The sequence below is a fragment of the Janthinobacterium sp. BHSEK genome, assembly GCF_056174685.1.
Window position 1 is genome coordinate 54,553 of sequence record NZ_JBWBYV010000059.1, and the last position, 56,554, is coordinate 111,106.

Sequence of the window (56,554 nt, forward strand, 5' to 3'; positions counted from 1 at the left end):
TGGCGCCCAGGCCGCCCAGCAGCAAGGCGATCAGCAGCACGGCCAGGCCGCCCGCCTGCCCCGCGATCAGGTAGGCGACGCCGGCCAGCGCCGTGCCGCCCACCAGCAGGCGCTCGCGTCCCCAGCGCCTGGCCAGGCGGCTGGCCAGCAGCTGGAAACCGGCCATCATGCCCGAGTAGGAACCGCGCAGCAGGCCCACCATGGCGTAGCTGATGGCAAACTGGGCCTGCCAGATGGGCAGCAGTACATAGATCACGTCCGTCAAGCCGTCATGCACGGCATGCGCGCCGCAGGCAGCGAACAGCGAGCGGCGACGGATCGATTTATCGGAAGGATGTGCTTCGGGGGACAACGCGGCAACGGACGGTTCGGTCATGACTGTGCATGCGGGAAATCAGGAGGCGTCCAGCTTACACCAATTAGCAACCTCGCATCGGGCGGCAGCATGGGTGAACGCTGGAAGACGCGCGCGGCCTGGCGCCATCGCGTTGACGGCGCCAGGCCCCTGCACTACTTGGCCATCGCATCCTTGGCCATGCCATCCTTTTTCATTTCATCCTTTTTCATTTCATCCTTTTTCATGCCGTCTTTCGCCATGGCATCTTTTGCCATGCCGTCCTTGGCCATGTGATCCTTCTTCATGTGTTTCTTGGCCATCGGCTTGTGCATGCCGTCCTTGCCCATCGCATCCTTGTGCATGGCGTCGGCCGAGGCGTCCTTGGCCATGGCGTCTTTCTTCATGGCATCCTGGGCAAACGCGGCGCCCGACATGAGGATGGCGGAAGCGAGGATGGCAGTAATGGTGGTTTTCATGATAAGTCCTTGTCTCAGTGTTGGATGGGCGAGATTGCCCGGTGGTAAAACTATTGCTGTGCTACAGGGTGCTGCTTGCTGCTGAACATAAGGAAGGCCGGGAGGTGGTCAGGGCCAGGCGCATTGCCGCAGGCAGTACGACTAGTACGACAAGGCAAAGCAATGCAACGCCGCCCTGGCCGGCTCCCCGGCCTTCCTAGGAACCGCCGAACCAGTTGTATCCCTGGTTTTCCCAATACCCTCCCGGATAGGTATTCGTGACGAAAATGGCCTGGATGTGCTTCGGGTTCTTGTAGCCCAGCTTGGTCGGCATGCGCAGCTTCATCGGATAGCCGTATTTCGGCGGCAATTCCTGGCCGTCATACGTGAGGGCCATGATGGTTTGCGGATGCAGGGCCGTGGCCATGTCGATGCTGGTGAAATAATCGTCGGCGCACTGGAAGCCGATATATCTGGCTGTCGTGTCGGCGCCCACCCGCTTGAGGAAGTGGGAAAACGGCACGCCGCCCCACTTGCCGATCGCGCTCCAGCCTTCCACGCAGATATGGCGCGTGACCTGCGTTTCCTGCGGCAGGGCGCGCAGCTGCGGCAGGGTCCACGGCTTCTTGTCGGCGATCAAGCCGCTCAGTTCCAGGCGCCAGGCGTCGCCGTCGACCTGTTCCACCTCATCCTCGCCGTAATAGGCGTTGAAGGGAAACGGCCGCGTGATCATGGAGTCCGGATACGTGGGCGCCAGTTTATTCGGGTCGAACAGCCAGCCCTGCACCCGGTCGTTCATGCGCGACACGGCCATCAAGGCCGTCTCGATGCTGGACGGGTCGCTGGCGTTGCAGCCCGTCAGCAAGGACAGGCCGCCCAGGGTCAGGCTGCGCTGCAAAAACAGGCGGCGCGACTGCTGTTGGATCTGGCGCAAGGCGTCGGTCAGCATGGCCTGACCCTGTGCTTGCACGAGGATGGATTTTTTCATGCTCATCTCCTTAGCGGCCGCGCAGCATGGCGACCAGGGTGCGCGGCACCAGCGCCACCATCAGCAGGTGCACGCCGACAAAACCCGTCAGCAGCGCCATCGCAATGAAGTGGACCCTGCGCGCGCTCTCGTAGCCGCCCAGCAACTCGCGCAGCAGGGGAAACTGCACGGATTTCCACAGCACCAGGCCGGACAGCACCAGCACGATGCAATCAAACATGACGAACAGGTAGGCGGCACGCTGAACCATGTTGTAGCGGCGCGGGTCCGCATGGGCCAGCTTACCCTTCAGCGCGGCGACGAAATCGGCCAGCAGCAGACGCGGCGAGAGGGGAAAGAACTGGCGCCGCAGCCGTCCCGAGACGATATTGATGACCAGATACAACAGGCCATTTGCCACCAGCAGCCACATGGCGGCGAAATGCCATTGCAGGGCGCCGCCCAGCCAGCCGCCCAGGGTCAGCGCGCGCGGCAGTTCGAAGGGGAAGAATGGCGCCGCGTTGTAGATGCGCCAGCCGCTGGTGGCCAGCACGACCACGGCCACGGCATTGAGCCAGTGCGTCACGCGCAGCCAAACGGGGTGGATCACGCTCGCTTGTCCGTTCATCACATCACCCCTTTCGCGCAGGATGCCGTGCTGACGGCTTGCAGGATGGCGCTGCTGTCGGTCCGCTGCACGAAGGCGACGATTTGCAGGTTTTCCGGGCGCCAGCTGGCGGGCAGGCTGACTTCGCGGCGCAGCCGGGCGCGGCCTTGCGCCAACGCAACCGGCCCCAGCCACAGGCGCACGGCCGCATCATGGCGCAAGGTGGCGCCCCGGTTTTCGCCGCGCAACACGGTCGAGACGATGCCGCTTTCGCTGATGGCCACATACAGCTGGCCGTCCGTCCGCGCGTCCGGCGCGCTGGCATCGGCTTCCAGCAGCAGCTTCCCACCCGGCGCCGGCACAGCGGACAGGCGGATAGCGACGGGCGCGGCGGTCGCGTTGATGCGGCGGATGGCGGCCGGCAACTGCGTATCCCAGCCGCGCAATTCCGTGCCGCCCACGAAGAACTGCGGCGTATAGGCCACGTGGCGCGGCTGGTGGCGCAGCAGCTCGGCCTGGCGCGCATCGAATTGCGCCTGCGCCAGCGGGTCCGTCCAGCCGATCTGGTCCCAGTAGGTGACGTGCAAGGCCAGCGGCACGACCAGGCTGTCCACCCCCGCTTCCTGGCGCAAGGCGTTCAGGCGCCGGTCGGCGGGCGGGCAGCTGGAACAGCCTTCGCTGCTGTACAGTTCCACCAGCGCCGCCGTCCGCGCACCGCTTTTGACTTCGCAGCGCTGGCCGGACGCCAGTTGCGCGTACGCGGGTGCCGTCGCGGCCCACAGGCAAAGCGGAACGAGGCTGGCGGCAAGGCGGTGCTTGATATGCATGATGACTACCCGTTATAGTGAATGAAGAAACGTGCTTGCCTGTCAATTCGCCGCAACCTGCGGATTGGTTACAGCCCCCCTCAAATAATTTAAGATTTATTTTTTTCAACGCCTGTCACCAAAGGCTTGCATGCAACGAATACCAATAAGCGAGCAGTTGCACGGCACGGAATTGCGGCTGCACGGCTTGATGCTGCGCGGCCTCGATGGCGATGCGGCGGCGTATCGCAGTTTTTTGCAGGCAAGCAGCGCTCATTTGCGCGCGTTTTTCCGGCGCCGCCTGCAGCGTTGGCCGGACGAGGTGGAAGACCTGGTGCAGGAATGTTTATTAGCCATCCACAACCAGCGCTTGACGTATGACACGGGCGTGCCGCTGACATCGTGGATCCATGCGATCGCGCGCTACAAGATGATCGACTGGCTGCGCCGGCATGGGCGGCGCGAGGCGCAGCATTTGCCGTATGACGAAGAAGATAGCGCGCAGGAACTGTTTTCCAGCGCCGATGCCGAGGCGGCCGAGGCCAGCCGCGACCTGGGCAAGCTGCTGGCCACCTTGCCGGCGCAGCAGCGCGACGCCATCGTGCATACCAAGCTCGACGGCTGGTCCGTGCGCGACACGGCGGCCGCCATGGCCATTTCGGAAGCCAGCGTCAAGGTGGCCGTGCATCGCGGCTTGAAGGCCCTGGCGGCCCATTTAAGGATAGAAGGAAACGCACCATGAAAACCGAAGACTTGATCGCCATGCTGGCCAGCGGCCCCGACGTGGCCGCCGCGGCGCCGCCCGGCACGCACTGGCGCGCGGCAGGCACCTTGGGCGCCGGCCTGCTGGCCAGCGTGGCCTTGATGGCCATGCTGCTGGGCGTGCGGCCCAACCTGGAACAGCTGGCCCTGCTGCCCGACTTCTGGATCAAGGTGGGCTTCGTCGTGTGCCTGTGCCTGGCGGCCTGGCACGTCAGCCGCCGCCTGTGCGTGCCGGGCGCCGCCACCAGCGCCCTGCCCCTGCTGCTCGCCATGCCCATGCTGCTGATGTGGACGCTGGGCGCCGTCATCGTGCAGGAAGCCCCGCCCGAACAGCGGGCCGAACTGTTCTGGGGTAGCACCTGGCGCAGCTGCCCCCTGCTGATCGCCCTGCTGTCGCTGCCCATCCTGGCCGCCGTGCTGCGCCTGATGCGCCAGCTGGCGCCCACGCGCCTGCGCCTGGCCGGCGCCGCCGCCGGTTTTGCCGCCGGTGCCGTGGCGGCCCTCGTGTATTGCCTGCACTGCCCCGAGCTGGCGGCCAGCTTCGTCGGTTTCTGGTACGTGCTGGGCATGCTGGTACCGACCGCCATCGGCGCGGCCCTCGGTCCCAAAGTGCTGGCCTGGTAAGGGGCAGCCAAGGTCAGTTGCAGACTTTGACAAAGAGTTGAATCCGTTTTTTGTAGCCGTTCGTATAAGTCAGGCAGCCTGCAGTTTCTTGGACTTGTCTGTCAACGCTAACAAAAATCGGGAGAATCGAAATGTCATTGTCACACTCGAAAACCGCACTGGGCGCCGCCATCCTGGGCAACCTTCTCGCCGTTTCCTTCACTTTGGCCATCGCGCCAGCCGCCTACGCTTCCAGCCACCGCGAAGCGCCGTTCATCACGCAAAGCCCCAAGGTCGACGGCACCGACTTCTATATGTTCCGCAGCTATGAGGCGGGACGCGGCGCCTACACCACCCTGGTGGCCGACTACCTTCCCTTGCAGGACGCCTATGGCGGCCCGAATTATTTCGCCATGGATCCGAACGCCTTGTACGAAATCCATATCGACAACAATGGCGACGGCAAGGAAGACCTCACCTTCCAGTTCCGCTTCACCAACACCATCAAGGATGACCAGTTCACCGTCGGCGGCAAGAAAGTCTCGATTCCGCTCGTCATCAACGGCGGCGCCATCGATTCCGTCAACCCGCCGGGCCTGAACGTGCGCGAAACCTACAGCGTGACGGTGGTGCGGGGCGACCGCCGCAGCGGCACGCGCAGCAGCGTCACCAATGCCAGCGGCGGCGGCAGCGTGTTCGACAAGCCCGTCGACAATATCGGCAACAAGTCCATCCCCAACTATGCCGCGTATGCCGCGCAGCACGTCTACACGGTCAACATCCCCGGCTGCGCCACGCCGGCGCGCATGTTCGTCGGCCAGCGCAAGGACCCGTTCGTGGTGAACCTGGGCGAAACGTTTGACTTGATTAACATCAAGGCGCCCGCCACGGAATTTGCCGCGAATGCGGAGTCCGCCGCCAGGGACGACCTGGCGCGCAAGAACGTCACGGCCCTCGAAATGGAAGTGCCGACCGCCTGCCTGACGGCCGGTAGCGACCCTGTCATCGGCGGCTGGACCACGGCCAGCCTGCGCCAGGGACGTTTGCTGAACCCGGCACCGGGCGCCATTCCGGCGTCGAAGGAAGGCGGCGCCTGGGTGCAGGTGTCGCGGCTGGGCATGCCGCTGGTAAATGAAGTGGTGATCGGCCTGAAGGACAAGGACCGCTTCAACGCCAGCAAGCCGTCGGGCGATGCGCAATTTGCCGACTACGTGAAAAATCCCACCGTGCCGGCCCTGGTGGAAGTACTGTTCGGCTCGGCAGGCGCCAAGGCGCCCACCAACTTCCCCCGCAACGACCTGGTGGCCACCTTCCTGACGGGCATCAAGGGCGTCAACCAGCCCGTCACCGTGACGGCATCGGAAATGCTGCGCCTGAATACGTCGATCGCGCCCACCAACGTCGGTGCGCAAAACCGCCTGGGCGTGATCGGCGGCGATAACGCCGGCTTCCCGAACGGGCGACGTCCCGGCGACGACGTGGTCGACGTGGTGCTGCGCGTGGCCATGGGCAAGCTGTGCACCTTGAACATCGGCTGCGCCCCGGCCGACGCGCCGGCCGGCGGCCTGCACTTCACGGACGGCGCCTTCCTCGATGAAACCTACTTCACGGCAGGCTTTCCCTACCTGAAAAACCCCATCGCCGGTTCGCCGCAGATGTAACAAGGAGAACGCGATGAAAAAGCTCCATGCACTCAGCGCCCTGGCGCTCACGGCCCTGCTGGCAGGCTGCGGTGGCGGCGGCAGCAGCCACGGCGCAGATAACGGCAACGGCGGCACCACGCCGCCCCCCGTGACCATGCTCGACGCCTTCTATACGGCCGTCAGCAACGTTATCGCGAGCACCGGCGATGACAAGGAAGACATCGCCATCGACGCCATCATGGCGACGTCGCCGGAAGACACGGAACCGGTGCCGCTGTAAGGCCCTTGCGGGCGCCGGGGAGTCCGCTCTCCGGCGCCCGCATCAATGACTGTTGATGGCATCCACCATGAAAACACCAATTTCCCTGATGTGCGCCTGCCTGCCCCTGCTGGCGCTGGCCGCGCCCTACACGCCGAAGGATGGCGGCGCCGTCATCGAACAGCTGCCGCGCCGCGCCGACACCACGCAGAGCGAGCTGCGCGGCCTGCGACAGCAATTGAATGCTACGCCGCAAGACCTGACCTTGGCGGCAAGCCTGGCGCAGCGCTACATCGCCCTGGCGCGCAGCGAAACGGACCCGCGCTACCTCGGTTACGCGCAAGCGGCCTTGGCGCCCTGGTGGCGGCAGGCGGCGCCGCCCCTGCCCGTGCGCCTGCTGCGCGCCACCATATTGCAAAGCACCCACAAGTTCGGTCTCGCCCTGCAAGACCTCGACGCCGTCATCGCGCAGCAGCCGCACAACGGCCAGGCCTGGCTGACGCGCGCCACCGTCCTCACCGTGCAGGGCGATTACGCGCAGGCGACGGCCAGCTGCGCGCGCCTGTCGGCGCTTTCCACGCAGCTGGTCACCGTCACCTGCCTTGCCAATATCGCCAGCGTCACGGGCCGCGCCGCCGCCAGCGAGCGCCTGCTGGACCTGACCTTGCAAAGGAGCGCCGGCGCGGCGCCCGAGCTGGAAAACTGGGCCGCCACCCTGCTGGCGGAAATGGCCACGCGGCGCGGCGAAATCACGCTGGCCGAAGCCCGCTACAAGACCGCGCTGGCGCGGCAGCCGCGCGACAGCTATCTGCTGGGTGCCTACGCGGATTTCCTGCTCGACCGGCGGCGCCCGCAGGACGTCGTCAAGTTACTCAAGGACCAGCAGCGCATCGACGCCCTGCTGCTGCGTTACGCGCTGGCCCTGCAATCGCTGCCCGGCCAGCAAGCGGCATTCCTGGCGGCGAAGGCGGAGCTGGCGGCCCGCTTCACCGCCGCCATGCAGCGGGGCGACACCGTGCACCAGCGCGAGCAAGCCCGTTTCGCCCTGTTCTTGCAGCAAGACGTGCCTGCAGCCCTGCGACTGGCGCAGCAGAACTGGGCCATCCAGAAGGAAGTGCCCGACATGCGCATCCTGCTCGAAGCGGCCCTGGCCGCGCGCAACTACGGCGCCGCGCAACCGGTGCTGGCCTGGATCGCCGCCAACGGCGTGGAAGACGTGGCCCTGCAGCGGCTTGCCAGGCAGCTGGGGCCGCAGGATGGACAAAAAATCAGTTTTATCAAGAAAGCAGGTGTGCTGTGAAACGATGCCTGTTCATCCTGTTCCTGTGCGCCTGGCTGGCCCCCGCGCAAGCCCACAAGCCCAGCGACAGCTATCTGAGCCTGGCCGTGCACGGCCAGCAGGTCGAAGGGCAATGGGATATCGCCCTGCGCGACCTCGATTTCGCCATCGGCCTCGACGGCAATGGCGACGGCGCCCTGACCTGGGATGAAATCCGCGCCCGCCACGCGGCCATTGCCGCCTACGCGCTGCAGCGCCTGCAGCTGGCCAGCGACCAGGGCGCCTGCCCCCTGCAAGCCATCGAGCAGCTGGTCGACAACCACACGGACGGCGCCTACAACGTGCTGCGCTTTCGCGCCGACTGCCCCAGCGCTGCGCCGGCCAGTGTGACCATTGGCTATACGCTGTTCGCCGACCTCGATCCGCAGCACAAGGGGCTGCTCAAGATCGACAGCGGCGGCGCCACGCAAACGGCCATCTTCGATCCGGACAGCCCGCGCCAGACCATCTCGCTGGCCGCGCCCGACCGCCTGGCGCAGTTCGGCGCGTACGTCAAGCACGGCATCTGGCATATCTGGATCGGCTACGACCATATTTTGTTTTTGCTGTCGCTGCTGCTGCCGGCCGTGCTGCTGCCGGGCTTGCGCGAACAGCAGCAGGGGCTGAAGGCGGCCTTCTATGACGTGCTGAAAGTGGTCACGGCCTTCACGCTGGCCCATTCCATCACATTGAGCCTGGCCAGCCTGTCGCTCGTCTCGCTGCCTTCGCGCTGGGTGGAGTCGGCCATCGCCGCTTCCGTCATTTTGGCCGCGCTGAACAACCTGCTGCCCCTGTTCCGCGGCAAGCGCCCCGTGGCCGCCTTTGCCTTTGGCCTGATCCACGGTTTCGGTTTTGCCAGCGTGCTGCGCGACCTGGGCTTGCCGCAAGGCTCGCTGCTGGCCAGCTTGCTGGGCTTCAACGTGGGCGTGGAACTGGGCCAGCTGGCCATCGTCGCCGCGTTTCTGCCCCTCGCCTGGCTGCTGCGCAAGACCTGGCTGTACCGGCAGGTGCTGACCGTGGGATCGCTGGTGATTGCCCTGGTGGCGTGCGTGTGGCTGGTGGAGCGGGTGGCCGATATCAAGCTGATCAGCGCGTGATCGCATCCGATTCATTAGCACGGCTTATAAGATCATGCCGATTACAATGGCTTATCAACGGGTGGATGGTGCCTTAGAGTAGCTCCTGTCAATAACCGAAGGAGCTTTGCCATGGACCGCGTCACCCTGAACAACGGCATCAGCATGCCCGTCGCCGGCTACGGCGTCTTCCAGATACCCGACCCGGCCGAATGCGAACGCAGCGTGATCGACGCCATCGACGCCGGCTACCGCCTGATCGATACGGCCGCGTCCTATCTGAACGAGGCGGCCGTCGGCCAGGGCATCCGCCACAGCGGCGTGGCGCGCGAGCAGCTGTTCGTCACCAGCAAGCTGTGGGTGCAGGACACGGGCTACGAGCGCACGCGCGACGCCATCGAGCAGTCGCTGCGGCGCCTGCAACTCGACTATCTGGACCTGTTCCTCATCCACCAGCCGTTCGGCGACGTGCACGGCTCCTGGCGCGCCATGCAGGATGCGTATCGCAGCGGCAAGCTGCGCGCCATCGGCGTGAGCAATTTCCAGCCCGACCGCCTGATGGACATCATCGCCTTCAACGACATCGCGCCCGCCGTCAACCAGATCGAAGTGAACCCTTTCCACCAGCAGGCCGACAGCGTGGCCTTCATGCTCGAGCACGGTGTGCAGCCGCAAGCGTGGGCGCCGTTCGCCGAAGGCCGCAACAAGCTGTTCAACAACGAGTTGCTGCTGGGCATCGCCGGCAAACACGGCAAGTCCGTGGGCCAAATCGTCCTGCGCTGGCTGACGCAGCGGGGCGTGGCCGTGCTGGCCAAAACCGTGCGCCGCGAGCGCATGGCGGAAAACCTGGCGATTGACGACTTTGACCTGGACGAAGCCGACATGGCCGCCATCGCCACCCTGGAAACGGGCAACAGCAGCTTCTTTTCGCACCGCGATCCCGCCATCGTCCAATGGATGGCCGAACGCAAGCTTGATATTTAAGGGAAAACACACATGCCAACAAAAGATACAAGCACGGGCCGCCGCGGTTTCCTGCTGGCGGCGGGCAGCCTGGCCGCCACGCCATTGATCGCCCAGGCGCAAGGCCAGGCTCTGCGGGCAACGGTGGAGGGCCGCCGCAAGCTGGGCACGCTGGAAGTGTCCAGCCTGGGCCTGGGCGTGCAAAACATGAGCCGCAGCTACCAGACGACGATACCCAGCCGTCCTGAAATGCATAGAATTATCCGCACGGCCTACGAACGGGGCGTCACCTTGTTTGACGCGGCCGAAGCCTACGGCCCGCACGAGGTGGAACGCATCCTCGGTGAAGGCGTGGCGCCATTCCGCAACGATGTCGTCATCGCCACCAAGTTCGGCTGGAACATCGACCAGCAGACGGGCGAACGCCGCCCCGGCACCAACAGCCGCCCCGATCACGTCAAGCTGGTCGTCGACGGCATGCTCAAGCGCCTGCGCACGGACCGCATCGACTTGCTTTACCAGCACCGGGTCGACCCGCAAGTGCCCATCGAAGACGTGGCCGGCGCCGTGCAGGATCTGATGCGCGAAGGCAAAGTGCTGCACTGGGGCTTGTCCGAGATGGGCTTGAACACCCTGCGGCGCGCCCATGCGGCCCTGCCCGTTTCCGCCGTGCAAAGCGAATATTCGATGCTGTGGCGCGGGCCGGAAGACGGCGTGCTGGCCCTGTGCGAAGAGCTGGGCATCGGCTTCGTGCCGTGGAGCCCGCTGGGCGTGGGCTTCCTGGCGGGCGCCATCGACGCGAAAACCCGTTTTGCCGAGGGCGACATCCGCCAGGTCGAATCGCGCTTTGCACCGGAAAACCTGCCGCACAACCTGGCGCTGGTGACATTGGCAAAAAACTGGGCGGCGCGCAAGCAGGCGACACCGGCCCGTATCGCCCTGGCCTGGCTGCTGGCCCAGCGGCCATGGATCGTGCCCATTCCCGGCACCACGCAGATGGCGCACCTGGAAGACAACCTGGGCGCGGCTGGCGTGCGTTTTACCCCGGCGGAACTGAGCGAACTGAATCAATCGATCGCCGCCATCGCCATCCGGGGCGCGCGCCTGCCCGATGCCGTGCTCGCCTATTCGGGCGTGGAAGCCGCAGCTCGGCCTGTCCTCAGGGGAAGCTGATAAATTCTACCGGCACGGCCTGCGTCAGCCACACGCCATTGTCGGACACATAAAACACGTGGCCCTGCGCCTGCATGGCGGCCACATCGACCGTCAGCACGACGGGCTTGCCATGGCGCGCGCCCACGGCCACGGCCGTTTCGCGGCTGGACGACAGGTGCACGTGCTTGCGCGCTCCAGGCAGCAAGCCGGCGGCATGGATCGCCTCGACAAAGCGGCTGGCCGTGCCGTGGTACAGCATGGCGGGCGGCGTGGCGGGCGGCAAGGCGATATCGACGGCGACCAAGGAATGCCCCTGGTTGGCGCGGATGCGCAAGCCATCGTCGCTGATGGCGTAGCGCGTCTTGCTGTCGCGCGCCACCACGTCATCCAATTGTTCGCGGGAAAGGTGGCGCCCATGCCGGGCTGCCAGCGCCAGCAGCAGGCCGATGTCGGCCCAGCCCTGGGCATCGAGTGCGAGGCCGATTTTTTCAGGCGCATGGCGCAGTATGAGGGAAAGGAATTTACTGGTTTGTACTAGGTGATCGGTCATGCCCCAGTTTACCGTTATCAGAACGCATACGACAAGGTCAGGCGCGCGGAGCGCGGTTCGACCGGGTGAAAATGCCGGTCATTCACCCCGTCCGCCGCCTCGCCAGACAGGCGCGACGCATAGTAATAGTCGATATCGCTGGCACGCTTGTTGAACAGGTTGAAGACGTCGAGCGACAGCCGCGTCCTGCGGTTGAGCTGGTAAGCGAGGCGCGCATACGCGAGGGTCGTCGAGGCCGAGCGCACGCTATTGTCTTCGATCAAGGGACGGGGGCCGAAGTAGCGCAGCTGCAAGGCGCCCGACCACGGGCCCCGGTCCGTCACCGTCACGCCGAACGACGCCACCCTGTCGATCGAACCAGGAATATAATTGCCGGCTGCATCGTTTTGCGTGTAGCGCGAGCGCGAGGCGGCCAGGTCCAGGTCGAACAGCAGCCACGGCGCGGCAACATAATGGTTGTTCCACTCGATGCCGTGGCGGCGGCTGGCACGGCTGGGCTGCGTTTCGCCCGCGTCGCCCACGAACAGCAGTTCCGACGCGAGATCGAGCCGCCACAGGGCCAGCGAGCTTTGCAGGCCCGGCAGCCATTCCGTGCGCGCGCCCAGTTCCATGCCCTTGCTCGGCACGAGGGACGTCACGGGCGCGGAAGGCGAGCCATCGGGCAAGCGCGTCTGCGTCGTGCCCCGCGCATCGTTGCTATGGAAACCCTTGCCGTAGTTCACAAAAAACTCCGTCTTGCTCCACGGCCCCAGGATCAAGGACAGTTTCGGCGACACCACGTGGTCGCTCGCCGCACCGCTGTTGCCGGCTATGCTGCTGGCCACATTGAAACGGTAGGCGTCGTAGCGTACGCCCGCCACGGAACGCAGCCACGGCAGCCACTGGGTCGTGTTTTCGCCGTACAGGCCGACGCTGGCCTCGCGCACCGTGTCTTCGCGCACCGTGGCTTGCCGCACTCTGTCCACCGTGCTGTACAGTCCCACGGGCGACAGGCGGTCATAACGGGCCTGCACGCCCAGCTTGTTGCGCAGGGGAAGTCCGAACAGCTCCGTGGCCCAGCTTTCGCTGGCGTTGACACCGGCCACCGTGCGCCGCTCGCTTTGCTGGAACTGGTCGCCGGTGGCCGGGCTGGCCAGGAAGTAGGTGAAATCGCTGTTGAGCTCCAGCTGTGAGCGGATCAGGTACGCGTCAAACTCGAACAGGCGATTTTCCGTGCGCTGGCGCATCGCATACGACAGGCTGGCGCGCGACGTATCTCCCCCGTCGCTGGGCGCGAGCGAGCCGAAACGGCCGATCTGGCCGGACTCCACGGCGCGCAGCGGCACCTGGTCCGTGGCGTTCCAGCTATTCTTGTAGGCCATGGCCGTCACGCTGAAGCCGTCGTCCTGCGTGCCCTGGCTGTAGCGCAGCACGCCGCTATATTTGCGCACGCGCTCCGGCACATCCCAGGGGCCGTTGTTGCGGTTCACTTCCAGGCCGTACAGCAAGGTGCCTTGTCCTGCGTCAAGGGAATCGGCCACGACGCCCCGCACATAGCCGTGCTGGCCCACGGACACGCTGGCCTGGCCTTGCGGCAATTTGTCGGCCAGGCGGATGCGCGCCGCGCCGGCCGAAGCGAAGTCGCCTTCGCCGGCAAAATACGGCCCCTTCTTGTAATCGATGCGCTGCACCAGCTCGGGAATGAGGAAATTGAGGTCCGAATAACCTTGCCCATGCGCATGCGTACGCATGTTGACGGGCATGCCGTCGACGTAGGTGGCGAAATCCGTGCCATGGTCGAGGTTAAAGCCGCGCAAGAAATACTGGTTGGCCTTGCCGTCGCCGCTATGCTGGGTGACGATCAGGCCCGGCACGAATTCCAGCAATTCGCCCGTGCGCAAGGCGGGCCGGTTGACGATCAGCTCATTGGTGATGACGCCCTGGCTGGCCGCGTCCGAGGTGCCGACGGCATTGTCATAATGGCCCGTCACGCGCACGGTGCGCGACGCATCGGTGGACGATGCGGCCTCCGGCCCAGCCGCCTTGCCGGCGCCGGTCAGCAGCAACAAGGCACAAGCTGCCAGCTGTTTGCGTTTTATCAACCGCATCGCGTCTCCCCTTTTTATGATGTCAGTACAGGCTCCTACGGGATATATACGCGGCAGGCTGGCTGCCTGGATTCAGCATTTTTCAAGGAGCGACCGTGGACCTGAGCGACAGCAGCGGCAAGGCGGGCAAAAGCGTCACGGCGGTCGTGCGCAAGCGCGACGTGCTGCCCTATATCCTGCTGTTCATCTTGCTGGCGGGCTTGCTGGCCGTGCTGGCGGGCGCCCTGCTGCCGCCCTACTACCACGCCGTGCCGGCCCTGCTGTGGAGCCTGGGCTTTTGCGTCAGCGGCATGCTGCTGGGCTTTCTGTTCGGCATACCGCGCAGTCTGCCCTCGGGCACCGTCAACGCCGCCCCGCCCGACGAGCTGGCCAATGGCAAAAGCCGTCCCACGGACGAGCCGCCTCCGGCAAGCGCCGACGCGGCAACCGGCAACCCCAGCAATACCCTGTTCCTGGGCACGCCCACGCCCATGGAAATCAATTCAAACCTGGTGGAAGTGTCGGACTGGCTGACGAAAATCATCGTCGGCGTGGGCTTGATCGAGCTCAAAAGCCTGCCCGGCAGCGCGCGCAGCATGGCCGCCTTCATCGCGCCCAGCCTGGCCACGGACACGCCCACGGCCATGGCCATCGTCGGCGGCATCATGCTGTTCTTTTCCGTGCATGGTTTTTTGATCGGCTACCTGCTCACGCGCATTTACCTGTCCATCATGATCAAGCGGGCCGACAGCCTCGTCAAGAACGAATCCGTGCGCCTCGAAAGCGGCAAGGAAATCGAAGTGACGGAACTGAGCCGCTTGCAGCAAAAGTCGCTCGACGACATGCAGGAAGCCGTCACGCAGTTGCTGCTGGCGCATCCGCCCGATGGCGCCGCCGCCGTCACGGCCCTGGCCGCCGCGCCGACGGCGCAACGGCCGGTCAGCCTCGTGCTGTGGCTGGACGACCATCCGCGCAACAATACCTTGCTGATGGAGCAGCTGGAACGGGAAAACATCAAGGTGGACCAGGCCGTGTCGACGCGGCAGGCGCTGGCCATGCTGCAACAGAAGCACTACGCGCTATTCATCACGGACATGGCCAGGGTGGAAAACGGCCGCCGGGTCAAGGATGCGGGCGTGCGCACGGTGCGCGAAGTGCGGCAGGCGCAGCCCGCATTACCGATCATCGTCTATTGCAACAAGGATACGTTGGCAAGCTATGGCACGGAAGCGCAGGCGGCGGGTGCCCGTTTCATCACCACCTCGGGCACCAGCCTGCTGGCCAGCGTCAACAAGCTCATACATGAACAACGCGGAAATGAGGCTCAGCCGCCGTCGCAGACATAGCTGCCCACGTGGTGCAGCGAGCTGCGCTGCGGATGCGCCAGTTGATTCGGTGCAAACACGCACACGACCGTATCGGCCAGCAAGTCCTGCTCATCCGCGTCCGCGCACGCCTGCGCCAGCCAGCTGTCCGCGTACGACATGCCATCGAGCAGCTCTGCCAGCGGCGCGGGCGACGCCAGCAGCGCGCTCTCGATGCAGGCCGGCTCATACCGCGTCAGGCCCGTTTCCAGGCAGAATGGCGACGGCACGGCATCGCCATCGTCCGTGTATGCGGGCGCCAGGAACGCCTGCAGCGCTTCCCAGCTGGCAAAGCGGCCGCTGCAGGCAAATACGTGGACGGTGGACACGCTTACAGCTTCTCCATCTTTTGCCGCACGGCCGGCGCCGTCGAGGCCGTCGGCGCCAGTTCCAGATAGGTTTTATAGGCCGCTTTCGCCTTCGCGGCATCGCCGGCCTTGGCATACGCGTCGCCCAGGTTCAAATAGGCAATGGCGCGCGACGGGTCCATCTTGACCGTGTTTTCAAACCAGCGGGCCGCTTCGCGGTATTTTTCCTGCTTGTAGAAGACAAAGCCCAGGTTGTTGGCCGCCAGCGCGAAGTCGGGACGCAATTTCAGCGCTTCCGTAAATTGCGCTTCCGCCTGCGCGTACTGTTTCTCCTTGTACAGCTGCAAGCCGCGGTCGTTGGCCCGCTGCGCCAGCTGGCGCGTCGAGGTCGGTACGGCGCCCGGCGTGACGATCTTCTGTTCGCCGCCCTGCAAATCCTTCACCGTCACGCTGGCCGCTTGCGGCTTGGCGTCGAGCTTGCTGTTCAGGGCGATGGCTTCCGTCGACAGCTGCGTCGTGTTCGGGCTGAGGAATTCCGTCTCGCCCGGCAATTCGAAGACGAAATCGCCCCCTTCCGATCCGGGCAGGCTGCCAAACGCAGGCGTCTGGTTCGACACGCTGGACACGGCGGGCGCCACGTAGGCCGCCAGTTCCGTGGCCGTGATCAGGCCGTCGCCGTTCAGGTCCCCCTTGCCCGCCAGGCCCTGCAGCAGGGTCCACGTGAACACGGAGTGGCCGTTCGGCCCGCCGTCGGCGACCAGCTGATCGCCGCCGCCGGCCGTCAGCATTTGCCGGCCGATGCGTTTGGCGTTATCGCGCAAGAAGGAACTGGAACCGGCGCCGCGCGTCAGGCCCAGGCCGCTGTAGCAGGCATCCATCACGAAGAAGGCATGCTTGGCCGTCAAGGACTCCGCGATATTCTGGATTTCCGTCATCGGGATCGCATCCGTGGCGAACTGCGCCGGGTCGGAATCAAACGGCACGATGTAGCCGAGGTCGCGCCCGGAGCTCAGCTTGCGCGTGGCGCCGTGGCCGGCGAAGAAGACGAAGATGCGGTCGTTCTTTTGCACGCCGCCATGGGCCAGCTTGTCATGGAAGGCGGCCAGGATGTTATTGCGCGTCGCCTCGCCATTCTTCAGGGTCACGACGCGCTCGGGCGCAAACGCGAATTTTTCGATCAGGGTCTCGCGGATGCCTTGCGCGTCGCGCACCGCATATTGCAGTTTCGGCCATTTCGCGTAGTCATCGATGCCGATCACGACGGCCCATGAATTGGCGTAGCCCGTGGTGACGGGTACTTTTTCCGGCGCCGGCGCCGAGCTTTTCGCCACCTGGAAGCTGGTGCCATCCCAGCCCGCGAATTGATAGCCTTCGGCGATCAGCTTGTCCAGCACGGCCGGCAAGGCTTTCACCGTGCGTTCATGGATGTCGTGGAACAGCACGATGCCGCGCCCCGCCTTGTCGACGGACGCCAGCACCCGGTTCGTGATCGAGCTGGGCACGGGATCGGCCCAATCCAGCGAATCGATATTCCACATCACGGATTTCAGATGCGCATCGGCCAGCGCGGCCATGCCTTCGCTGTTGCGCGCGCCATACGGAAAGCGGAACAGCGCGGCCCGCTCAGGGCTGATGGCTTTCAATAAAGTGTCGGTGCCGAGGATTTCGCCTTTCAGCTTATCGCCCGTCTGCTTCGACAACTGTGCGTGGCTGAAACTGTGGTTGCCCACGGCATAGCCTTCCTTCATCAGCTTGCGGCTCACTTCCGCGCCCGCGCCCAGCTTGGCATGGCCTTCCGCGTCCAGCGACCCCAGGTTGCGGCCCACGTTGAAGAACACGGCCGGCACGCCATACTGCTTCAGAATGGCGCTGATTTCTTCCGTGTAGCGGCGGTGCGGGCCGTCGTCGAAGGTCAGCACGATGGTTTTCTTCGGCAAGCCCAGGCCGAAGATTTCCGCTTCATCCTTCTTGGGCATGGGCTTGGCTTCCGGCACGGAACCGGCCGGCGGCACCGTGTACGGCACGACGATGCCGTTTTCCTTGAGAATCTGTTCGCGGCTGTACAGTTTTTTCAGCTGCGCCACGTAATCGTCCCACCGTTCGCGCTTGAGTTCGATGGCGCGCTGGCCCAGGTTGCCGAAGATTTGCCGGATTTCCTTCTCGTAATTGCGCTCGATCTCGCCCAGCGCGTCCAGATCCTCGGAAATGCGCTTGTGCAGCTTGATCGCCGGCAAGGACGAATCCTTGGCCACGTCGGCCAGCATGCTTTGCAACAATTCGCGGAAAGCCAGGCGGTCGGCGTCGTACAGGCCTGGGTCGGATTCGATATATGTCAATAAACTGTCGAGCGCCTCGAAGCGGCCCGGATTGGTGGACGCCGTCAATTGATCCAGCGCAAGATCGAGCTTGGCGATGCGTTCCTGGTTTTCATGGAACAGGGCCTGCCCCACTTTACGGGCTTCGTCGCGCGCCCCTTCGGGCAAGCTTTGCTCGTCGGCCAGCAACACGATGATCTTGCGGAAATTGCCCAGCAAATCGCGGAACTGGCTGGCCACGGCGGCCGTGTCGACGCCGGAATGCGGCGCGGCAGCCGGGGCGCCCGGCGTGGCGGTGGCGGCCGGTCGGGTATAGCTATAAATGCCGGCCCCAGCGGCGAGAGCCACGACAACGGTGGCGGCGATCTTGATCGGCTTGGAAGTCACAGGCTTGTCATTCCCTTCACATACTATGCATTACATTCAGATGGCGCGGATGCGCAAGATGCATAATTGTAGAGCACGCTTGGCAAAATGCTCATCCCGCACGCTGAATTTGAGCAATAATACGGCCGCAAACTCACAATGAAGTGAAAACAGGAACGACGATGCACAAGAAACTCTGCGCCGCAGCACTGATGCTGGGCATGGCCCTGATGCTGCTGCAACTGCGCGCGCATGCGGGCGATGGCGTGGCCAATGTGGCTGGGCGCGTGTGCCTGCCGCACTGAGCCACGCGCCCCACTTCCAGCATCACACCTTGGCCGGTTCCCAGTAATTGGCCAGGCCCAGCTTTTTCAAGCCGGCCGCCACGAAGCGCGGTTCCAGCAACTCTTCCGCCGTCAACGGCTGACGGATCAGCTTTTGTTCCTGCGCAAACGCCAGTACCCGGCGGTAATGGCGGTACACGGCGTCGTCGTACAGGGGCGACCAGCGCTCCTTCCACTGCAGGCCCGGATCGTCATAGCTGCGCCGCACCACGCTGTCCGGTGTGCCATTGCGCGTGCCATCCTTGATGATCGCCTCGCGGTTGCCATCGAGCGCCGCCCAATGCTGGGCCCGCAGCCAGGCCGTGGCCACCAGTTCGGCGATATCGGGATGGGCTTGCGTAAAGTCGCGCCGCGCCCACAGTTCCGCGCGCATTTTTCTCTCCGGCAAGCCCTTGCTGGACCAGATGATGCGGCCGATGCCCTTGTCTTCCAGCGGATAGCCATTGATCATGAACAAGGCGTCGACGGCGCCCGTGGCCAGCGCGGCCGTGCCCGGTTTGAGGTCCATGTTAATCAAACGAAAATCCGTGGGCGACATGCGCTGGTCGGCGATCAGCTGGCGCAAGCCCAGTTCCCACGGCCGGCCCCGGTGCACGCTGATGCGCTTGCCTTTCAGGTCGGCCAGGGACGTGGCGCGCGAGGCGGTGGGTACCAGCAAGAACTGGTCCGTGCCCCGCCCCGCCGGCACGATCACCTGCGTGCGCACGCCGCCCGCGTTGAGTATGACGGACGGCAGGTCGCCATACGCGGCCATGTCGATGCGCCCGCTGGCGAACGCCTCGTTCATGGTCGCGCCCGTGTCGCCCGTGACGGGCAGCCATTCCAGCCGCACGCCGCGCAGCTTGAGTTCGCGGGCCAGCCAGCCTTCCTGCTGCACGCGGTAAGCGATACCGCCCAGTTCCGCCTTGCCGTTTTCCGCAAAGCCCGTCGAGGCGATGCGCAGGGCCGCCGGCGGCGCCCCCGCCGCTTTCGCCGCCGAGGCCGCCTTTCCCGCCAGGGGCAGCAAGGCCAGCCCGCCCATCACCGTGCGTCGCCGCATCGCATTCTCCTCATCATCGAACATGGCCACCGTTGACGTGCTTCCCGCTCAGGCCGCGCGGCGCGTCTGCGCCAACGCCGCGTCGAAAGGACGGGGATCGATCCAGGCGCGCACGTCGACCTTGCTGGGCAGGAAGTTCCAGCGGAACAAAAAGTCGCTGAAATCCTGCAAGCCGGCGACCGACGTTTCCGCCAGATCCGTGTCCAGGCGCAGATGGGCATCCTTGCCATAGGCCACTTGCACCCAGTGCTCGCTGGCATTCGATTCGCGCGCCAGGAAGCGCCGCGTCTCGTCCGCGTGACCGCGTGCCCACGCTTCGGCCCGCAGCACCTGCTGCACCAGGGTCACGGCGGAAGCAAAATGGTGGTCGAGCAGGTGCGCATCGACGCTCAGGGTGCGCGGCGTGCCGTTGTTGGCGCGGATCAACGGTTCCGGGTGGCTGCCCGTGTCGATCACCGTGTGCAAGCCGAACTGCTGGGCCAGCTGGGCGGCCGAAGCACCTTTCAGGAAAATGGCATCCACCTCGCGCCGCAGCAAGCCCAGCAGCTCAGGGCTTTGCCCGCCGCGCCGCGCGCCGCTGAACAGATTCGTTGCCGCGCCCCGCTCCGGCGCCGTCTCGCTCTGGCCCGCCTGGATCACATAATCGACCAGTTCCACGTCGGACACGGCCAGCCCTTCCAGGCTGAGCGCATTTTCCAGCCCCCGCAAGGCTTGCGCGCGCGCAAAGTCGATCTGCGCCCTGGCCCACAGGGGCAAGCCGAAGCGCCGGCCCTTCAAGTCGCGCACCGTCTGAATGCCGCTGTCGGGCAGGGTCAATATCAGCTGCGTCTCGTCCGACCACGACAGGCCGATCACGCGCGTGTCGCGTCCCGCCGCGCGCGCCCACAGGGCGGGAATATTGCCGCCGTGGCGCACGGAGTTCTGCAGGGTATGGTCGAAATGCGATTCGCGCACGGCTTCCTGCTCCGACTCGCGCAAGGAGCGCAAGCTGGTACCGTCGGCGCGCAAGGCTTCTTCCAGCCAGCCTTGCTGCAGGGAAATGCCCAGGCCCGTCGGGACGGGGCAGCGCGTGTACCACAGGGTGTCGAGTGCTTGGTTTGCTGCCTGACTTTCATTGCTCATGCTGTCTCTCCAGGTTGATGGATATCAAAAAAACTACAGCGCCATCCTGCGCGCCCATTCATTGCCATCCCACAAGATGCTGGGATCCACTTCCTGCGCCACGGGCGCGTGCGCATCGTCGAGGTCGCTGAAATCCGCATGCAAGCCGTCGCGGATGGCGACAAAGCCGGCCGAACCGCGCTGGCGCGGGTGGGCCAGCAGCACGTCCTGCACCCGGCGCACCTTGCCCGGCCGCGCATCGAGCACGACGATGCGGTCAGCCAGGTAGACGGCTTCATCGATGTCATGCGTGACCATCACCATGGTGATGCCCTCGTCCTGCCACAGGCGGCGCAATTCCTGCTGCAAACGCAAGCGGGTCAGCGCGTCGAGCGCACCGAGCGGCTCGTCCAGCAGCAGCACGTCGGGCCGCCCGACCAGGGCGCGGGCAATCGCCGCCCGTTGCGACATGCCGCCCGATAATTGATGCGGATAGGCATCCGCATAGCCGTCGAGGCCCACGCGCGCGATTTCCGCCGCCACGCGGGCGTCGCGCTCGGCCTGCGGCACACGGGTATTGCTGAAGGCCACGGCCACGTTCTGCTGCACCGTCAGCCACGGAAACAAACGGTGGTCCTGGAACACGAGGCCCCGGCGCAAGTCCGTGCCACGGATCGGCACGCCATCGTGCAGAAGCAAGCCCGTGTACTCCGTATCGAGACCCGCCAGCAGGCGCAGCAGGGTGGATTTTCCGCAACCGGACGCGCCCACGATGGCGACGAATTCGCCGGGGGCGATCGTCAGGGAAATATCGTCGAGCACCAGCAGCGGCGCGCCTTTCAGCGCAAACGACTTGCTCACGTGCTGCACTTGCAAGCCGCCGTTCAGGTGCTGCCGCTGCGGCAGCAAGGTCGAGGGGGAAACAAAATCATTCATGGTGCGCTCTCTACGGTGGGGGCGAGGGAAGGAATGGCGGCCGGAGGCGCCCGGCGCAGCCAGCGGATGCCGTGGAAACAGAGCCAGGCGGCCAGCCAGGGAAACAGCCAGATCAGGAATACATTGCGCAAGCCCGTCACGTCGGCCAGGTGGCCGGCCGCCAGCGCGCCAGCCGTGCCGCCCACCATGCCGAACAGGGTCAGATGGGCGGAAACGCGGGCCTTGTCGACGGGTGCGCGGGCGATGTTGTCCGTATTGACGAGGTTATTCACGCCCAGGCCCAGGCCCAGCAGCACGGAGGCGGCCAGGTAGGCGATGCTGGACGGCCACAGCCCCAGGATCAGCAAGGCCGCCATGATGGCCAGGTGGGCGCCGCCATACAGTTGCTCGCGGTAACGGCTGGCCAGCACGAAACGCCCCAGGAACAGCAGCACCAGCACGCAGCTGAGTCCCTGCACGGCCATCAGCCAGACGGAGTGGTGCGCAGGCCAGTGCAGCACGCGGATGGCCAGCAGGATGGAAAACACGCCCACGCTGGATGCCGTGAAGCTGGCAAGGATTTCAAACAGGTAAGTCACGCGCACGATGGGCAGGCGCAGCAGTTCGCGCAGGCTGGCCGCACCGGGCAGCGCACCCTGTCCCGCCTGCTTGCGGGGCGCCGTATTGTCAGGCAACACTTGCCAGCCCAGCACGGCCAGGATGGCGAACATCAGGGCGGAAATCAGGAAGCCCGCCTTCAAGCCCAGCTGCGCGATCAGGTAATTGCCGCACAGGGGCCCCAGGAACTGCATGCCGAGGATTAATGTGCCCTTGTACCAGCCCGCCTTGCCCTGCCCCAGTTCCGGCAGGCGCACGAGAAACACCGTGCTCATGGCCACGATGCGCAGCGAGATGCACAGTCCCACGAGAAACATCAGCAGGGCCACCCATTGCCAGCCGGGCAGCCACGGCAGCACGCAAAAGGCCAGCGCCAGGCTCAGGCTCACGCCCGCGTACAGGTGCTTCGGATTGCCGCGCGACAAGATATAGCCGGCAGGAATGGTGCCCAACGCCATGGCCAGGGTTTCCGCGCTGCTGATCGCGGCCAGCTGGAAATTGCTCACGTGCAAATGCAAGCCCAGCAAGGTGGCCAGCACCTTGTTCATGCCGATGGTCACGCCCGACAGCAAGGTCAGGCCGATAAAGCGCAGCAGGAAGGCGCGCAACTCCCCTTCGCGGGCACTGACGGCCGCGTCTGGCTGGAATGGCAGGGATTTACTCACTGCTGCGCCCCTTCACCAGCAGACGCGCGAGCCGCGCAAACGCCACGTTCATCGTTTGCGCCAGCAAGGCGATCACCAGCACGGCCAGCAGGACAACGTCCATGCGGCCCGACACTTCGCCATTGAGCAGCAAGGAACCCATGCCGGGACCGGCCGCAAACAGCAGTTCGCCGCCCAGGCACGCCAGCCAGGCGAACGCCAGCGCATGCGTGACACCGGTGACGATGGCCGGCATGGCGCCTGGCAACAGAATCTGACGCAAGGTCTGCCAGCGCGTCAGGGTCAGCACCTGTCCCACCTCGCGCAAGCGCCCCTCCACCTGGCGCATGCCCGCATACGTGTTGAGCACGGTAGGATAAAAGGCGGCGATGGCGATCACCAGCAGCTTGGCGCCGTCGCCATTGCCCACCCACAAGCCCAGCAGTGGAATCAGGCCCAACAGGGGGACCTGACGGATGCTGTGGAACAGCGGGCCGATGAGGCGGTCCGCCAGCGGCGACTGCGCCATCAGCGCGCCCGTGACGATGCCGGCGCTGCCGCCCAGCAACAGTCCGGCCAGCGTGCGTCCCAGGCTGGCGCGCAGATGCACCCACAGCTCGCCCGTCAAGACCAGGTCGCGCAGGCTGTGCGCCAGATCGCCCAGTGAGACGAAGATGTAGGCGGCGGCCGCCCCCTGGCCCGATGCCCATTGCCAGGCGCCCAGCAAGGCCAGCGGCAGCAGCGCGCCCTTGATCACCAACACTACACGCTGCCTCATGCGGACTCCCCATTACGCTTCCAGCGCATCAATCTTGCCTCCAGCGCATGGCAGGCCCGGTCCAGGCCAAAGCCGATCACGCCCGTCAGCACCACGCCCACCATCACCACGTCGAGGCGGAACATTTGCCGGCCCATTTCCATCATCTGGCCCAGGCCGCTGTCGGCAGCCAGCAATTCCGCACCCACCAGCACCATCCACGAGCGCGACAGGGCGATGCGCATGCCCGTCAGCGCGGCCGGCACGATGGCGGGCAGGACGATCAGGCGGATGCGCTGCCAGCGCGAAAAGCAATACACTTGCGCTACCTCAAAATAGCGCTGCGACAGGTTGCGGATGGCGTCATGCACGGCCAGCGCCACGATGAAGAAGCTGGCCTTGGCCACGATAAACACCTTGAAACTCTCGCCTATGCCGAACAGCAAGATAAACAAAGGGATCAGGGCGACGGTCGGCAACTGGCGCAAGACATTGAACGTGGGATCGACATAGCTGCGCAAGCCAGGCGACAAACCCAGCACGACGCCGAAGGCCAGGCCCGCGCTGGCGCCCAGGCCGAAACCGGCCAGCAGGCGGAACAGGCTGATGCCCAGGTGCTGGCCCAATTCTCCGCTTTCGGCCAGGTCCGCCGCCGTCAGCAATACTTGCCAGGGCGACATCAAGATGTGCGCAGGCATCCATTCGAAGGTGGTGGCGGCCGTCCACAGCAGCAGCAAGGCGAGCGGCGAGGCCCACACGGACCAGCGCGAGCGCACAAAGCGCTGCAGCCACGGGCCATGCGCGGCACGCGCCGGCGCGGGAGCACGCGGCAAGGCGATGGCGTTGACGAGAGTATTCATGCGCGCTCCGTCATGGCGACCAGTAGGTTTGCAGCTTCAGCTGCGTCAGCGCATGGTTGACGAACTGGGGCGCGAACAGGCTGTCGACTTGCAGCGGACGCCCGATCAGCCCCGCGCTCTTCGCATACGCCGCCCCGCCCACGTAATGCTGGCGCAGGCTGGCCGTAAACAGGGGGGACCAGCGCGCCTGCCACGGCGTATGGTCGCCCGCCAGCTCGCGCCGCACCACGCTTTCCACCTGGCCAGCGGACGCCTCCGTGCGCACGTACTCGTCTTCGCCACCGGCGCCGGCGGCCCGGTGGTGCTCGCGCACATACGCCGTCACCACCAGCTGGGCCAGTTGCGGCCAGCGTTGCAGGAAGCCGCTGTCGGCCCACAGTTCGGCGCGCATCTTCCAGTCCTGCGGCGGCGCCTTGCTGGACCAGATGATCTTGCCCACCTTTTTATCTTCCAGCAGGAAAGCATCGCTGAGGGTGAAGAAGGCATCCGCGCCGCCCGTCGCCACGGCCGCCGCGCCCGCCTGCGGGTTCAGGTTGAGGATCTTGACGTCGCGCAAGGTCATGCCATTCGCTTCGAGCAGGCGCGCGAACGGGTATTCCCATGGCCGCCCCCGGTGCAGGGCGATCTTCTTGCCCTTCAGCTCCTTGATCGACTTCGCCGTGGAGCCGTTCGGCACCACCAGGTAGGTGTTGCTGAAGCTGCCGCCAGGCAAAATCAGCCGCGTCTGCAAGCCCGAGGCATTGGCGATGATCGATGGCAGGTCGCCATACTGGGCCAGGTCGATCGAGTGGTTGGCAAACGCCTCGTTGACTTGCGTCGCCACGGAATTGGTGGTGACGGGCACCCATTCCAGCTTCACGCCCAGCTTGCCCAGTTCGGCCGCCAGCCAGCCTTGCGCGGCCACCTGGGCGGCAGAACCGGCAAACACGGTCTTGCCGGACGGTGCCGTGCGCGCCACGACGGCGATGCGCACGGCGGCCGGCAGCGGATCGGCGGCCGCCGCGATGGCTGGCGCCAGCAGGCTGGCCGCCACGGCGGCAGCGAATACTTTGCGCCAGCGCAAACGTAAGAATTTCAATGACATCTGGGGCCTGTTCTTAATTAAATATTTTTTACACAACGACACCTGACAAAACCGTCGCGAGCGGCAGCGATTTGTGGCCGAGAAGCGCAGCTGTGCACATGCACAGCGAGCATCACAGGCCGCAAGGCGCGACGCGCAGCAGGTTTGGTCAGGTGTTGACCAGGTCGGTGGCAGGCAGGAGCGACAGCGCGCGCGCCGTGTCGATCAGCTTGCTCATCTTCCATTGCTGCAGCAGTACGCCCGGGCCGAAGTCGCGCGAACCGCCGATCGCTTCGGCCGCGATCTGGATTTTTGCGCCCTCTTCCAGCAGCAGGATGAATTCGGCCAGCTTCAGCAAGCCCTGCTTGCCCCACACGGTGGCGCCGCCATTCGCTTCCAGGATGGCCGTGGCATGCGTATTGCGGGCGATTTCGCCGAGGATGAAATCGACTTCCGGCTGGCGGCGGTCGATATAGATGGGGATTTCGCGGATCAGCTGGAAGCGCTGCACGGGCACGTAGCGGATCGGCAGGGTGCGGTGCGTCTGCGCCCACGCGCCCAAGGACGGCGAGTGCACGTGCGAGATCGACGTGACCTCGGGCCGCTCGCGGAACAGCTTCAAATAGCGTGCGCCGCCGTTGTTCGCGTCGCCGAGCAGCACCGTGCCGTCCAGCGCCAGCACGGCCGCCTTCAGAGGCTGGCCGCGGCGGAACGGGCCCGGGTCGTTGACCACCACGACCTTGTCGCCGCCGGGCGTGCGCTCGACAAAGCCCACCGTGCCGTTGGCCGTCAGGCTGCCCGTCTCGCGCAAGCCGTCGAAGGCGGTCTGCGCATCGCGACGCACCTGCTCCACGAAGGCCAGTTCGGCCGCCGTCAACTCCTGGGTTTGTACTTGCTCTGGTGCTTGTGCTTGTGCCACGTCCGTCATGTCATGCTCCATTCGGTAAAGATGTTGAGACCGGGTTTCGTCTACCGTCTACTTTCGCAAGACGCGTGCCAGCGCTGGGGCCGCACAAATGGCGGAGCGCTGCTGCCTGCACAACAGCGGCTGCTGGCGCGGCAGCAGCGTTGTGCACAGCGGCTGTCGGCAAGCCAGCAAGCGGCGCGGGCACGGTTCCTGCACGCTTCCAGGCTCCACCCACCACGAAAGAATCCCATGACTACCGCAACCGCCCCCGCCGTCGATACCGTCTGGTTCACCCGCTGCCCCGTGCCCACGGCCACGGGCCTGGCCTACAAGCTTGGCTGGCTGGACGAGGAATTCGCCCGCGACGGCATCGCCTTGAAGACGCTGCAGGAAGTGGGCGGCGAGCTGGCGCGCCACCACTACGACCATGGTCTGTCCACGCTCGTGCGCGAAGGCGGCAACCTGCTGGCCCTGCCCGCGCGCGCGCAAGGGGCGCCCACGCGCCTGATCGGCCTGACCTGGATCGACGAATGGCAAGCCATCCTCGTGCGCCCGGGTTCCGGCATCGCCACGGCCGCGCAGCTGCAGGGCAAGCGCCTGGCGCTGCCCGTGTTCCGCGCCGAGGACTTGCGCGAGAACCGGCGCGGGCGCAGCATCGCGCGCGGCATGAGCCTGGCCGGCTACAAGGGCGTGCTGGCGTCGGCCGGCCTCACGCTCGATGATGTGCATCTGGTGGAAGTGGGGGGCGACGCCCAGGCATCGGCCAATCTGGGCGCGGGCCTGTGGCAAGGCATCGCGCCGCTCTTGCGCGGCGAAGTCGACGCCGTCTACGTGAAAGGCGCGGCGGCGGCCGAGGCGGCGCGCGCGGCGGGGCTGGAAGTGGGCATCGACATCGACGCCCTGCCCGACCGGCGCTTCCGCGTCAACAACGGCACGCCGCGCCCGATCACCGTGCATGCATCCATGCTGGAACAGCATTTCGAGCTGGTCGTGCGCTTTTTGACGCAGACCTTGCGCGCCGCGCACTGGGCGCGCAGCCACAAAGAAGATGTGCTGGCCATCCTGCAGGGCGAGACGCGGGCCGGCGCCGACGCCGTGGCCGAAGCCTACCGCGACGGTTTTCACCTGACGCTGGCGCCCGACCTGTCCGACGACAAGGTAGCGCTGTTCCGCCAGCAGAAGGATTTTCAATTGCAGCACGGTTTTCTCGACCGCGACGTCGATATCGACAGCTGGATCGACCGCCGGCCATTGGAAGAGGCGCAGCGCAGGCTCGACGCGCTGCTGCGGCAGGCGGCATAAGGAAATGGGGCCAGCACATGGCAACATGTGCTGGCCCCACGGGCACTATCGATTCACGGCAGGCCGGCTGCTAGGCTGCCAGCGCCGCCTGCGGCGCGCTGGCCGGTTGCGCCAGCCGCTGCAGCGAATGGATGGTGGCGGCGCAGGCCGTCGCCAGTTCCACGCCCTTGACCTTGAAGTGCTGGAAGTAGAATGCCTGGTGCTCGTGGCCCGCATGGAAGTGGTGCGGGGTCAGCACGGCCGACAGCACGGGCACACCCGTCGCCAGTTGTACCTGCATCATGCCGGAAATGACGGCATCGGCGACGAAATCATGGCGGTAGATGCCGCCGTCCACCACCAGGGCGGAAGCGGCAATCGCCGCGTACCGGCCGCTTTTGGCCAGCACTTGCGCATGCAGGGGGATTTCAAAGGCGCCGGCGACGTCGATGACGTCGATATCGCTCTCGGCGAAGCCCAGCGCGGCCATTTCCGCGATAAACGACAGCCTGCATTGCGCGACGATGTCGCGGTGCCAGCCCGCCTGGATGAAGGCGATGCGTTTGGCTGGTGTTGCGTGTGATGCTTGTGACATATAAAAGACTCCTGTTTTCAAGAATGATAAAAACAGGGCATCGGATCGAAGGGGATATGACGGGCGCATGAAAGCCACGCCCAACTGCGCATGCAGGCACGCGCGCAGACGCACCGACGGCGAGGCCGTCCATGCGCCGGGCGGATGCCGGCGTCGACACAATGATGCCATCCCGCTCTCTCTTTATCCGGACTATACCGTCGGCCCCGGAATCACACCAGGTCTGCTGACCTTGCCGTCATGGCCCGAAGACCGTGCCGGCAAGCGCTCGCGGGCTAGGCACGCATGCCATTACCGCCGGTGGGGAATCGCACCCCGCCCTGAGAACGTTGCATGGCCAGCGCAGCGGGTGCGACAGCCATGCCCGGCGACTATAGCATATCGCCCCTGCCCCTGCCCTGCGCGGTCAGAACTGCAGCGTGTACGACGCGCCCACCGTGCGGCCCTGGCCGATGATCAGCGTGTCGCCGTTGACGGCGCCGGGCACGAAGCTGGTAAGCGTGTGGTTGCGGTAGACCTTGTCGGCCAGGTTGTTCGCATACGCCGTGATGCGCTGCTTGCCGCCCGGGAGCACGTACGACAGGCGCGCATTGGCCAGCGCGAAGCCGCCCTGGTTCAGCAGGTCGCGCGCGGCATTTTGCGGGTCGACATAGTAGTACTGCTTCGACGTGTAGCGCACGTCGCCGCTGAAGACCAGCTGCGCGCCATTGCCCAGCGGGTAGCGGTAGTCGGCCGCCAGCAGGGCCGTCACGTGGGGCGAGCGCACGAATTCGTTGCCGGAGCGGTCGCCGCCATTGTTCTGGATGGCGAAATCGTCGAATTCCGTGCGCAGCAGGCCCAGGTTGGCGTTGACGTGCAGGTTGTCCGTCGGCTGCGCCTCGATCTCGAATTCCGCACCGTTGACGTGGGCCTTGCGCACGTTCTGCAGGTAATTGACGCTTTGCGTGGGGTCGCCGTTGTACACGCCCGTGATATTCACCTGCACGTTCTTGTAATCATAGTGAAAAACGTTGGCGTTGAAGTTCAGGCGCCCGTCCAGCCATTCCGACTTGATGCCCGCCTCGAACGAGTTCAAGGTTTCCGGCTTGACCGTGTTCAATGCCCGCACGTCCGTGGCGCTGGTGTTGTAGCCGCCCGACTTGATGCCGTGCGCGTACTTCAGGTAGCCGCGCAGGGTGCGGCTGAAGCGGTATTCGGGCGTCACGTCATACGTCAGCGCGTTCCACGTGGTCGATGGATTCGACGTGAAGTTATTGTTGGCCACCGAAGCGGCCGTGTAATTGCCGCCCCGGACCGTGTTCCACCAGCTGGCCGCGTCGCCGAACGTCACCGTGTTCGATGCGGCCTGCACGCGCTGCAAGTCGAGGTCCTTGGTTTCCGTGGTCCAGCGCAAGCCAAACGTGGACAGCAGCTGCTCGCTGAAGTTGACGGTCGTGCTGCCGAAGATGGCCGCGCTGCGCGCCTTGTGCTGGTAGATGGTGCGGTTGTAGCCAACGGGCTGGGTGCTGCCCGCCAGCGCCGGCACCGTGCCGTTGGGCAGGCGCGCGCCGGCCGAATCGGCATCGATCTTTTCATTGAAGTAGAACAGACCCGCCACCCAGCTCACGGCGCCGTTCTGCGGCGACGTCAGGCGCAGCTCCTGCGACACTTGCCGGCTGCTGGCCTTCGAGCGGCTGCGGCCCACTTCCAGCGGCGTGTTGTCGCTGTCGCCCGTCGCTTCGTTCCTGAAATTTTCATAGCCCGTGATGGAAGTGAGGGTCAGTTCGCCCAGCGCATATTCGAGGTTCAGCTGGGCGCCGCCCTGTTTCACGTCGCTGTCGGCGGGCGCGTTCGTGCTGACGTCGTCGGGATTGGTGCTGGGGATGTAGCCGTTGCGGTACACGCCATTGGCGCCGTAGCTGGCCACGGTCGTGGTGGCGCCCTTGGTCGTGTAATCGCGGTAATGCAGGTTCAGGTTCGCCGTCAGGTCGCGCCCAATCAGGGCCTTGAGCTGGCCGCGGATGGCGCTGTCCTTGAGCTTTCCATCGCGCTCGCCCGTAAACTGGTTGTGGAAGCGGCCCCTGTCCTGCTGCTCCGTATGGAAGGACAGCCGCCCCGCCAGCACCTCGTCGACCAGCGCGCCGCCGATGGCGCCTTCGGCCACGGTGGTGTCGTAGCTGCCGTAGTCGAGCTTGGCGTAGCCGCTGGATTTGAACGAGGGTTTGCGCGAGATCACGTTGATGGCGCCGCCCGTCGTGTTCTTGCCCCATAGGGTGCCTTGCGGGCCGCGCAGCACTTCCACCCGGTCCAGGTCGAACAGGGGAAAGCCCGTGGCGCTGGAATTGCTGATGTAGACGTCATCGAGGTAGAAGCCGACGGGATTCGGAAAGTCCACCTGCTGCTGGCCCGCACCCACGCCGCGTATCCACCAGCGCGGGCGGCCGTGCTGCTGCGTGCCGGCCGAGGCGTTCGGCACGTAATTGAGGACTTCGCTGGCCGAGCGGCCGATACCCGTGTCGAGCAGCTCCTTGCCGCCTAACACCGTGATCGCGCTGGGCACCTTCTGTGCCGATTCCTCGCGCTTTTGCGCCGTCACCGTCACCGATTGCAGCGAGGCGCCCTCGCCGGCGCCATTCGCGTCGGCCGCGGCAATGACATCGGCGCCAGGCGTTTCCGCATGGGCCAGACCTGGGGCGAGCATCAGGCCGCCGATGGCGAAGGCCGAGCGCAGCGCGCGGCGCACTGGCGTCAGGTGGAAAGGAAATGGGGAAGAGTCGGCGGGAGCAGTCGAACGGCGCATGGGTGATTATCCTTGAGTAAAGTCAAAACGCGAGATGGTGATGACCAGTATTGCAAGGCGCATGCCCGCTGCCGCAGCGCAGCAAAACAGAACTTAAGTGTTTGATTTCAAAGGAAGACTATCGTGATGATAGCGCTGTTGATTTGGCAGCAGCGCCGGTGCCGCGTGCTGCCTGCGCGACAGCAGGCGGTGGCGCTGCTGTCGCGGCAACAGGTGAGAGACGCTTAAGCGGCGCGCAGCAAGGCGGCCGTGTGGCCGCGCACGAGGGGCAGCACTTCCTCGCCCACGCGGTACGCTTCTTCCAGGTGCGGCGTGCTGGCCAGGATGAAGGCGTCGGCGCCCAGCTGCACCAGTTCATCGAGGCGTTCGGCCACCTGCTGGTAGCTGCCGACGATGCCCTGCGTCTGCCCGCCGCGCAGCAGGTTGAAGCCGGACCAGATGTTCGGCGCCGTGATCAAGTCCTTGTAGCTGTTCAAGGTGGCCGGGCGGTTGCCGCGCTGGCGCGCCGCGCCCACGGAATCGCCGCCATCGGCACCGAGGAACTGGCGCAGGGTAGCGGCATCGACGGCGTCAAAACCCTTGCGCACCTCGTCCCACGCCTCTTCTTCCGTGGCACGGGCGACGATGTCGACGCGCACGGCGCACTTGATCTTGCGCCCAAGCAGCGCCGTCTTTTCATGCACGCGGGCGAATTTTTCGCGCAGCTGCTCGAACGGTTCCAGCCACGTCAGGTAGTAATCGGCGTGCTTCGAGGCGGAACCGAGGGCCGCGTCGGACGAGCCGGAAAAGTAAATCTCGGGGAAGTCCTGCTCCGACAGGGGCGTGGCCAGGCCCGCGTCTTCCACCTGGTAGAACTTGCCCTGGTAGGAAAACGGCCCGCCGCGCCACACGCCGCGCACCACGTCGAGAAATTCCGTCGTGCGCGTGTAGCGGTCGTCGTGGCCGGCCGCATCGCCCCACCACAGCTGCGCCGGGCCGCCACCGCCCGTGATCACGTTGTACAGGGCGCGCCCGCCCGTGGCCCGCTGCAGGCTGGCCGTCATGCGCGCGGCCACCACGGGGTTCAGAAAGCCGGGCTGGAACGGGATCATGAAGCGGAAGGTGCGCGTTTCGCGCGCCAGCAGCGCGGAAATGGCCCATGGTTCATCCGTCATGGGAAACGACGGGATCAGGCCGCCCTGGAAGCCCGATAGTTCGGCCGCGCGGGCGATTTCCGCCAGGTAGTCGATATACGTAAAACCGTCGGCGCCGCCGCCACCGAGGCCGGCCTGGCGCAGGTTGTCATTGCCGGGGAACCAGTCGCCGCGAAACGGCGTGCGGGCGCGGTGCGAACTCGGTTCGCCATGCGTGGGGATGCGCCAGAAAAAATCGATTGCCATCAGGGGTACTCCTTCAAATAATGTGGATTCAAGCCGCTTGCAGCGCGGATGCCGTCAACGATGCCCGCAAGGCTGGCAATACGTGTTCGCCGATGCGGTAGGCTTCCTCGAAATGGGGGATGGCCGCCAGCACGAAGCTCGACACGCCCGCCTGCGCGTACGCTTGCAGCGCGGCGCTGACCTGCGCATAACTGCCCACCAGGGCCCCGTGGGCGCCCGTTTGCGCTTGCGCAAATCCGGGCCAGAAGGCGGCGGCACGGTCATCGAAGGGCGCATCGTCAGGCAGCCCGGCGCCGCTGCGGTAACGGCGCGCGTCGCGCAAGGCTTCGTCGAACGTTTCACGGGCCAGCACGTCGATGCGCAAACCCGCCGCCACGGCACGGCCCAGCTGGCGCGCCTGCGTCTGCAGGCTGCCGATGGAAGGCTGCAAGTCCGCCACGGGCGCCGCATCGAAGACGTGCACGTCGGCCTGGCGCGCCGACAGGGCCAGCGCCTCGGGCGAGTCGCCCGTCAGGTAGATGCCATTGACGGGGTGGTTCGCCAGCGGGCCCTTGAAGCCGCCATCCTGCACTTCGAAGAACCTGCCCTTGAAGCTGAACGGCGACGTACTTTGCACGCCGCGCGCCACCGTGATGAATTCATCGATGCGGGGCAGAATATCGGCGTCGGGCGCCGCATCGCCCTGGCGCCGGCGCGCGGCCGCATCGCCGCCGTGCCCGATCTGCCAGGCGAAGCGCCCGCCCGTGAAGCGCTGGAAGCTGACGGCGTTCTTTGCCGCGTACACGGCCGAACCCCAGGCCGCGTCGAATTCGGCGATCAGCTTCAGGTGGCGCGTGCTGCGGGCCAGGTAGCCGGCGACGATCCAGCTTTCATCGCCCTGCGTATCGTGGCGTATCTGGATGCCGTCAAAGCCGGAAAGGTCGGCCGCGCGGGCGATCTGGTGCAGGTAGTCGAAGTAATTGAAGGGCGGACGCGCGCCGCGCGGGTCGCTCACGCCCGCCTGCAGGGGACTGGGCACGCCAGCGGCCCGTTCGCCCCGGCGCGTGATGCCGGGCGCCGCATAACGGCCGTCGCCGCTGGTGGGCAATTGCCAGATGAATTCGATGGTCATGCATGGACTCCTGTCGTGGGTCGAAGAAAACACCGCCGCACATTGGTGCGGCGGCCTGCCCTTCCCTCCTCGCAGAAAACATGCCAGGCGCCGGAGAGCCAGCGACGCCCGAAGCTGCTGCTTGCGCAGCAATCGGCTGCGCCCACGGCAGCAATGTGCTGCGCGCGCAGCAGCCATGAAAAAAGCCGGCGCCGCATTGCTGCGGGTCCGGCTTCAGGATTGAAGATGCACGATTAGTCGATGGCGCCCGCCTTTTTCAAAAAGGTGCGCAGGATGTTGCGGCTCAGGTTCAGGTGTTTCGCCGTGCGCACCTGGTTGCGTTCATTGCGCTCCCACGCGGCGCGCACCAGTTCCTGCTGCATCGCTTCGAATTCCACGGCCTCGCCCGAGTCGAGCAAGGCTTGCCAGGCGCGGGCAAAGCGCTCGGCGGCCAGCAAATCGTCCTGGCCCGCTGCGCCGTGGGCCGCGTAGGCGATGTCGGCGCCGCCGGCCCACGCGTCCGGCACGGGCACAGGGGCGGACGCGGGCGCCGGAGCGCGGTGCCAGCCAGACAAACTCAGGTCCTCGGCGCGCACGACGCCGCTGCGGCACACGAGCAGCGCGCGGTGGATGACGTTTTCCAGTTCGCGGATATTGCCCGGCCATGGATAGGCCAGCAAGGCCTCTTGCGCATCAAGGTCCAGTTCCACCTCGCCCAGGTGCAGGCGCTGCGCATAGATGGCCATGAAGTGGCGCGTCAGCGGCATGATGTCGCCCGGGCGCTCACGCAGGGGGCGCAGCGGCAGGCCGATCACCTGCAGCCGGTAATACAGGTCTTCGCGGAAGCGCCCGGCCCGCACGGCTTCGGCCAGGTCCACGTTGGTGGCGGCGATCAGGCGCACGTCGATGGGGATGGCGCGCCGCGCGCCCAGGCGCACCACTTCGCGCTCCTGCAGCACGCGCAGCAGCTTGACCTGCATCGCCAGCGGCAAATCGCCGATCTCGTCGAGGAACAGGGTGCCGCCGCTGGCCGTCTCGAACCAGCCAGGCTTGCCCTGCTGCGCGCCCGTAAATGCGCCTTTTTCATAGCCAAACAGTTCGCTCTCGACCAGGGTTTCGGAAAACGCGCCGCAGTTGATCGCCACGAAAGTCTGCTCGGCGCGCCCGCTCAAGCCGTGCACGTGGCGCGCAATCAGCTCTTTTCCCGTCCCCGTTTCGCCCGTGATCAGCACCGTCGCCTCGCTGGGGGCGATGCGCTCGATCAGCTCGTGCAGCTGGCGCGAACGGGGATCGGCAAAAACAAAGGCCGTGGCGCGCACCAGCAAGCTCATTTGCTGCGGGTCGCGGAAGGCGACCAGCGCCTCGCTGTCGCCGTCAGCGCCCGCGCCGCGGGCGAGGTGGGCGCTGCGCGCGAAATCACTGCTGAAATTGTGGGCTAAGAGTTCCATGGGGCGACTATACCGCGCGCCATCTCCAGGCGTGAACGAATGGTGCCGCGCTAGCTTATCCGGATTTTGCATATGCGGACGCCAGTCCAATGCTGGCCCGAAGCTTGCATCAGCATTGACGCAGATCATGTTGCCAACCCACCACGGAGCTTCCCCCATGCCAGCACGCCAGCTCGTCCTGAACGTTTTTTTGCAGCGCCACGGCCACCATCCGGCCGCCTGGCGCCATCCGTCCGCCAGCGCCAGCGGACGGCCCGACCTGGCCTGGTGGCTGCGCGCCGCCAGGCTGGCCGAGGCGGCCAGGTTCGACAGCTTTTTCATCGCCGACTTCATCGGCCGCTCGGGCGACGTCATGCCCGACACGGGCCGCGCCGCCATCGGCCTGCCGTTCGAGCCATTTACCCTGCTGTCGGCCATTGCCGCAGTCACCCGCCACATCGGCCTGATCGCCACCGTCAACACGAATTACGAGCACCCGTATCACGTGGCGCGCAAATTCAGTTCGCTCGACCACCTGAGCGGCGGGCGCGCGGGCTGGAACGTCGTTTCCTCGTTCGCCGAGCATACGGCGCGCAATTTCGGCATCGATGCGCCGCGCAGCCACGCGCAGCGCTATGCGCGCGCCGATGAATTCGTCGCCCTGTCCAAGGCCCTGTGGGACAGCTGGGACGACGACGCCTTCGACCGGCCAGACCGCGCCGGCGGCCGGTTCTACCAGCCGGCAGCCGGCCATGCGCTCGATTTCCAGGGCGAGTATTTCGCCTCGCAAGGCTTGCTGGACTTGCCCCGCCCCGTGCAGGGCCACCCCGTGCTGGTCCAGGCGGGCAATTCCGAGACGGGCCGCGAATTTGCCGCGCGGCTGGCCGAGATGGTGTACTGCTCCGCCACCTCGCTGCCAGTGGCGCAGGCGTATTACACGGACGTGAAAGGGCGCATGGCGAAATATGGCCGCGCCGAAGATCAATTGAAAGTCACGCCGGGCCTGTCCGTCGTGGTGGCGGAGTCGGATCAGCAGGCGCAGGACCAGTTCGGCGAGCTGCAGGACCTGGTCGACTTCAGCAACCTGGAATTTGGCGGCTTCGACTTGTCCGGCTATCCGCTCGACGGCCCCCTGCCCGACCTGCCCTACGAGGCGGGCGACAATGGCAAGGGGCGTTTTCAACAGCAGCTGGAGCTGGCCCGCCGCGAGCACCTGACCTTGCGCCAGCTGGTGCTGCGCTTTCGCGTGGCGCGCGGCCACCTGCAAGCGATCGGCTCCGTCAAGACGGTGGCCGACGTGATGGAGCAGTGGTTCGTGGAACGGGGCGCGGACGGCTTCAACGTCGTGCCGCCCCTGCTGCCGCAAGGCTTCGAGGACTTTACGCGCCTGGTGGTGCCGGAACTGCAGCGGCGTGGCCTGTTCCGCACCGAGTATGCGGCCAGCACCCTGCGCGGCCACCTGGGACTGGCGCGGCCCGCCAACCCGCATACGCTGGGGCGGGCGCGGGCCGCCTGACCAAGGCTAGACTAGGCTTGATCGGGATCAAAATGCTTGCGCAAGCCTTGCCAGCATGCGAAATAGTCGTTTTGCAGCAGGCCACCATCCAGCGCGAACGGCGTGGGCTTGAGGATGGTGCGCGTCTCGAACATGAAAGCCATGGTGTCGGCCACTTTCGCGGGCGCGGACGTGTCGCCGTGCGAGGCCTTCTCGAACGTCTGCGCATCGGGGCCGTGGCCGGACATGCAGTTGTGCAGGCTGGCGCCGCCCGGCACGAAGCCGGCCGCCTTGGCGTCGTACACGCCGTGGATCAGTCCCATGAATTCGCTGGCCACGTTGCGGTGGAACCAGGGCGGGCGGAACGTGTGCTCGGCGGCCAGCCAGCGGGGCGGGAAGATGGCGAAGTCGATGGCGCCGAACAGCGGATTTTCGCTCGGTGCCTGCAGCACGAGGAAGATCGACGGGTCCGGATGGTCGTAGCTGATCGAGCCGATGACATTAAAGCGGCGCAAATCGTATTTGTACGGCGCGTAATTGCCGTGCCAGGCCACCACGTCCAGCGGTGAATGGTCGAGGGTCGTGCGCCACAGATGGCCGCCGAACTTGGCCAGCAGTTCGCAATCGCCCTCGATATCCTCGTAAGCCGCGTGCGGCGTGAGGAAATCGCGGCTGTTGGCCAGACCGTTCGAGCCGATGGGTCCCATGTCAGGCAAACGGAAAGCCGTGCCGAAGTTTTCGCACACATAGCCGCGCGCCTGGCCATCCGGCAGGGTCACGCGAAAGCGCACGCCGCGAGGAATGACGGCGATTTCCTGCGGTTCCAGCTCGATCAAGCCCAGTTCCGTGGCGATCGCCAGCCGCCCTTCCTGCGGCACGACCAGCAATTCGCCGTCGGCCGAGTAAAAGAAGCGCTGCATGGAGCGGTTGGCCGCATACACGTGGATGGCGCAGCCGCTCATCGCTTCGGCGCTGCCGTTTCCCGCCATCGTTTGCCAGCCGTCGATGAAGTCCACCGGCGTGGCGCCGTCGGGCAGCGGCAAGGGGTCCCAGCGCAGCTGGTTCGGAGGCGTGGGCGGCATGGCGTGAAAATCGCTGACGATGCGCGTGTTCGCCAGCAGGGTAAATGGCGGATGCTGGCTGGCGGGACGGATGCGGTACAGCCACGAGCGCCGGTTCTGCGCGCGCGGCGCCGTGAAGGCCGTGCCAGACAATTGTTCCGCATACAGGCCCAGGGGCGCCCGCTGCGGCGAATTCTGCCCCTGCGGCAAGGCGCCGGCGATGGCTTCCGTGGCAAATTCGTTGCCGAAGCCGCTTTGGTAGCCGGCGCCTATCATGCGCGCACCGCCAAGCCGTCGGCCGCGTCGCGCAGCAAGCCCTGCACCACGTCGGCCTGGCCGATGGCGCCCATGGCCAGCAAGGCGAAGCGGGCCAGGAACAGCGGCGAGCGCTGTTCGCCCAGGCCGCCCATGGTGTGGCACAGCTCGGTGTAAAGATTGTCGAGTTCGATGTCGGTCATGTTGTCTCCTTGTTACTTTGATTGGCCGATGCCGGCCGCCGCCAGCGCTGCCGCCACCTGCCCCGCCTGCACTTGCCGCCAGCGCCCCAGCACGTGGCCGTCCGGGCGCACCAGGTAAAACGTGCCTGGCTGCGCGTCGAACAGCAGGAATACCTGTGCCGTGTGGTCCCAGGCGCCCCCTTGCGCCCCGCTGCGGGCAATCGCCACCGTCGCTAACGGCAAGCTATCGCCCAGCGCCAGCAGTTCCGCGGGCACCGTGCCATCCTCGCTGAAATACAGGCCCGTGAAATGGCCATCGGCGCGCTGCACCAGATCGGTAATATACCCCGCTTTTTGGCCGCCGTTGTGCGGCAGCGCCAGCGGACACTCGGGCAGGACCGTGCCGGGCGCGGGACCGGCAGCGAACGTGTCGCAATCCGGCGTATTCAAGGCCGACTGCGCATACGCGATGGCGCTGGTCTGGCGCGGGTTGATCAGCGAGCGCACGTGCGCATGCTTGCCTGCCAGGCCCAGCACGGCCGTGCGCATCAGTTCGAAGGCAAACGTGGGCGGCGCCATGAATTCCGTGCTTTTCGTACCATGACGCAGGTTTTCATGGGCCGCATATACGCGTTCGTCCGAATAGCTGTCGAGCAAGGCATGCGGCGCCTGGCCCTTGACGACGTACGCCAGCTTCCAGGCCAGGTTGTCCGCGTCGTCGATGCCGGAATTGGCTCCGCGCACGCCGAAGATGGGCACCAGGTGGGCCGCATCGCCCGCGAACAGCACGGGACCGTGCCGGTATTTATCCAGCGTCAAGGCGTTGGCTTTATAGATGGTGATCCATACGGGATGCCACGGTGCCGTCTCTCCCATCATGGCCAGCAGGCTGTCGACGCGGGGCGCCACGTTTTCCAGCAGCACGGCCGCCTGCGCATCCTCGTCGTCGCGCAACTGGTAGTCGATGCGCCAGATGTCGTCGGGCTGCTTATGCACCAGCACGGTCGAACCGGGGTTCGACGGCGGGTCGAAATACGCGAGACGCTCCGTCGGACGGTTGCTCTTCAGGTGGATATCGACGATGACATAGCGCCCTTCGTAGCTGGTGCCCTGCAATTTGAGGCCCAGTGCCTCGCGTACCGTGCTGCGCCCGCCATCGGCCGCCACCAGCCAGTCCGTGTCGATGGTGTAGGTTTCATCGGGCGTGGCCAGCGTGACGGTGGCGCCATCGGCGCGCTGCTGCACGCCGGTGACGCGCGTCTGCCAGCGGATATCGATCAGCTCGGGTACGCGTTCGGCCGCGTCGAGCAGGAATTGCTCGATATGGTATTGCGCCAGGTTGACCATCGGCGGCAGTTTCTGGTTCGCGTCTTGCGGCATCGTAAAGTGCAGCACTTCCTCGTCGCGATAAAAGCTGTGTCCGCCCGCCCACGGCAAGCCTTTGCTGATAAAACCGTCGAGCGCGCCCAGGCGTTCGATGATTTCCAGGCTGCGCCGCGAGATGCAGATGGCGCGGCTGCCCGTGCAGACGCCGTCGTCCGCCTCGATCAGCACCGAGCGCACGCCGTGGCGCGCCAGGCCCAGGGCCGTGGCCAGGCCTACGGGCCCGCCGCCGACGATCAGCACCGGGACGTGCTGCGTGTCGGTGCCGACAGCCTTGCCGGGCGGATACACTTTCGGCACATGGGGATAAGGGTGAAACGTGTCGCGCATGATGATGTCCTCTCAAGAATGTGTTTTGCCGCCGCGCGCGATGGGCAGGGTCAGCACGATGGCCGCGCCCGCCACCAGCAGCACGCTGGCATACAGCAAGCCCGTGGCAAAGCTGTGCGTGAAATCCTTCAGCCAGCCCACGACGACGGGATTGAGGGCCGAGCCGATATTGCCCGTGGCATTGATGACGGCAATGCCGATGGCGCGCGCGCCCAGGCTCAGGGCCCGGTCCGGCGTGGTCCAGAAGACGGACATGGCCGTATACGCGCCCGTCGAAGCCATGCATACGCCCAGCAGCTGCACCACGGGATTGGCCGCATACGCGGTGAACAGCCAGCCGGCGGCCGACAGCAGCATGGGCCAGACGATATGCCAGCGGCGCTCCTGCAGGCGGTCCGAGCGGCGGCCCCAGGCGATCATGCCGATGACGGTGCACACTTGCGGGATGGCGGCCAATAAACCGATCTGCGTGTTGCTGGCGTTGCTATTAAAACTTTTCACGATCAGCGGCGTCCACACAGCCACCATGGCCAGGGTATTCACCAGGCAAAAGTAGGCGACGCCGAATTTCAGCACGGTGGGCGACAGCATTTCCGCCAGCACGGAGACTTTTTGCCGGGGCGCATCAGGCTTGTGCTCGGCCGCCAGCATGCGGGCCAGCACCTGCTGTTCCAGCCTGGTCAGCCAGTTCGCCTTGTTGGGCGCGTCGTCGAGGTAGCCGTAGACGGCCAGGCCCAGCAGCACGGAAGGCATGCCTTCGAGCAAGAACAGCCATTGCCATCCCTTCAAGCCCCAGTGGCCGTCCAGCCCCAGGATCAGGCCCGACAGGGCTGAACCGATGGCGGCCGTGACGGGCATGGCGATCATGAACAGGGCATTGGCACGCGCCCGGTAGGCGCTGGGAAACCAGTACGTAAGGTACAGCAGCATGCCGGGCAGAAAGCCCGCCTCCGTCACACCCACCAAAAAGCGCAGCGCATACAAGCTGGCCGGGCCGCTGGCGAACAGGGTCGCCGTCGAGGCCAGGCCCCAGGCGATCATCATGCTGCCGATCCATTTACGGGCGCCGATGCGGGCCAGCACGATGTTGCTGGGGATACTGCAGGCGATGTAGGCGATGTAGAACAGGGTGGTGGCAAAGCCGAACTGGGTGCCGGACAAGCCCAGGTCCTGCATCATGGTCAGGCCGGCAAAGCCGATGTTGATGCGGTCAAGAAAGGAAAACACGAACAGCAGGAACAGAAAGCCCAGCAGATGGCGCGATACCTTGCGCATCACCTGCTGTTCCATTTGGTCGGTGGCCGCGTCGAGGACGGGCGCAGTGGTGGCTTGTGTGGCGGGGGCCATGCTTGTCTCCATAAGGTGTCGCCCTCCCCTTGTTGGTTTTATGGGGTGAGAGCGGCCGGGTGATCCCGGCTTGAAACACAGTATGCAGACGCGCGCCGCGAACCCTGTCCCCATTTTGGGGACATTTCGCGGCGAACACAGTCAAAAAGGCGGAGCCATCCCTACGTCCAAGGGACTAGACAGGCGCTGGCGCCATGCACAGGGCAAACAACTGGCGCTGGCTGGAAATGCCCAGGCGTTTATAGGCGCGTTTCTGGTAAGTCGTCACGCTGGACGGTTGCACGCCCATGATCTCGGCGATTTCCACGGCCGTGAAGCCTTCGAGCACGCAGCGCAGCACGTCCAGTTCGCGCTTGCTCAGGGCGGGACAATGCTGGCGCAGCCTGGCCAGCATCATGGGCGCGACGCCTTGCGCGGGCTGGCCGTTCAAGCTGTAGTGGTGCTTGGCCGCATGAGCGAACAGCGGAGACAGGGTTTCGATGGCGGCGATTTCGCCAGGCTGGAACTGGCCCTGGCTGCTGTCGCGGTAGAAATTGACGGACAGCCAGATGTCGCCGGCCGGCTGCACCAGCAGCGACAGCCGGTCCGATACATTCGGTTTTTGATAGCAGGTGGCGCGGTAGCCGGGATGGTCGATCTCGTCGCTGGCTTGCTGGTGCAGCACGATGGCGGGATCGATTTTCCGCCCGGGCGCGGGTGCGATCACGCGCTGGTTGCCGTCGAGCGCGTAATAGTGGCGCGCATAACTGTCAGCAATATCTTGCAGGAAACGCCCGCCGCGCCGGTCGGCCACGGCCACCGTGCGGGGCCGGTTGCCGAATTCATAGGCAAAGATCGTGCACTGGGCAATGGGCGCGACCGTGCTGACCGTCTTCAGGATGGCCCCGGCGACGGCGTTCACGTCGGCATGGCCGATGGCCGCCATCAGCTCCAGGGTACGCCCGAAGTCCAGCTGCCCTTCCGCCTGCCGCCGCTCGACGCGCCAGTAACGCATGCCCGTGCCCTCTACTGCGCGCGCTGCGGCAAGACCCAGTCCGGCCGGATGTAGTGGCAGGTGTAGCCGTGCGGCAAGCGCTGCAGATAATCCTGGTGCTCCGGTTCCGCTTCCCAGAACGGGCCGGCCGGTGCCACTTCCGTCACCACCTTGCCGGGCCACAGGCCGGACGCGTCGACGTCGCGGATGGTGTCCTCGGCCACCAGCCGCTGTTCTTCGCTGGTGTAGAAGATGGCCGAGCGGTAGCTGGTGCCGCGGTCGTTGCCCTGGCGGTTTTCCGTGCTGGGGTCGTGGATCTGGAAGAAGAATTCCAGGATCTTGCGGTAGCTGATGGTCTTCGGGTCGAAGATGATCTCAATCGCTTCCGCATGCGTGCCGTGGTTGCGGTAGGTGGCGTTGGCCACGTCGCCGCCGCTGTAGCCCACGCGCGTGGCGATCACGCCCGGATAGCGGCGCAGCAGGTCTTGCACGCCCCAGAAGCAGCCGCCGGCCAGGATCGCGGTTTCGTTGTCTTGTGCCATGGTGTCTTTCCCGTTCTCGTCAGAAGCAGCTATCTTACTCTGTCGCGCGACTTTCTTCAGCGGGCCAGCAGGCGTTTGAGCTGCGCCGCCTGGTAGGCGCCGATGGCGTCGTTGAACAGGCAGCGGATCAGGGGATCGTCGACGATGTCCGCTTCGGCCAGTGCGGCCCGCGCCCCGGCATCGAACGGGCCATCGTTGATGCGCATGTACATCGACGTCAGCGATTCACCCAGCACCAGCGCCGCATGGCATTTCACCAAGGGCAGCTCCGTGGTCCAGCCGGGCGCTTCGTTCGTCTCCGGCACCAGGTCGATCAGGTCGCCGTGCGTGCGGTAATGCAGGACCGTGGCCGCGCCGTCGTGGCCGTACAGGGCCAAGCGCCACAGGCGCGGTTGCTGGAAGTAGCTGTCCTCGGGTAGTTCCATGTCGCGGTAGCGTTCAAGCAAACCGTTCCGGCAAAAATCGAGCACCAGCGCCGCATCATGGGCACTCAAGGGCGCGAAACGGCGGGCGATGTCGGCCGTGGCGGGCGACGGCGCGTCGGGGCGATAGTCGAAATCCACGTCCTGCGGGCCCACGGGAATGACCCAAGGCAGCGGCGCGGCCGGCGTCATGCCGTGCGCGTCGAGCAGCACGGACGTCGATGGGTCGAGGCGGAAGATGTGCGCCTCGGGCAACGCGGCGCCGATTTCATCGGCAAAGCGGCGGTAAGTGATCGGGAACATCGCGTGGTTGTACCAGGACCAGTCTTCCTGCACGAACTGGCAGGAACTGGGCACGAGGTAACGGGGCGCCAGCGCGCGCAGCTGGGGTACCCAGTCGTCGGGAAGCTCGACCGGGCCGCGCGTTGCCAGCGACGGCGCGATGACGGCGATCTCGCGCATGGTCTGGAACGGCCACAAGACCATGTCCCAGGGCGCGAACGCGGCCAGCTGCGCCAGCGTCTCGGGGCCGATCCACGAGTCGACGACGTTCAAGACGTTCAGCCCCGCCGCACGCACCTGGAACAGCGAATCAACATCGTCATCGAGCGCCCGGCGCGGGATCACCTCGATGGCGCCCACGCGCACAGGCACGTCCACGTGCAGGCGCTGCACCTGCGTAAAGCCGAGCGCGCGCAGCATCGCGAACAGTTCGTCGAAGACGCAGTACAGATAGATGGGCGTGGCGCGGTCGAGCACGTCGAGGCTGTCGAGCGAGCAGTGGTCGTCGTGGAAGTGCGAAATGAAGACGGCATTCCAGCGCAGCCGGCGCACGGCGTCGAGGTCGAAGCGCACGGACGGAAACGCGTGGCAGTTGCGGCTGAACGGGTTTTCGACGATGGGGTCGAAGGCGATGGCCGTGCCTTCGCATTCGAAGACATAGCCGGCGTGCAGAATGCGGGAGATTTTCAGAGGCATGGGCGTGGGGAATGCAGAGAGAACCCCTGCAGCGTAAATGCTGGGGTCAGACCCGCCGGGTCTGACCCCGGAATTTGCTTTCGGGGTGAGAAAAACGCCGGGAATGCTCAATACGGATTATTCAGCACATCCATCGCGAAGTAGGTAAAGATCATGTCCGCACCCGCGCGCTTGATGGCGCCCAGGGTTTCCTGCACCACGCGGCGCTCGTCGATGGCGCCCGCCTGGGCGGCGAACTTGATCATCGCGTATTCGCCGCTGACCTGGTAGGCGCCGATCGGCAAACGCGTCGCTTCGCGCAGGTCGCGGATGATGTCCAGGTAGGCACCGGCCGGCTTGACCATCAGCGCATCGGCGCCTTCGGCTTCGTCGATCAAGGACTCGCGCACCGCTTCACGGCGGTTCATCGGGTCCATCTGGTAGGTCTTGCGGTCGCCCTTCAGGGTGCTGCCGGCCGCGTCGCGGAACGGGCCGTACAGGCCCGAGGCGAACTTGGTCGAATACGCCATCACGGGCGTGTCGTGGAAGCCGGCCGCGTCAAGCGCGCTGCGGATCGCCGCCACCTGGCCATCCATGGCGGCCGAAGGGGCGATGATGTCGGCGCCCGCCTGGGCCGCGATGACGGCCTGCTTGCCCAGGTTCAGCACCGTGCTGTCATTGTCGACCGTGTCGCCATGCAGGATGCCGCAATGGCCGTGGTCCGTGTATTCGCAGAAGCAGGTGTCGGACATGACCACCATTTCCGGCACGGCGTCCTTGATGATGCGCGACATGCGCGCCACCAGGCCGTCCGGGTTCAGGGTGTCCGTGCCGTGGCTGTCCTTGTGGTGCGAAATGCCGAAGGTCATGACGGAGCGCAGGCCGGCGCGCGCGTAGCGCTCGATTTCCTGCGCCAGCTTCGCTTCCGGAATGCGGCGCACGCCGGGCATGGACTTGATGTCGATGAAATCGCTGCTGCCTTCGTCGACGAAGATCGGCAGGACCAGGTCCTGCGGATTGATCTCGGTTTCGCGGAACAGCTCGCGCAGTTGCGGGGTCGCGCGCAGGCGGCGCATGCGCGAAGTGGGGAATTGTGCTGGCATGGGGTGACTGGCTTCAGGTTAACAACGCCGATAAGTATACGCCGATCGCGCCGCTTGCGCCGGGCCGCCCAGCAAAAAAGCCGCGCAGGTCAAAAAAGACCGGCCTGCGCCTTCATTGCGGCTGCAACAGGGCAGCCACTTGCCAGCGCATGTCCGCCGCCAGCTGCACCAGCATGGCGCCGCGGCGGCGCGCATCGGCGCGTTTTTTCGACGGCACCAGTTCCAGATCCGGCATCCGGCAAGGGCCGCATGGCAGGCGGTAATTGCCGTCGCCGGCAGGCAGCGCATGCAGCTCGCGCCACGCCAGGTCGTAATCGCACGAGATGTGGCGGCGCCGGCGCCAGTTCAGCGCGATGCGGTTGGCGTTGCTGACCAGGTCCAGGTGGCCGCAGCCGAAAAAGTCGCCCAGGTCGCGCAAGGCGGCCACCATCAGGTTTTTCGGCCGGCAGCCGTGCAGCGCCCGCGTCGCTTCCTTCACCGCCTGCGCGCCGGCGGGCGAGCGCAAGCCCTGCAAGGCGCCCAGCTGGATGGCGCAGCCGCCGGGCTGGGGACGGAACAGGAAACTGGCCAGGTACAGCGACACGCCGTCGCGCGTCAGGCGCAGGCACAGGTCCCCCTCGCGGTGGCTGTCGTGGATGGCCGTCAGCTGCAGGCGGTAGGTGGCGCCATCCTTGCCTTCGATGGCGGCCAGCACCAGCGCGCGGCGCGCCGCGTACTCCACCAGCGGCCGCGCGCCCGCCTGCCACAGGAAGCGGTAATGCCCGCGCAGCAGATCCACCCTTGCCGCGCAGCCGATGCGGCGGCTGGCGTAGGGGCGGTAAATCTTGTACAGCAGGCTGGGATGGGCGTGCGCCAGCGCCGCCAGGCCAGGCGTGCCGGCGACAAAGGCTAGCCAGCGCGCGCGCTGCAGGGGAAAGACGATGGCGCCCAGCGCGGCCTTGAGCAGGTGGCCATGCTGGCGCAGGGCCGGCGGCTGCGGCGCGGCGTTGTCGCCGGTGGCGGTAAAAGTATGCATGCGAACGGCTCTACGACGGGTCTGGATCAACGGGACGCGGCGACGGCCGCAGGCAGCCCGCAACGGGCGGCTGCGCGCTGGCAGCCGTCTGATCCGGGTAGAGCGGATGATAGGGGGAGGTGAAAACGAAGGGGGTTACAAGTTGGTAATGTGCCGTCTGGCCGTGCTAGCGCAGCAGGCGCAAACGCAGGCGCAAACCCGGCGCCGCGTCCTCGATCTCCAGGCTGCCCCCATGCAGGGCGGCGATGGCCGCCACGATGGACAGACCCAGGCCATTGCCGGGCAAATGGCGGCTCTTGTCGAGCCGGTAGAAGCGCTGCGTCAGCTTCGGCAGTTCTTCCGTTGGCACGCCGGGGCCGTTGTCGCGCACGGCCAGCCAGCTGCCCTGCGCATCGCTGCCGGCCGACACTTCCACCGTGGCGCCCTGCCCCGCATATTTGATGGCGTTGTCGACCAGGCTGGCCAGGGCGCTGCCCAGCAGGTTGCGGTCGCCCCGCGCCGGCACGCCCTCGCCATACATCTGCACCAGCAGCACGCCCTGCTCGTCGGCCGTCGCTTCATACATTTCCACGATGTCGGCGCCGATCTGATGCAGGTCGATGTCATCGAAATTCTCGGGACGCATGCCCGATTCGGCCGCCGCGATCTGCAGCAGCTTGTCGAACACGCGCGTCAGGTCGTCGATGTCGTCGATGGCCGCCTGCGCCGCAGTTTCGTAGCCGGCCACGCTTTGCTGCTGGCGCAAGGCGCCATCGAGCTTGTTGCGGATGCGCCCCAAGGGTGTGCGCAAGTCATGCGCGATGGCGTTCGACACGTGGCGCACGCCCTCCATCAGGTGTTCGATGCGGTCGAGCATGCGGTTGATGTCGCGGCTCAGCAAGCCGAATTCATCCTCGCTGGAGACGGGAATGCGCCGGCTCAGGTCGCCAGCCTCGATCTCGCCCGCCGTGCGGCGGATCTGCCCGATGCGCGCCTCGAGCTGGCGGCGGAACAGCCAGGCGCCCGCCGCCACCAGCAGGATGGCCACCCCGCCGCCATAGGCCAGCGAGCGCAGCACCAGGGTGCGGATCGACTTGCCCTCCTCCATGTCGCGCCCGACGAACAGGCGCGCGCCGTCCGCCAGGTCGCGGATCAGCATGCGCGCGGGCACCCGGCGGCCTTCGCGCGTGACGTCGCGGTGCAGCAGGCGGCCCACGGGGCTGCCCAGGTCGGGCCAGGACGACAGGTTGCCCGCCACGCGGCGGCCATCGGCGTCCACCAGCAAGAAGATCTCCGTGTCGCTGTCGGTGCGGTCGGTCAGCAGATGGGCGATTTCCGCCGTCGTGCGGCTGCTGCCGCCCTGCTCGTACAGCGCGGCGAGGCGCTCCGAGAGCAGGGCCAGCTTGCGGTCCACGCTGCGATCGAGCACGCCGATGGTGCCGAAATAGAACACGGCGCAGACGATGCTGATCGACGCGACCACCAGCACGCCATAGCCGAGCGCCAGCCGGGCCGCGATCGAACGGTGCAGCTTACGCACTGTCGAGCACGCCCAGGGTGTAGCCGACGCCGCGCACCGTGTGGATCAGCGGCGGCGAAAATTCCTTGTCCACCTTGGTGCGCAAGCGGCTCACCTGCACGTCGATGACGTTGGTCTGCGGATCGAAATGGTAGTCCCACACGGCTTCGAGCAGCATGGCGCGCGTGACGGACTGGCCCTGGTGGCGCATCAGGTATTCGAGCAGGCGAAATTCGCGCGGCTGCAGGGCGATTTGCCGGTTGGCGCGCGTCACGCGCATGGTGCGCATGTCGAGCACCAGGTCGGCCACCTGCAGCTGCGTCGATTCGGGCACGGGCGCGGCGCGCCGCAGCAGCGCCTCGATGCGCGCCAGCAGTTCGGCGATGGCGAACGGTTTCGACAGGTAATCGTCGCCGCCGCTGCGCAGGCCGCGCACGCGTTCGTCGACGCTCGACAGGGCAGACAGCACCAGCACGGGCGTGTTGCGGCCCATGCCGCGCAGGCGCGCGACGATGGCCAGGCCGTCGATTTCGCCGGGCAGCAGGCGGTCGAGCACCAGCGCATCCCAGTCTTCGCCGCAGGCCAGGCGCATGCCATCGATGCCATTGTCGCAGGCGGTGACGTCGTGGCCCGCTTCGCGCAGGCCGGCACAGATATAACGGGAAGTTTCGGCTTCGTCTTCGATGACCAGGCAGCGCACGGGGAATTCCTTGTAAAGATCAGGCAGCAAATACGCGCAGCATACGCCAGGCGCGCGCCACTTGCCAGCCCCGCCGCGCAGGCGCGGGCCATCCATATAGCCGCATTCGCGCGTGCCGCGGCGTGCGGCGAACGATGACAGGGTCGGGTACAATACAGCCTCGACAATGTTTGGCCGCGCCCGCGCGCCCCTGTTTCAGGCGCCGTCCGGCTTGCCGCGGCCAGCATCGCCACCACTGCCACTAACGAACAGCAGGCGCGCCCGGCGCGCGCCACAGACCACTACAGCCATGAAATCGACCCACTCTCTCGCACTGGCGCTGGCCATGGCCATCAGCTGCGGCAGCGCCGCCGCCGCAGACACCAAACAAAGCATGTTGTTCGATGAAATCCCCATCGGCAGCTGGAGCACGTCCGCCGAACTGGGCGCCATCACCACTTCGGGCAATACGGTCGGCACCTCCGTCACGGGCAAGATCGACGCGCGCCAGGAACTCGATGACTGGAGCAACCAGTACATCTTCAGCGGCTACTTCAAGGAAGACGAAACCACCGACGACGACGGCAAGAAGGTGCGCGAGCGTTCCGCCGAGCGCTTTTCCGCCTCCGCCAAGGCCGCCTACAAGCTGATGGCCGACCATGAAAAACTGTTCGTGCTGGCCTCGCATGTGAACGACAAGTTCGGTGCCTACACCAAGTACTCGACCCTGGCCGTCGGTCATGGCTCGCGCTGGTACCAGTCGAGCGACAAGAGCGTCGACGTGGAAGTCGGTCCAGGCTACTTCAGCGGCACCAACGATGCGGGAGAATCGGAACACGGCCTGACGGTGCGCGGCGCGGCCGCCATGAAGTGGAAGATCAGCCAGTCGGCCATGTTCACCCAGACGGTCAGCGTGGAACGGGGCACCTCGAACACCCACTCGATCGCCGAAACGGCCCTCAGCACGAAAATCAACGGCACCATGCAGATGAAGGCCGCCTTCAGCGCCCGCAACGATACGCGCGTGCCCGATGACAAGAAGAACACGGATACGCAGACCTCGCTGACCCTGGTCTACTCGTTCTGAGATGCCGGCCACGCTGATGCGGCGCTTGCGCCTGGGCGCCCTGCTCTGTGCCGCGGCGCTGCTGAGCGGCTGCGCCGCCGTCACCGTCAGCGCCATTTCTCCGGCCGACTACCTGCAGCAGCGGCGCGGCGACATCCTCACCACGGGCAAACTCAGCGCCTCGGCCAGCGAGGTGCTGCGCATCATCGGCAGCGACATCGCCGCCTGCGAAGCCAATACGGGCAGCTGCCGCGCCGACCTGGCCCGCTCCGAGCTGCTCAGCGACGAGCAGCGCCTGGCGACGCTCTCCGAATTGTGGCTGGAAAGCGCTCTGGCCGAAGAAAAACAGGGCGGCCACCCCAGCGCCGAGCGCCTGGCCGCCTGGCTGGAATCGGCCCGCTACGCCTACGCTTACCTGTTCTACACGACGCGCACGCCGGGCCAGCGCGCCTTCGAGGAACGCCAGACGCAGATCCGCGACTACTATAACTACGCCGTGCAAAAAGCCGTCGGCAACCTGTTCCGCCACCGCGGCGAATACCGCCCGGACGGCCATGTGATCCGCGTCGCCGGCTGGCACATCGACAGCGAATTGTCGGCCCTGCGCCTGCCCGACGACGGCACCCTGCCCGAAGAACTGCTGCCGGCCACCTCGCTGTCGTTTTCCGGCCTGCGCAATGTGTACCGGCGCGACGGCTTCGGCGCCGACCTGGTCGCCGTCATGCCCAAGCCCCCGGCGTCGAAAGGCGACTATGTGCCCTATCAGGAAACCCGCTTCCCCGTCGTCACGGCGCTGATCCGCTTCGACGGCAACAGCCTGCAGGAAGTCCTGGCAACGCAGCAGCTGCTGGTGATGCTGGTCGATCCGACGCGCAGCGAATCGACGCGGCTGGCGGGCCAGGAATTGCCCGTGGCGGCCAATTTCACGGCCGGCTACGGCCTGTGGCTGGCCCGCTCCGGCTTCGGCGTGCAGGCGCTGCGCACCCTGTTCGGCCGCGCCGACGGCATTTCGCGCCCGCAGGTGCACCTGATGCAGCCCTACGACCCGAACAAGCGCACCATCGTCATGCTGCACGGCCTGGCCAGCAGCCCGGAAGCGTGGATCAACGTGGCGAATGAACTGATGGGCGACGAACAGCTGCGCCGCCGCTACCAGATCTGGCAGGTGTACTACCCGAGCAACGCGCCGCTGGCCGCCAACAACGCCGCCATCCGCAAGGCGCTGGCCGCCACCCTGGCGCAGTTCGACCCGGCGGGCAAGGCCGACGCGGCAAACGACATGGTCTTGATCGGCCACAGCATGGGCGGCGTGCTGGCGCGCCTGATGGTGTCCGACGCCAGCAACACCCTGCTCGACGCCATCACGGAAGAATACAATTTGAAGGGCAAGAAGGCGGAAAAAGTGCGCGCCGGGCTGGCGCCCTACCTCAATTTCACGGCCATGCCGCAGGTGAACCGCGCCATCTTCATCGCCGCGCCGCACCGCGGCACCTCGTTCGCCAACCACAAGGTGGCGCGCTGGATCGCCAACCTCGTCACCTTGCCCATCACCATGCTCGACCAGCTGTCCGACGCGGCCGGCAGCCTGGCGCAGCTCGACACGGGCAGCAGCGAACCGCTGCGCATCCCCAACAGCATCGATAACCTCAGCGACAAGGACCCGTTCGTGCGCCTGGTGGCCGACCTGCCCATCAGCCCGAACGTGCGCTACTACTCCATCATGGGCAACGACACGCCGGACCTGCCCCTGGCGGAATCGAGCGATGGCGTGGTGCCGTATGCCAGCGCCCACCTCGACGGCGCCCTGTCGGAAAAAGTCATCCCCTCGTGGCACAGCGTGCAGGAAAGCCCGCAGGCGATCCTGGAGATACGGCGGATCTTGCGGCTGCCGGACAACTTGCCCTGATCGGCCGCATATATCTCGCTGTCCGATGCCGGAAAAATGCGCTTTTCGCTTGATAAAGTTGCGAAACATGATAATCTTGTGTGTAAGACGCCTGGCGCATATACCTGAGGAGCGAACATGACAGCGCATCTGCATCACGACACTCTGGCGCCCGAGCGCCGGGAATGGACCGACAACGACCTGCGGGTAGTGGAGCAATTCTCGCAATTGGTGAACGCACAGCTCGACCTGTTGGCGCAAGGTCCCGGGCGCGAGCGCCTGATCGACCTGGCCACGCGCGCGCTCGATGCTGCGCGCGCATCGCTGCGCGCAGCGCCGCCGGGCATACCGCTCCAGCTTCCCGTGTCAAAACTCAAGGTATCCGATGTCATTGGGCAAGGATGGGTGGAACTGTCGCAAGCGTCGCTGTATCGCGCGGTGGAAAACCAGCGGTTTTATTGCGTGACGCCCAAGGGACGCAGTATCGGCAAGGAGTTTCCGGCGTGGCAATTTGTCCAGCCCGTGCCGGAACTGATCGCGCCCGTGCTCGCCATTCTCGCCGGCCAGCCCGGCAGTGACATTCATGCTTTCTGGGTCAGCAGCGCAGACGAACTCAACGAACTGTCGCCGGCAGAGCTGCTTGCAGGCAAATCGTTCGAAACGCGGGCCGGAGTGCATCCCAGTCAGCAGGCGCTGCTGGATCTGCCAGCCAGCGAGAGATTGCGCAAGGTGCTGGCGGCGGCGAAGTGGCAGCATAGGGGCATGGCCGATATCGTAGGCTAGCCTCGCATGACGCTACAACTGAAAGATACGCTTGTCCCGCCAGAAATGATCACGCGCCTGCCGGCGCTGGCATTGCTGCGCGCGGAATTATTGAGTCATATCATCACCCATCCAGCAGGCCAGGCCCTGGTGCGCGCGGCGTGGAACACGGCATCGATCTGGCCATTGAAAGTCCAGCGCACCTACCGCTTCGGCCCGCCCGCCGAACTGGCAGATGCGGCCGGCTTCCCCTATCACTGGGCGTATCTTGCGGACGATGCCTACACGGCGGCCTGGGAAGCCCAGCTTTGCCAGAACGACGTGACGCGTCCGGGCACCTTTTATATCGCGCATGGTGCGGAACTGGCGCTGATCGCCACCCTGTCGTTCAGCGCCCCGCTGCAATTGCTCGATCTGACAGGGCTGGCCGCCAGCCGCCTGGGTATCTACGATCAATTGCGCAGTCCCGATCATGCCTGGTGCCAATGGCTGGGCTGGCAGCTGGATCAGATCATTGCACAGGAGGCAGGCGCGATTCATGGCTTCGTGTATCCATCGCGCCGGCAGCCGGGCAAACTTGCCTATGCAATATCCTCTCGCCATATGACAACATTGGGGACAAGCATGGCGTGCGCCCATGTGCAATTCGGCAGCACTGAAGCATATGCGCGCTTGCTGGCCGACCGCCTGCGCGTGGATCCGCCCTGAGCTGATGCTCCCTACGCCGGCTCGCGCCACTTGTCCTTGATCTCCAGCATGGCCGGCAAGTGTTCGATGAACAGCGCCAGCAGGTCCGGATCGAAATGCGTGCCGCTATCGCGCTGCATGGTGGCGATCGCGTCCGACACCGTCCAGGCGGGCTTGTAGGGGCGCTCGCTGGTGAGCGCGTCGAACACGTCGGCGATGGCGACGATGCGGCCCTCATGCGGGATTTCCTCGCCTTGCAAGCCGTGCGGATAGCCGCTGCCATCCCATTTTTCATGGTGCGTCAGGGCGATGGTGCGCGCCATTTTCAACAGGCCGCCCGCGTGCTCGCCGATGATGGCGGCGCCGATTTCCGCGTGGCTGCGCATGACTTGCCATTCGTCCGCATCGAGCTTGCCCGGCTTTTGCAGGATGGCGTCGGGGATGCCGATCTTGCCCACGTCGTGCATGGGGGCGGCATTCAATAAATCTTCCGCCCTGGCCGCGCTGTAGCCGGCCACCAGCGCCAGCTGGCGCGCGTAATAGCTCATGCGGATGACGTGCATGCCCGTCTCGTTATCCTTGTATTCGGCCGCCTGGCCCAGGGTCTGGATCACCTGCAGGCGCGAGCGGCGCAATTCCTCGGCGTCGACCAGCGACAGGTGCGTGCGCACGCGGGCGCGCACGATGGGCGGGCTGACGGGCTTGGTGATGTAGTCGACGGCGCCCGCGTCAAAACCGTCCGCCTCGTCCTTCACGTCGCACAGGGCGGTGACGAAAATGACGGGAATGGACGCAGTGACCGGCATGGCTTTGAGCTGGCGGCATACTTCATAGCCCGTCATGGCCGGCATCATGATGTCGAGCAGGATCAGTTCGACGGGGTTGTTCTGCGCCAGTTCCAGCGCCTTCTCGCCATCCTTGGCGTACAGCAGGCGGTAATCGTCCTGCAGAATCTGGCGCAGCACCTGCAGATTCGTCGCTTCGTCGTCGACCAGCAGCAGGATCGGTTTGTCTTCTTGTAAGGTCATCGTCAGTCCAATATCAGGAAAGGTCGGCCGGCGCAGGAGCCTCGAGCCACGCCAGCAGCTGGCGCAGCACGCCCACGGCGCGCGCAAATTCAAAGTCGTCGATGGCGCTGGCCAGCGCCTGCAGGCGCGGCTGCTGGCCATGCGGCGCCAGCATGGCGGCGATCCGCGCCATCAGGGCGTCGTCCAGCTGCCCGCCCTCCAGGCTGGCGATGGCTTGCCGCAGCAAGGCGCCGGCAGCTGGCGCATCGAGGGGCGCGCCGGCGGCCTTCGCGTCCATGGCCACGGCCGGCATATTTACCTCTTCCAGTTCACCGGCCAGCGCCATGAAGGCGGCGGCCAGCTGCACCAGCAATTCGGTGGCCGGCAGCTGGCGCGCGATCGCTTGCTCGATGCGGCCCAGCAGGCTTTCGACCTGCACCAGGCACAAATTGCCCGCCGCGCCCTTGATACGGTGCAGCAGGTGGCCGGCCACGCTGCCGCCGCCCCGCTCCAGTTCCGCCGCCAGCATGGCGGCGCAGTCGCCATTGGCCTGCACGAAGCGGCCGATCGCCCGCTGCAGGGCTTCGCGGCCGCCCCACAGGGCGATGCCGCGCTGCCAGTCGACCTGGCCGGCGGCCGCACGCGCCGCCGCGCCGGCCGCCGGCGGCGGCATGGCCACGGCGATATCGAGCAGGCGGGCGATTTCCGCCGTCAGCTTGTGCATTTCCAGCGGTTTCGAGGCGAAGCCGTTCATGCCGGCCGTCTGCGCGGCGCGGCGGTCCTGTTCCAGCACGCTGGCCGTCAGGGCGATGATGGGCGTCGCCTTCAAGCCCTGCTCGCGCTCGTGCACGCGGATCAGGCGCGTCGCTTCCAGGCCATCCATGCGCGGCATCTGCACGTCCATCAGGACGATGTCGAAGCTGCCCTTGCTGAACTCGCGCACGGCGCTCTCGCCGTCGCTGGCGGCGATCACCTGGTGGCCGGCCGCGCCCAGGCTGATCAGCAGCAGCTCCACGTTCTGCGGCACGTCGTCGGCGGCCAGGATGCGCAGCGGCGGCAAGGCCACCACGGGCTGCTCGCTGCGGCGCGACACGGCCTTGCCCGGCGCCAGCGGCAGCAGCACGTGGAACACGCTGCCCACGCCCAGGGTGCTTTCCACCGTGATGGTGCCTTTCATCAGCTCGACCAGCTGCAGCGAAATCGTCGTGCCCAGGCCCGTGCCGCCAAAACGCCGGCTCATCGACGAATCGGCTTGCGTGAATGGGGCGAAGATCTTGTCCAGGCGGTCGGCGGGAATGCCGATGCCCGTGTCGTGCACGGCGATATGCACCTGCTCTCCCCGCATATCGACGGCCACGCGCACATGGCCCACCTCCGTGAACTTGACGGCGTTGCCGATCAGATTCGTCAGCACCTGCTGCACCCGGCGCGCGTCGCCCAGGAAGAACTGCCCCATGCCGGGATCGACGTCGACGTGCAGCACCAGGTCGCGCGCGTGCGCCGTGATGCGCAGGGACGCGGCCACGTGGTCGACCAGGTCGGGCAGCGAGAAGTCCACCAGTTCCAGCTCGGTGGCGCCTTTTTCCAGCTTGGCCGTGTCGAGGATGTCGTTGAGCAGCTCGAGCAGGGAACGGGCCGACTGGCGCACCGTGCCCAGGTGACGGCGCTGCAGGCTGTCCAGCGCGGTCCCCAGCAGCACTTCCGTAAAGCCGATGATGGCGTTCATCGGCGTACGGATTTCATGGCTCATGTTGGCCAGGAAGCTGGTCTTCGATTCGGCGGCCAGCTCGGCGCGGTCTTTCGCCGCGCGCAGGTTTTCCTGCATGGCGCGCCGTTCGCTCACGTCGGTGGCCAGCTTGACCACCTTGAACGGCTTGCCGTCCGTGTTGAAGATCGGGTTGTACGAGGCCTGTATCCACACTTCCCGGCCATCCTTGCCGATGCGCTTGTATTCGCCCGTATTGAATTCGCCGCCCGCCAGGTGCTGCCAGAATGCGATGTAGTCGGGCGAAGTCACGTGGGCAGGTTCGCAGAAGATGCTGTGGTGCAGGCCCAGCACGTCGTCGAGCCGGTAGCCGACCAGGTCGAGGAAATTCTGGTTGGCCGCCAGGATGCGCCCCTGCAGGTCGAACTCCGCGACCGCCGTCGCGCGCGAGATGGCCGTCACCTTGCCCTCGTATTCGGCGTTGCGCAATTCGCTTTCCGTGATGTCGAGGATGACGCCGTCGATCCAGCGCACCACGCCGTCGTTGTCGAGCACGGGGCCGCTGCTTTCGCGCACCCAGCGCTCGCGCCCGTCGCGGTGAATCATGCGATAGACGTTCTCGAAATCGCGCCGTTCCCCGGCCGCCTGCACGCAGGTGTCGTTGACGCGCTGGCGGTCGTCAGGATGCACGAGGTCGAACAGCCTGACCCGCCCTTCGATGAAATCCTGCGGCATCCAGCCCGTCAGGTTGAAGACGGCGTCGCTGATGAAGATCATCTTCCATTCGGGCGCGAAGCTGCAGTGGAAGGACACGCCGGGGATATTGCGGATCAGGGTGCGGTACTGGCGCTCGCTGTCCTTGAGCGCCTGCTCCATGCTGCGCGAAGAGCGCATGTCCGTGACAAACGCGACAAACAGGGGCTGGCCCGGCGTGTCGATCTTGCCGATCGCCACGCGCATGGGCAGCACGGCGCCGTCCTTGTGGCAGCCATCGAGCTCGCGTCCGCTGTCGAGGATGCGCGAAGCACCCGTTTCCAGGTAGTCGCGCAGATAGCCCTCGTATTCGGCCGCGTCGCCCGGCTGCAGCAGCACGCTGGCGTCGCGTCCCACGATGTCCGCTTCGCGCCAGCCGAACAGGCTTTCCGCGGCGGGATTGAAGGAGCGTACCTTGCCCTGGCCATCGATGGTGATCAGGCCGTCGGCGGCCGTGTCGACGATGGCGCGCAGGCGCGATTCGCTGACGCTGGCGTGACGCAGCAGCTGGCGGTAGCGCAGCAAGCCGTTCGCGGCCGCCACGAAGACGGTCAGGGTGATGGTGATCAGGGCCACGGCCAGGGCCACGAACGAGGCTTGCACGGTGATCGTGTTCTCACCGGCCGTGGGGGTGCCGGAAAAGCGCGCGGCCAGCATGCCCGTGTAATGCATGCCGGAAATAGCCAGGCCCATCACCACACTGCTGACCAGCAAGGACGCCAGGGGAC

At 65.8% G+C, this 56,554-nt stretch carries 51 protein-coding genes and 1 riboswitch (2 of these 52 running past the window's edge); of the genes, 16 read left to right on the forward strand and 35 right to left on the reverse strand.

The window, feature by feature from the left end; all coding sequences use genetic code 11:
- The 5 genes from AC0V2Y_RS20215 to AC0V2Y_RS20235 form a co-directional block, all read right to left on the reverse strand.
- A protein-coding gene (locus AC0V2Y_RS20215) for an MFS transporter (protein WP_475415015.1) crosses the window boundary here: on the reverse strand, positions 1 to 376 show its beginning. 845 nt of this gene lie to the left of the window's left edge; 376 of the gene's 1,221 nt are visible here — the first part of the coding sequence; it begins with the start codon at positions 374 to 376; its stop codon lies off the left edge, out of view.
- Positions 377 to 510: 134 nt separating this feature from the next.
- Positions 511 to 813 carry a pentapeptide MXKDX repeat protein gene (locus AC0V2Y_RS20220; RefSeq protein WP_475415014.1) on the reverse strand — a complete coding sequence of 101 codons (303 nt, stop codon included), beginning with the start codon at positions 811 to 813 and terminating at the stop codon, positions 511 to 513.
- Between the two features lie 196 nt (positions 814 to 1,009).
- Positions 1,010 to 1,786: a molybdopterin-dependent oxidoreductase gene (locus AC0V2Y_RS20225; protein ID WP_475415013.1), complete on the reverse strand. Its 777-nt coding sequence runs from the start codon at positions 1,784 to 1,786 to the stop codon at positions 1,010 to 1,012.
- 4 nt (positions 1,787 to 1,790) lie between these two features.
- Positions 1,791 to 2,387 (reverse strand): cytochrome b/b6 domain-containing protein, encoded by a 597-nt coding sequence (locus tag AC0V2Y_RS20230; protein ID WP_475415012.1) that lies wholly within the window; start codon positions 2,385 to 2,387, stop codon positions 1,791 to 1,793.
- Positions 2,387 to 3,193, reverse strand: coding sequence for a DUF1223 domain-containing protein (locus tag AC0V2Y_RS20235; protein WP_475415011.1), 807 nt, complete (start codon positions 3,191 to 3,193; stop codon positions 2,387 to 2,389). Before AC0V2Y_RS20235 ends, AC0V2Y_RS20230 begins: the two co-directional genes overlap by 1 nt.
- 130 nt (positions 3,194 to 3,323) lie before the next feature.
- On the opposite strand from AC0V2Y_RS20235, the gene AC0V2Y_RS20240 reads away from it, so the two are divergent.
- The 8 genes from AC0V2Y_RS20240 (at position 3,324) to AC0V2Y_RS20275 (ending at position 10,969) form a co-directional block, all read left to right on the forward strand.
- Positions 3,324 to 3,914: a sigma-70 family RNA polymerase sigma factor gene (locus AC0V2Y_RS20240; protein WP_475415010.1), complete on the forward strand. Its 591-nt coding sequence runs from the start codon at positions 3,324 to 3,326 to the stop codon at positions 3,912 to 3,914.
- Positions 3,911 to 4,558: an NrsF family protein gene (locus AC0V2Y_RS20245; protein ID WP_475415009.1), complete on the forward strand. Its 648-nt coding sequence runs from the start codon at positions 3,911 to 3,913 to the stop codon at positions 4,556 to 4,558. Before AC0V2Y_RS20240 ends, AC0V2Y_RS20245 begins: the two co-directional genes overlap by 4 nt.
- A 131-nt stretch (positions 4,559 to 4,689) precedes the next feature.
- The gene (locus tag AC0V2Y_RS20250; protein WP_475415008.1) at positions 4,690 to 6,198 is read left to right on the forward strand and encodes a DUF4331 domain-containing protein; all 1,509 of its coding nucleotides are present in this window, start codon (positions 4,690 to 4,692) and stop codon (positions 6,196 to 6,198) included.
- Between the two features lie 13 nt (positions 6,199 to 6,211).
- Complete coding sequence (locus tag AC0V2Y_RS20255) at positions 6,212 to 6,460, forward strand: hypothetical protein (protein WP_475415007.1); 249 nt, start codon at positions 6,212 to 6,214, stop codon at positions 6,458 to 6,460.
- Between the two features lie 67 nt (positions 6,461 to 6,527).
- Positions 6,528 to 7,739 carry a tetratricopeptide repeat protein gene (locus AC0V2Y_RS20260; protein WP_475415006.1) on the forward strand — a complete coding sequence of 404 codons (1,212 nt, stop codon included), beginning with the start codon at positions 6,528 to 6,530 and terminating at the stop codon, positions 7,737 to 7,739.
- Positions 7,736 to 8,854 carry a HupE/UreJ family protein gene (locus tag AC0V2Y_RS20265; RefSeq protein WP_475415005.1) on the forward strand — a complete coding sequence of 373 codons (1,119 nt, stop codon included), beginning with the start codon at positions 7,736 to 7,738 and terminating at the stop codon, positions 8,852 to 8,854. Before AC0V2Y_RS20260 ends, AC0V2Y_RS20265 begins: the two co-directional genes overlap by 4 nt.
- 111 nt (positions 8,855 to 8,965) lie before the next feature.
- A complete protein-coding gene (locus tag AC0V2Y_RS20270) occupies positions 8,966 to 9,817 on the forward strand; it encodes an aldo/keto reductase (protein WP_475415004.1) in 852 nt (283 codons plus the stop codon).
- A 12-nt stretch (positions 9,818 to 9,829) separates the two neighbouring features.
- A complete protein-coding gene (locus AC0V2Y_RS20275; RefSeq protein ID WP_475415003.1) occupies positions 9,830 to 10,969 on the forward strand; it encodes an aldo/keto reductase in 1,140 nt (379 codons plus the stop codon).
- Here the strand turns inward: AC0V2Y_RS20275 and AC0V2Y_RS20280 are convergent.
- Together AC0V2Y_RS20280 and AC0V2Y_RS20285 are read right to left on the reverse strand one after the other, a co-directional pair.
- A complete protein-coding gene (locus AC0V2Y_RS20280) occupies positions 10,956 to 11,501 on the reverse strand; it encodes an RNA 2'-phosphotransferase (RefSeq protein ID WP_475415002.1) in 546 nt (181 codons plus the stop codon). The two genes, AC0V2Y_RS20275 and AC0V2Y_RS20280, sit on opposite strands and share 14 nt — an antisense overlap.
- Before the next feature lie 17 nt (positions 11,502 to 11,518).
- On the reverse strand, positions 11,519 to 13,588 hold the full coding sequence (locus tag AC0V2Y_RS20285) for a TonB-dependent receptor (RefSeq protein ID WP_475415001.1): 2,070 nt from the start codon (positions 13,586 to 13,588) through the stop codon (positions 11,519 to 11,521).
- A 95-nt stretch (positions 13,589 to 13,683) separates the two neighbouring features.
- Between AC0V2Y_RS20285 and AC0V2Y_RS20290 the strand changes: the two genes are divergently transcribed.
- On the forward strand, positions 13,684 to 14,913 hold the full coding sequence (locus tag AC0V2Y_RS20290) for a response regulator (protein ID WP_475415000.1): 1,230 nt from the start codon (positions 13,684 to 13,686) through the stop codon (positions 14,911 to 14,913).
- Here AC0V2Y_RS20290 and AC0V2Y_RS20295 read toward each other — a convergent pair.
- Complete coding sequence (locus AC0V2Y_RS20295) at positions 14,892 to 15,260, reverse strand: immunity 22 family protein (RefSeq protein ID WP_475414999.1); 369 nt, start codon at positions 15,258 to 15,260, stop codon at positions 14,892 to 14,894. The two genes, AC0V2Y_RS20290 and AC0V2Y_RS20295, sit on opposite strands and share 22 nt — an antisense overlap.
- A 2-nt stretch (positions 15,261 to 15,262) precedes the next feature.
- Positions 15,263 to 17,941 (reverse strand): polysaccharide deacetylase family protein, encoded by a 2,679-nt coding sequence (locus AC0V2Y_RS20300; RefSeq protein ID WP_475414998.1) that lies wholly within the window; start codon positions 17,939 to 17,941, stop codon positions 15,263 to 15,265.
- A 161-nt stretch (positions 17,942 to 18,102) separates the two neighbouring features.
- Here AC0V2Y_RS20300 and AC0V2Y_RS20305 point away from each other — a divergent pair, with 161 nt between their 5' ends.
- On the forward strand, positions 18,103 to 18,225 hold the full coding sequence (locus AC0V2Y_RS20305; protein ID WP_475414997.1) for a hypothetical protein: 123 nt from the start codon (positions 18,103 to 18,105) through the stop codon (positions 18,223 to 18,225).
- Positions 18,226 to 18,247: 22 nt separating this feature from the next.
- On the opposite strand, the gene AC0V2Y_RS20310 is transcribed toward AC0V2Y_RS20305, so the two are convergent.
- The 8 genes from AC0V2Y_RS20310 to AC0V2Y_RS20345 form a co-directional block, all read right to left on the reverse strand.
- On the reverse strand, positions 18,248 to 19,303 hold the full coding sequence (locus tag AC0V2Y_RS20310; protein ID WP_475414996.1) for an ABC transporter substrate-binding protein: 1,056 nt from the start codon (positions 19,301 to 19,303) through the stop codon (positions 18,248 to 18,250).
- Positions 19,304 to 19,351: 48 nt separating this feature from the next.
- Entirely contained in the window at positions 19,352 to 20,425 is a 1,074-nt protein-coding gene (locus AC0V2Y_RS20315) for an ABC transporter substrate-binding protein (RefSeq protein WP_475414995.1), read from the reverse strand.
- Positions 20,426 to 20,458: 33 nt separating this feature from the next.
- A complete protein-coding gene (locus AC0V2Y_RS20320; protein WP_475414994.1) occupies positions 20,459 to 21,340 on the reverse strand; it encodes an ABC transporter ATP-binding protein in 882 nt (293 codons plus the stop codon).
- Positions 21,337 to 22,602, reverse strand: a complete 1,266-nt coding sequence (locus AC0V2Y_RS20325) for an MFS transporter (protein ID WP_475414993.1) — start codon at positions 22,600 to 22,602, stop codon at positions 21,337 to 21,339. The genes AC0V2Y_RS20320 and AC0V2Y_RS20325 overlap by 4 nt, the downstream gene beginning before the upstream one ends.
- A complete protein-coding gene (locus AC0V2Y_RS20330; protein ID WP_475414992.1) occupies positions 22,595 to 23,359 on the reverse strand; it encodes an ABC transporter permease in 765 nt (254 codons plus the stop codon). The genes AC0V2Y_RS20325 and AC0V2Y_RS20330 overlap by 8 nt, the downstream gene beginning before the upstream one ends.
- A complete protein-coding gene (locus AC0V2Y_RS20335) occupies positions 23,356 to 24,198 on the reverse strand; it encodes an ABC transporter permease (protein ID WP_475414991.1) in 843 nt (280 codons plus the stop codon). The genes AC0V2Y_RS20330 and AC0V2Y_RS20335 overlap by 4 nt, the downstream gene beginning before the upstream one ends.
- A gap of 10 nt (positions 24,199 to 24,208) precedes the next feature.
- Entirely contained in the window at positions 24,209 to 25,282 is a 1,074-nt protein-coding gene (locus AC0V2Y_RS20340; RefSeq protein WP_475414990.1) for a PhnD/SsuA/transferrin family substrate-binding protein, read from the reverse strand.
- A 148-nt stretch (positions 25,283 to 25,430) separates the two neighbouring features.
- Positions 25,431 to 26,189, reverse strand: coding sequence for a class II aldolase/adducin family protein (locus AC0V2Y_RS20345; RefSeq protein ID WP_475414989.1), 759 nt, complete (start codon positions 26,187 to 26,189; stop codon positions 25,431 to 25,433).
- Positions 26,190 to 26,417: 228 nt separating this feature from the next.
- On the opposite strand from AC0V2Y_RS20345, the gene AC0V2Y_RS20350 reads away from it, so the two are divergent.
- The gene (locus tag AC0V2Y_RS20350; RefSeq protein ID WP_475414988.1) at positions 26,418 to 27,470 is read left to right on the forward strand and encodes an ABC transporter substrate-binding protein; all 1,053 of its coding nucleotides are present in this window, start codon (positions 26,418 to 26,420) and stop codon (positions 27,468 to 27,470) included.
- 70 nt (positions 27,471 to 27,540) lie between these two features.
- Here the strand turns inward: AC0V2Y_RS20350 and AC0V2Y_RS20355 are convergent, their stop codons facing one another.
- From AC0V2Y_RS20355 to AC0V2Y_RS20375, 5 genes are all read right to left on the reverse strand, one after another.
- Positions 27,541 to 28,044, reverse strand: a complete 504-nt coding sequence (locus AC0V2Y_RS20355) for a 6,7-dimethyl-8-ribityllumazine synthase (protein WP_475414987.1) — start codon at positions 28,042 to 28,044, stop codon at positions 27,541 to 27,543.
- A 170-nt stretch (positions 28,045 to 28,214) separates the two neighbouring features.
- Positions 28,215 to 28,376: riboswitch (FMN riboswitch) on the reverse strand.
- Between the two features lie 74 nt (positions 28,377 to 28,450).
- Positions 28,451 to 30,823 carry a TonB-dependent receptor gene (locus AC0V2Y_RS20360; RefSeq protein ID WP_475414986.1) on the reverse strand — a complete coding sequence of 791 codons (2,373 nt, stop codon included), beginning with the start codon at positions 30,821 to 30,823 and terminating at the stop codon, positions 28,451 to 28,453.
- Positions 30,824 to 31,047: 224 nt separating this feature from the next.
- Positions 31,048 to 32,202 carry an LLM class flavin-dependent oxidoreductase gene (locus AC0V2Y_RS20365; RefSeq protein ID WP_475414985.1) on the reverse strand — a complete coding sequence of 385 codons (1,155 nt, stop codon included), beginning with the start codon at positions 32,200 to 32,202 and terminating at the stop codon, positions 31,048 to 31,050.
- Between the two features lie 28 nt (positions 32,203 to 32,230).
- Entirely contained in the window at positions 32,231 to 33,313 is a 1,083-nt protein-coding gene (locus AC0V2Y_RS20370) for an LLM class flavin-dependent oxidoreductase (RefSeq protein WP_475414984.1), read from the reverse strand.
- A gap of 233 nt (positions 33,314 to 33,546) precedes the next feature.
- Positions 33,547 to 34,740, reverse strand: a complete 1,194-nt coding sequence (locus tag AC0V2Y_RS20375; protein ID WP_475414983.1) for a sigma-54 interaction domain-containing protein — start codon at positions 34,738 to 34,740, stop codon at positions 33,547 to 33,549.
- A gap of 157 nt (positions 34,741 to 34,897) precedes the next feature.
- Between AC0V2Y_RS20375 and AC0V2Y_RS20380 the strand changes: the two genes are divergently transcribed.
- Positions 34,898 to 36,235: an LLM class flavin-dependent oxidoreductase gene (locus tag AC0V2Y_RS20380; protein ID WP_475414982.1), complete on the forward strand. Its 1,338-nt coding sequence runs from the start codon at positions 34,898 to 34,900 to the stop codon at positions 36,233 to 36,235.
- 11 nt (positions 36,236 to 36,246) lie between these two features.
- Here the strand turns inward: AC0V2Y_RS20380 and hmgA are convergent, their stop codons facing one another.
- The 11 genes from hmgA to AC0V2Y_RS20435 form a co-directional block, all read right to left on the reverse strand.
- On the reverse strand, positions 36,247 to 37,551 hold the full coding sequence (gene hmgA / locus AC0V2Y_RS20385; RefSeq protein ID WP_475414981.1) for a homogentisate 1,2-dioxygenase: 1,305 nt from the start codon (positions 37,549 to 37,551) through the stop codon (positions 36,247 to 36,249).
- Positions 37,548 to 37,733 (reverse strand): hypothetical protein, encoded by a 186-nt coding sequence (locus tag AC0V2Y_RS20390; protein ID WP_230502921.1) that lies wholly within the window; start codon positions 37,731 to 37,733, stop codon positions 37,548 to 37,550. The genes hmgA and AC0V2Y_RS20390 overlap by 4 nt, the downstream gene beginning before the upstream one ends.
- Before the next feature lie 12 nt (positions 37,734 to 37,745).
- The gene (locus AC0V2Y_RS20395) at positions 37,746 to 39,425 is read right to left on the reverse strand and encodes an FAD-dependent oxidoreductase (protein ID WP_475414980.1); all 1,680 of its coding nucleotides are present in this window, start codon (positions 39,423 to 39,425) and stop codon (positions 37,746 to 37,748) included.
- A 12-nt stretch (positions 39,426 to 39,437) separates the two neighbouring features.
- The gene (locus tag AC0V2Y_RS20400; protein ID WP_475414979.1) at positions 39,438 to 40,772 is read right to left on the reverse strand and encodes an MFS transporter; all 1,335 of its coding nucleotides are present in this window, start codon (positions 40,770 to 40,772) and stop codon (positions 39,438 to 39,440) included.
- Between the two features lie 175 nt (positions 40,773 to 40,947).
- Positions 40,948 to 41,766, reverse strand: a complete 819-nt coding sequence (locus AC0V2Y_RS20405; RefSeq protein ID WP_475414978.1) for a helix-turn-helix domain-containing protein — start codon at positions 41,764 to 41,766, stop codon at positions 40,948 to 40,950.
- Between the two features lie 11 nt (positions 41,767 to 41,777).
- On the reverse strand, positions 41,778 to 42,287 hold the full coding sequence (gene msrA, locus AC0V2Y_RS20410) for a peptide-methionine (S)-S-oxide reductase MsrA (protein ID WP_475414977.1): 510 nt from the start codon (positions 42,285 to 42,287) through the stop codon (positions 41,778 to 41,780).
- Between the two features lie 56 nt (positions 42,288 to 42,343).
- Positions 42,344 to 43,687, reverse strand: coding sequence for an MBL fold metallo-hydrolase (locus tag AC0V2Y_RS20415; protein ID WP_475414976.1), 1,344 nt, complete (start codon positions 43,685 to 43,687; stop codon positions 42,344 to 42,346).
- 107 nt (positions 43,688 to 43,794) lie between these two features.
- Positions 43,795 to 44,769, reverse strand: a complete 975-nt coding sequence (gene hemB / locus AC0V2Y_RS20420) for a porphobilinogen synthase (RefSeq protein WP_475414975.1) — start codon at positions 44,767 to 44,769, stop codon at positions 43,795 to 43,797.
- A gap of 112 nt (positions 44,770 to 44,881) precedes the next feature.
- Positions 44,882 to 45,784, reverse strand: a complete 903-nt coding sequence (locus AC0V2Y_RS20425; protein WP_475414974.1) for a VirK/YbjX family protein — start codon at positions 45,782 to 45,784, stop codon at positions 44,882 to 44,884.
- Positions 45,785 to 45,950: 166 nt separating this feature from the next.
- Positions 45,951 to 47,303: a sensor histidine kinase gene (locus AC0V2Y_RS20430; RefSeq protein WP_475414973.1), complete on the reverse strand. Its 1,353-nt coding sequence runs from the start codon at positions 47,301 to 47,303 to the stop codon at positions 45,951 to 45,953.
- On the reverse strand, positions 47,296 to 47,982 hold the full coding sequence (locus AC0V2Y_RS20435; protein WP_070218452.1) for a winged helix-turn-helix domain-containing protein: 687 nt from the start codon (positions 47,980 to 47,982) through the stop codon (positions 47,296 to 47,298). The genes AC0V2Y_RS20430 and AC0V2Y_RS20435 overlap by 8 nt, the downstream gene beginning before the upstream one ends.
- A gap of 289 nt (positions 47,983 to 48,271) precedes the next feature.
- Between AC0V2Y_RS20435 and AC0V2Y_RS20440 the strand changes: the two genes are divergently transcribed.
- The 4 genes from AC0V2Y_RS20440 (at position 48,272) to AC0V2Y_RS20455 (ending at position 52,382) form a co-directional block, all read left to right on the forward strand.
- On the forward strand, positions 48,272 to 49,048 hold the full coding sequence (locus tag AC0V2Y_RS20440; protein ID WP_475414972.1) for a DUF481 domain-containing protein: 777 nt from the start codon (positions 48,272 to 48,274) through the stop codon (positions 49,046 to 49,048).
- Between the two features lies 1 nt (position 49,049).
- Positions 49,050 to 50,933: an esterase/lipase family protein gene (locus AC0V2Y_RS20445; RefSeq protein ID WP_475414971.1), complete on the forward strand. Its 1,884-nt coding sequence runs from the start codon at positions 49,050 to 49,052 to the stop codon at positions 50,931 to 50,933.
- A gap of 117 nt (positions 50,934 to 51,050) precedes the next feature.
- The gene (locus AC0V2Y_RS20450) at positions 51,051 to 51,695 is read left to right on the forward strand and encodes a hypothetical protein (RefSeq protein WP_475414970.1); all 645 of its coding nucleotides are present in this window, start codon (positions 51,051 to 51,053) and stop codon (positions 51,693 to 51,695) included.
- A 6-nt stretch (positions 51,696 to 51,701) separates the two neighbouring features.
- Positions 51,702 to 52,382 (forward strand): RES family NAD+ phosphorylase, encoded by a 681-nt coding sequence (locus tag AC0V2Y_RS20455; RefSeq protein ID WP_475414969.1) that lies wholly within the window; start codon positions 51,702 to 51,704, stop codon positions 52,380 to 52,382.
- Positions 52,383 to 52,393: 11 nt separating this feature from the next.
- Here the strand turns inward: AC0V2Y_RS20455 and AC0V2Y_RS20460 are convergent, their stop codons facing one another.
- Both AC0V2Y_RS20460 and AC0V2Y_RS20465 read right to left on the reverse strand, forming a co-directional pair.
- A complete protein-coding gene (locus tag AC0V2Y_RS20460) occupies positions 52,394 to 53,389 on the reverse strand; it encodes a response regulator (RefSeq protein WP_475414968.1) in 996 nt (331 codons plus the stop codon).
- A gap of 13 nt (positions 53,390 to 53,402) precedes the next feature.
- Positions 53,403 to 56,554, reverse strand: partial view of a PAS domain S-box protein gene (locus tag AC0V2Y_RS20465; protein WP_475414967.1) — the 3' portion only. Its footprint extends 556 nt past the window's final position; the window shows 3,152 of its 3,708 coding nt (coding positions 557–3,708); the start codon falls outside the window, past its right edge; the stop codon is at positions 53,403 to 53,405.

Coding starts and splice junctions, on each gene's coding strand:
- AC0V2Y_RS20220 (WP_475415014.1), bottom strand. CDS start 813: ATGAAAACCACCATTACTGCCATCCTCGCTTCCGCCATCCTCATGTCG.
- AC0V2Y_RS20225 (WP_475415013.1), bottom strand. CDS start 1,786: ATGAGCATGAAAAAATCCATCCTCGTGCAAGCACAGGGTCAGGCCATG.
- AC0V2Y_RS20230 (WP_475415012.1), bottom strand. CDS start 2,387: ATGAACGGACAAGCGAGCGTGATCCACCCCGTTTGGCTGCGCGTGACG.
- AC0V2Y_RS20235 (WP_475415011.1), bottom strand. CDS start 3,193: ATGCATATCAAGCACCGCCTTGCCGCCAGCCTCGTTCCGCTTTGCCTG.
- AC0V2Y_RS20240 (WP_475415010.1), top strand. CDS start 3,324: ATGCAACGAATACCAATAAGCGAGCAGTTGCACGGCACGGAATTGCGG.
- AC0V2Y_RS20245 (WP_475415009.1), top strand. CDS start 3,911: ATGAAAACCGAAGACTTGATCGCCATGCTGGCCAGCGGCCCCGACGTG.
- AC0V2Y_RS20250 (WP_475415008.1), top strand. CDS start 4,690: ATGTCATTGTCACACTCGAAAACCGCACTGGGCGCCGCCATCCTGGGC.
- AC0V2Y_RS20255 (WP_475415007.1), top strand. CDS start 6,212: ATGAAAAAGCTCCATGCACTCAGCGCCCTGGCGCTCACGGCCCTGCTG.
- AC0V2Y_RS20260 (WP_475415006.1), top strand. CDS start 6,528: ATGAAAACACCAATTTCCCTGATGTGCGCCTGCCTGCCCCTGCTGGCG.
- AC0V2Y_RS20270 (WP_475415004.1), top strand. CDS start 8,966: ATGGACCGCGTCACCCTGAACAACGGCATCAGCATGCCCGTCGCCGGC.
- AC0V2Y_RS20275 (WP_475415003.1), top strand. CDS start 9,830: ATGCCAACAAAAGATACAAGCACGGGCCGCCGCGGTTTCCTGCTGGCG.
- AC0V2Y_RS20280 (WP_475415002.1), bottom strand. CDS start 11,501: ATGACCGATCACCTAGTACAAACCAGTAAATTCCTTTCCCTCATACTG.
- AC0V2Y_RS20285 (WP_475415001.1), bottom strand. CDS start 13,588: ATGCGGTTGATAAAACGCAAACAGCTGGCAGCTTGTGCCTTGTTGCTG.
- AC0V2Y_RS20305 (WP_475414997.1), top strand. CDS start 18,103: ATGCACAAGAAACTCTGCGCCGCAGCACTGATGCTGGGCATGGCCCTG.
- AC0V2Y_RS20310 (WP_475414996.1), bottom strand. CDS start 19,303: ATGCGGCGACGCACGGTGATGGGCGGGCTGGCCTTGCTGCCCCTGGCG.
- AC0V2Y_RS20315 (WP_475414995.1), bottom strand. CDS start 20,425: ATGAGCAATGAAAGTCAGGCAGCAAACCAAGCACTCGACACCCTGTGG.
- AC0V2Y_RS20320 (WP_475414994.1), bottom strand. CDS start 21,340: ATGAATGATTTTGTTTCCCCCTCGACCTTGCTGCCGCAGCGGCAGCAC.
- AC0V2Y_RS20330 (WP_475414992.1), bottom strand. CDS start 23,359: ATGAGGCAGCGTGTAGTGTTGGTGATCAAGGGCGCGCTGCTGCCGCTG.
- AC0V2Y_RS20335 (WP_475414991.1), bottom strand. CDS start 24,198: ATGAATACTCTCGTCAACGCCATCGCCTTGCCGCGTGCTCCCGCGCCG.
- AC0V2Y_RS20340 (WP_475414990.1), bottom strand. CDS start 25,282: ATGTCATTGAAATTCTTACGTTTGCGCTGGCGCAAAGTATTCGCTGCC.
- AC0V2Y_RS20345 (WP_475414989.1), bottom strand. CDS start 26,189: ATGACGGACGTGGCACAAGCACAAGCACCAGAGCAAGTACAAACCCAG.
- AC0V2Y_RS20350 (WP_475414988.1), top strand. CDS start 26,418: ATGACTACCGCAACCGCCCCCGCCGTCGATACCGTCTGGTTCACCCGC.
- AC0V2Y_RS20355 (WP_475414987.1), bottom strand. CDS start 28,044: ATGTCACAAGCATCACACGCAACACCAGCCAAACGCATCGCCTTCATC.
- AC0V2Y_RS20360 (WP_475414986.1), bottom strand. CDS start 30,823: ATGCGCCGTTCGACTGCTCCCGCCGACTCTTCCCCATTTCCTTTCCAC.
- AC0V2Y_RS20365 (WP_475414985.1), bottom strand. CDS start 32,202: ATGGCAATCGATTTTTTCTGGCGCATCCCCACGCATGGCGAACCGAGT.
- AC0V2Y_RS20370 (WP_475414984.1), bottom strand. CDS start 33,313: ATGACCATCGAATTCATCTGGCAATTGCCCACCAGCGGCGACGGCCGT.
- AC0V2Y_RS20375 (WP_475414983.1), bottom strand. CDS start 34,740: ATGGAACTCTTAGCCCACAATTTCAGCAGTGATTTCGCGCGCAGCGCC.
- AC0V2Y_RS20380 (WP_475414982.1), top strand. CDS start 34,898: ATGCCAGCACGCCAGCTCGTCCTGAACGTTTTTTTGCAGCGCCACGGC.
- hmgA (WP_475414981.1), bottom strand. CDS start 37,551: ATGATAGGCGCCGGCTACCAAAGCGGCTTCGGCAACGAATTTGCCACG.
- AC0V2Y_RS20390 (WP_230502921.1), bottom strand. CDS start 37,733: ATGACCGACATCGAACTCGACAATCTTTACACCGAGCTGTGCCACACC.
- AC0V2Y_RS20395 (WP_475414980.1), bottom strand. CDS start 39,425: ATGCGCGACACGTTTCACCCTTATCCCCATGTGCCGAAAGTGTATCCG.
- AC0V2Y_RS20400 (WP_475414979.1), bottom strand. CDS start 40,772: ATGGCCCCCGCCACACAAGCCACCACTGCGCCCGTCCTCGACGCGGCC.
- AC0V2Y_RS20405 (WP_475414978.1), bottom strand. CDS start 41,766: ATGCGTTACTGGCGCGTCGAGCGGCGGCAGGCGGAAGGGCAGCTGGAC.
- msrA (WP_475414977.1), bottom strand. CDS start 42,287: ATGGCACAAGACAACGAAACCGCGATCCTGGCCGGCGGCTGCTTCTGG.
- AC0V2Y_RS20415 (WP_475414976.1), bottom strand. CDS start 43,687: ATGCCTCTGAAAATCTCCCGCATTCTGCACGCCGGCTATGTCTTCGAA.
- hemB (WP_475414975.1), bottom strand. CDS start 44,769: ATGCCAGCACAATTCCCCACTTCGCGCATGCGCCGCCTGCGCGCGACC.
- AC0V2Y_RS20425 (WP_475414974.1), bottom strand. CDS start 45,784: ATGCATACTTTTACCGCCACCGGCGACAACGCCGCGCCGCAGCCGCCG.
- AC0V2Y_RS20440 (WP_475414972.1), top strand. CDS start 48,272: ATGAAATCGACCCACTCTCTCGCACTGGCGCTGGCCATGGCCATCAGC.
- AC0V2Y_RS20445 (WP_475414971.1), top strand. CDS start 49,050: ATGCCGGCCACGCTGATGCGGCGCTTGCGCCTGGGCGCCCTGCTCTGT.
- AC0V2Y_RS20450 (WP_475414970.1), top strand. CDS start 51,051: ATGACAGCGCATCTGCATCACGACACTCTGGCGCCCGAGCGCCGGGAA.
- AC0V2Y_RS20455 (WP_475414969.1), top strand. CDS start 51,702: ATGACGCTACAACTGAAAGATACGCTTGTCCCGCCAGAAATGATCACG.
- AC0V2Y_RS20460 (WP_475414968.1), bottom strand. CDS start 53,389: ATGACCTTACAAGAAGACAAACCGATCCTGCTGCTGGTCGACGACGAA.